The organism is Paracoccus aestuariivivens, assembly GCF_009711225.1.
GTDB classification, from domain to species: Bacteria; Pseudomonadota; Alphaproteobacteria; order Rhodobacterales; family Rhodobacteraceae; genus Paracoccus; species Paracoccus aestuariivivens.
The window spans coordinates 54,719-111,282 of record NZ_WMIE01000009.1 but is presented as its reverse complement, the minus strand read 5'-3'; the positions used below and the strand labels follow the sequence as shown (position 1 = coordinate 111,282).

Annotated in this window: 55 protein-coding genes and 2 tRNA genes (1 of these 57 cut by a window edge); 27 read left to right on the top strand and 30 right to left on the bottom strand. The window is 62.0% G+C overall.

Annotated elements, in window-relative coordinates; all coding sequences use genetic code 11:
- Positions 1–17 precede the first annotated feature (17 nt).
- From GL286_RS14915 to GL286_RS14875, 9 genes are all read right to left on the bottom strand, one after another.
- A complete protein-coding gene (locus GL286_RS14915; protein WP_155096367.1) occupies positions 18–470 on the bottom strand; it encodes a PaaI family thioesterase in 453 nt (150 codons plus the stop codon).
- A 57-nt stretch (positions 471–527) separates the two neighbouring features.
- A complete protein-coding gene (locus GL286_RS14910; RefSeq protein ID WP_155096366.1) occupies positions 528–1,271 on the bottom strand; it encodes a cytochrome c biogenesis CcdA family protein in 744 nt (247 codons plus the stop codon).
- Positions 1,272–1,347: 76 nt separating this feature from the next.
- Positions 1,348–3,930, bottom strand: a complete 2,583-nt coding sequence (locus GL286_RS14905; protein WP_155096365.1) for an Rne/Rng family ribonuclease — start codon at positions 3,928–3,930, stop codon at positions 1,348–1,350.
- A gap of 487 nt (positions 3,931–4,417) precedes the next feature.
- Positions 4,418–5,743 (bottom strand): sigma-54-dependent transcriptional regulator, encoded by a 1,326-nt coding sequence (locus tag GL286_RS14900; RefSeq protein WP_155096364.1) that lies wholly within the window; start codon positions 5,741–5,743, stop codon positions 4,418–4,420.
- A gap of 21 nt (positions 5,744–5,764) precedes the next feature.
- Positions 5,765–7,510: a sensor histidine kinase gene (locus GL286_RS14895; RefSeq protein WP_170295219.1), complete on the bottom strand. Its 1,746-nt coding sequence runs from the start codon at positions 7,508–7,510 to the stop codon at positions 5,765–5,767.
- Between the two features lie 115 nt (positions 7,511–7,625).
- Complete coding sequence (purQ, locus tag GL286_RS14890; RefSeq protein ID WP_155096362.1) at positions 7,626–8,294, bottom strand: phosphoribosylformylglycinamidine synthase subunit PurQ; 669 nt, start codon at positions 8,292–8,294, stop codon at positions 7,626–7,628.
- 138 nt (positions 8,295–8,432) lie between these two features.
- Positions 8,433–9,647, bottom strand: coding sequence for an NADP-dependent isocitrate dehydrogenase (locus GL286_RS14885; protein WP_155042296.1), 1,215 nt, complete (start codon positions 9,645–9,647; stop codon positions 8,433–8,435).
- Between the two features lie 94 nt (positions 9,648–9,741).
- On the bottom strand, positions 9,742–10,866 hold the full coding sequence (locus tag GL286_RS14880) for an HD domain-containing protein (RefSeq protein WP_155096361.1): 1,125 nt from the start codon (positions 10,864–10,866) through the stop codon (positions 9,742–9,744).
- 98 nt (positions 10,867–10,964) lie between these two features.
- On the bottom strand, positions 10,965–11,624 hold the full coding sequence (locus tag GL286_RS14875) for an alpha/beta hydrolase (protein WP_155096360.1): 660 nt from the start codon (positions 11,622–11,624) through the stop codon (positions 10,965–10,967).
- A gap of 161 nt (positions 11,625–11,785) precedes the next feature.
- Here GL286_RS14875 and iscR point away from each other — a divergent pair, with 161 nt between their 5' ends.
- From iscR to GL286_RS14840, 7 genes are all read left to right on the top strand, one after another.
- Complete coding sequence (gene iscR / locus GL286_RS14870; protein ID WP_155096359.1) at positions 11,786–12,244, top strand: Fe-S cluster assembly transcriptional regulator IscR; 459 nt, start codon at positions 11,786–11,788, stop codon at positions 12,242–12,244.
- Positions 12,245–12,366: 122 nt separating this feature from the next.
- Positions 12,367–13,473 carry a carboxynorspermidine decarboxylase gene (gene nspC / locus GL286_RS14865; protein ID WP_155096358.1) on the top strand — a complete coding sequence of 369 codons (1,107 nt, stop codon included), beginning with the start codon at positions 12,367–12,369 and terminating at the stop codon, positions 13,471–13,473.
- A gap of 59 nt (positions 13,474–13,532) precedes the next feature.
- Entirely contained in the window at positions 13,533–14,756 is a 1,224-nt protein-coding gene (locus GL286_RS14860) for a saccharopine dehydrogenase family protein (RefSeq protein ID WP_155096357.1), read from the top strand.
- A gap of 106 nt (positions 14,757–14,862) precedes the next feature.
- Positions 14,863–16,200: an AI-2E family transporter gene (locus GL286_RS14855; protein WP_343038902.1), complete on the top strand. Its 1,338-nt coding sequence runs from the start codon at positions 14,863–14,865 to the stop codon at positions 16,198–16,200.
- A gap of 39 nt (positions 16,201–16,239) precedes the next feature.
- Positions 16,240–17,301, top strand: coding sequence for a GlxA family transcriptional regulator (locus GL286_RS14850; protein WP_155096356.1), 1,062 nt, complete (start codon positions 16,240–16,242; stop codon positions 17,299–17,301).
- Positions 17,302–17,385: 84 nt separating this feature from the next.
- Entirely contained in the window at positions 17,386–18,435 is a 1,050-nt protein-coding gene (locus GL286_RS14845) for a hypothetical protein (protein WP_155096355.1), read from the top strand.
- A complete protein-coding gene (locus tag GL286_RS14840) occupies positions 18,432–19,679 on the top strand; it encodes a hypothetical protein (RefSeq protein WP_155096354.1) in 1,248 nt (415 codons plus the stop codon). Before GL286_RS14845 ends, GL286_RS14840 begins: the two co-directional genes overlap by 4 nt.
- On the opposite strand, the gene GL286_RS14835 is transcribed toward GL286_RS14840, so the two are convergent.
- The 3 genes from GL286_RS14835 to GL286_RS14825 all read right to left on the bottom strand — a co-directional run bounded on the left by GL286_RS14835 (position 19,617) and on the right by GL286_RS14825 (position 22,639).
- A complete protein-coding gene (locus GL286_RS14835; protein ID WP_155096353.1) occupies positions 19,617–20,585 on the bottom strand; it encodes a tetratricopeptide repeat protein in 969 nt (322 codons plus the stop codon). The two genes, GL286_RS14840 and GL286_RS14835, sit on opposite strands and share 63 nt — an antisense overlap.
- 8 nt (positions 20,586–20,593) lie before the next feature.
- A complete protein-coding gene (locus tag GL286_RS14830; RefSeq protein ID WP_155096352.1) occupies positions 20,594–22,351 on the bottom strand; it encodes a hypothetical protein in 1,758 nt (585 codons plus the stop codon).
- A gap of 211 nt (positions 22,352–22,562) precedes the next feature.
- Positions 22,563–22,639, bottom strand: a tRNA-Arg gene (locus GL286_RS14825).
- Between the two features lie 96 nt (positions 22,640–22,735).
- Here GL286_RS14825 and GL286_RS14820 point away from each other — a divergent pair.
- Positions 22,736–23,755 (top strand): LacI family DNA-binding transcriptional regulator, encoded by a 1,020-nt coding sequence (locus tag GL286_RS14820; RefSeq protein ID WP_155096351.1) that lies wholly within the window; start codon positions 22,736–22,738, stop codon positions 23,753–23,755.
- A gap of 78 nt (positions 23,756–23,833) precedes the next feature.
- Here the strand turns inward: GL286_RS14820 and map are convergent, their stop codons facing one another.
- Positions 23,834–24,637 carry a type I methionyl aminopeptidase gene (gene map / locus GL286_RS14815; RefSeq protein ID WP_155096350.1) on the bottom strand — a complete coding sequence of 268 codons (804 nt, stop codon included), beginning with the start codon at positions 24,635–24,637 and terminating at the stop codon, positions 23,834–23,836.
- 111 nt (positions 24,638–24,748) lie between these two features.
- Between map and GL286_RS14810 the strand changes: the two genes are divergently transcribed.
- Together GL286_RS14810 and GL286_RS22875 are read left to right on the top strand one after the other, a co-directional pair.
- On the top strand, positions 24,749–25,489 hold the full coding sequence (locus GL286_RS14810) for a competence/damage-inducible protein A (RefSeq protein WP_155096349.1): 741 nt from the start codon (positions 24,749–24,751) through the stop codon (positions 25,487–25,489).
- Positions 25,486–26,202, top strand: coding sequence for a GNAT family N-acetyltransferase (locus tag GL286_RS22875; RefSeq protein ID WP_170295216.1), 717 nt, complete (start codon positions 25,486–25,488; stop codon positions 26,200–26,202). The genes GL286_RS14810 and GL286_RS22875 overlap by 4 nt, the downstream gene beginning before the upstream one ends.
- Here the strand turns inward: GL286_RS22875 and GL286_RS14800 are convergent.
- The 4 genes from GL286_RS14800 to cls form a co-directional block, all read right to left on the bottom strand.
- The gene (locus tag GL286_RS14800; RefSeq protein ID WP_155096348.1) at positions 26,199–26,588 is read right to left on the bottom strand and encodes a hypothetical protein; all 390 of its coding nucleotides are present in this window, start codon (positions 26,586–26,588) and stop codon (positions 26,199–26,201) included. The genes GL286_RS22875 and GL286_RS14800 overlap by 4 nt on opposite strands.
- 10 nt (positions 26,589–26,598) lie before the next feature.
- Positions 26,599–27,384 (bottom strand): DUF6478 family protein, encoded by a 786-nt coding sequence (locus GL286_RS14795; protein WP_155096347.1) that lies wholly within the window; start codon positions 27,382–27,384, stop codon positions 26,599–26,601.
- Positions 27,385–27,645: 261 nt separating this feature from the next.
- Positions 27,646–27,969: a 4a-hydroxytetrahydrobiopterin dehydratase gene (locus tag GL286_RS14790; protein WP_155096346.1), complete on the bottom strand. Its 324-nt coding sequence runs from the start codon at positions 27,967–27,969 to the stop codon at positions 27,646–27,648.
- 12 nt (positions 27,970–27,981) lie between these two features.
- A complete protein-coding gene (gene cls, locus GL286_RS14785; RefSeq protein ID WP_246184968.1) occupies positions 27,982–29,397 on the bottom strand; it encodes a cardiolipin synthase in 1,416 nt (471 codons plus the stop codon).
- Positions 29,398–29,501: 104 nt separating this feature from the next.
- Here cls and accD point away from each other — a divergent pair, with 104 nt between their 5' ends.
- Genes accD through GL286_RS14765 form a run of 4 tightly spaced genes read left to right on the top strand, consistent with a single transcriptional unit; the run spans position 29,502 to position 32,423 of the window.
- Positions 29,502–30,440 (top strand): acetyl-CoA carboxylase, carboxyltransferase subunit beta, encoded by a 939-nt coding sequence (gene accD / locus GL286_RS14780; RefSeq protein ID WP_155096344.1) that lies wholly within the window; start codon positions 29,502–29,504, stop codon positions 30,438–30,440.
- Between the two features lie 14 nt (positions 30,441–30,454).
- The gene (locus GL286_RS14775; RefSeq protein ID WP_155096343.1) at positions 30,455–31,723 is read left to right on the top strand and encodes a bifunctional folylpolyglutamate synthase/dihydrofolate synthase; all 1,269 of its coding nucleotides are present in this window, start codon (positions 30,455–30,457) and stop codon (positions 31,721–31,723) included.
- A gap of 52 nt (positions 31,724–31,775) precedes the next feature.
- Positions 31,776–32,198, top strand: coding sequence for a Hint domain-containing protein (locus GL286_RS14770; protein WP_155096342.1), 423 nt, complete (start codon positions 31,776–31,778; stop codon positions 32,196–32,198).
- Between the two features lie 15 nt (positions 32,199–32,213).
- The gene (locus GL286_RS14765; protein WP_155096341.1) at positions 32,214–32,423 is read left to right on the top strand and encodes a hypothetical protein; all 210 of its coding nucleotides are present in this window, start codon (positions 32,214–32,216) and stop codon (positions 32,421–32,423) included.
- Between the two features lie 22 nt (positions 32,424–32,445).
- Here GL286_RS14765 and zapE read toward each other — a convergent pair whose 3' ends face one another.
- Positions 32,446–33,549 carry a cell division protein ZapE gene (gene zapE, locus GL286_RS14760; protein ID WP_155096340.1) on the bottom strand — a complete coding sequence of 368 codons (1,104 nt, stop codon included), beginning with the start codon at positions 33,547–33,549 and terminating at the stop codon, positions 32,446–32,448.
- 65 nt (positions 33,550–33,614) lie between these two features.
- Positions 33,615–34,928: an MFS transporter gene (locus GL286_RS14755; protein ID WP_155096339.1), complete on the bottom strand. Its 1,314-nt coding sequence runs from the start codon at positions 34,926–34,928 to the stop codon at positions 33,615–33,617.
- A 129-nt stretch (positions 34,929–35,057) separates the two neighbouring features.
- Here GL286_RS14755 and GL286_RS14750 point away from each other — a divergent pair, with 129 nt between their 5' ends.
- A complete protein-coding gene (locus GL286_RS14750; RefSeq protein WP_155096338.1) occupies positions 35,058–35,423 on the top strand; it encodes a hypothetical protein in 366 nt (121 codons plus the stop codon).
- Positions 35,424–35,497: 74 nt separating this feature from the next.
- On the top strand, positions 35,498–35,710 hold the full coding sequence (locus tag GL286_RS14745) for a hypothetical protein (RefSeq protein ID WP_155096337.1): 213 nt from the start codon (positions 35,498–35,500) through the stop codon (positions 35,708–35,710).
- Between the two features lie 59 nt (positions 35,711–35,769).
- Here GL286_RS14745 and GL286_RS14740 read toward each other — a convergent pair whose 3' ends face one another.
- The gene (locus tag GL286_RS14740) at positions 35,770–36,603 is read right to left on the bottom strand and encodes a shikimate dehydrogenase family protein (RefSeq protein WP_155096336.1); all 834 of its coding nucleotides are present in this window, start codon (positions 36,601–36,603) and stop codon (positions 35,770–35,772) included.
- Between the two features lie 124 nt (positions 36,604–36,727).
- Here GL286_RS14740 and GL286_RS14735 point away from each other — a divergent pair, with 124 nt between their 5' ends.
- The gene (locus tag GL286_RS14735) at positions 36,728–37,648 is read left to right on the top strand and encodes a LysR family transcriptional regulator (protein WP_155096335.1); all 921 of its coding nucleotides are present in this window, start codon (positions 36,728–36,730) and stop codon (positions 37,646–37,648) included.
- 46 nt (positions 37,649–37,694) lie between these two features.
- Here GL286_RS14735 and GL286_RS14730 read toward each other — a convergent pair.
- The 4 genes from GL286_RS14730 to GL286_RS14715 all read right to left on the bottom strand — a co-directional run bounded on the left by GL286_RS14730 (position 37,695) and on the right by GL286_RS14715 (position 41,815).
- Positions 37,695–37,770 (bottom strand) — tRNA-Thr (locus GL286_RS14730).
- Positions 37,771–37,824: 54 nt separating this feature from the next.
- Entirely contained in the window at positions 37,825–39,579 is a 1,755-nt protein-coding gene (locus tag GL286_RS14725; RefSeq protein ID WP_170295215.1) for a heme biosynthesis protein HemY, read from the bottom strand.
- Positions 39,580–39,589: 10 nt separating this feature from the next.
- Positions 39,590–41,023, bottom strand: a complete 1,434-nt coding sequence (locus GL286_RS14720) for a COG4223 family protein (RefSeq protein ID WP_170295214.1) — start codon at positions 41,021–41,023, stop codon at positions 39,590–39,592.
- Positions 41,024–41,119: 96 nt separating this feature from the next.
- Complete coding sequence (locus GL286_RS14715) at positions 41,120–41,815, bottom strand: uroporphyrinogen-III synthase (RefSeq protein WP_155096333.1); 696 nt, start codon at positions 41,813–41,815, stop codon at positions 41,120–41,122.
- A gap of 69 nt (positions 41,816–41,884) precedes the next feature.
- On the opposite strand from GL286_RS14715, the gene tsaD reads away from it, so the two are divergent.
- Genes tsaD through GL286_RS14690 form a run of 5 tightly spaced genes read left to right on the top strand, consistent with a single transcriptional unit; the run spans position 41,885 to position 46,430 of the window.
- Positions 41,885–42,949: a tRNA (adenosine(37)-N6)-threonylcarbamoyltransferase complex transferase subunit TsaD gene (gene tsaD / locus GL286_RS14710; RefSeq protein WP_155096332.1), complete on the top strand. Its 1,065-nt coding sequence runs from the start codon at positions 41,885–41,887 to the stop codon at positions 42,947–42,949.
- Positions 42,946–43,890: an NAD(P)H-dependent glycerol-3-phosphate dehydrogenase gene (locus tag GL286_RS14705; protein ID WP_155096331.1), complete on the top strand. Its 945-nt coding sequence runs from the start codon at positions 42,946–42,948 to the stop codon at positions 43,888–43,890. Before tsaD ends, GL286_RS14705 begins: the two co-directional genes overlap by 4 nt.
- The gene (locus tag GL286_RS14700; protein ID WP_211596353.1) at positions 43,887–44,162 is read left to right on the top strand and encodes a YciI family protein; all 276 of its coding nucleotides are present in this window, start codon (positions 43,887–43,889) and stop codon (positions 44,160–44,162) included. The genes GL286_RS14705 and GL286_RS14700 overlap by 4 nt, the downstream gene beginning before the upstream one ends.
- The gene (locus GL286_RS14695) at positions 44,162–44,587 is read left to right on the top strand and encodes an EVE domain-containing protein (protein ID WP_211596351.1); all 426 of its coding nucleotides are present in this window, start codon (positions 44,162–44,164) and stop codon (positions 44,585–44,587) included. Before GL286_RS14700 ends, GL286_RS14695 begins: the two co-directional genes overlap by 1 nt.
- 43 nt (positions 44,588–44,630) lie before the next feature.
- Positions 44,631–46,430, top strand: coding sequence for an ABC transporter transmembrane domain-containing protein (locus GL286_RS14690; RefSeq protein ID WP_155096329.1), 1,800 nt, complete (start codon positions 44,631–44,633; stop codon positions 46,428–46,430).
- Here the strand turns inward: GL286_RS14690 and GL286_RS22565 are convergent.
- The gene (locus GL286_RS22565; RefSeq protein ID WP_246184969.1) at positions 46,427–46,750 is read right to left on the bottom strand and encodes a CAP domain-containing protein; all 324 of its coding nucleotides are present in this window, start codon (positions 46,748–46,750) and stop codon (positions 46,427–46,429) included. The genes GL286_RS14690 and GL286_RS22565 overlap by 4 nt on opposite strands.
- Between GL286_RS22565 and GL286_RS22560 the strand changes: the two genes are divergently transcribed.
- The 3 genes from GL286_RS22560 (at position 46,659) to GL286_RS14675 (ending at position 49,683) form a co-directional block, all read left to right on the top strand.
- A complete protein-coding gene (locus GL286_RS22560; protein WP_246184972.1) occupies positions 46,659–46,871 on the top strand; it encodes a hypothetical protein in 213 nt (70 codons plus the stop codon). The two genes, GL286_RS22565 and GL286_RS22560, sit on opposite strands and share 92 nt — an antisense overlap.
- Before the next feature lie 215 nt (positions 46,872–47,086).
- Positions 47,087–47,674 carry a peptidoglycan-binding protein LysM gene (gene lysM, locus GL286_RS14680; RefSeq protein ID WP_155096327.1) on the top strand — a complete coding sequence of 196 codons (588 nt, stop codon included), beginning with the start codon at positions 47,087–47,089 and terminating at the stop codon, positions 47,672–47,674.
- Between the two features lie 122 nt (positions 47,675–47,796).
- Positions 47,797–49,683, top strand: a complete 1,887-nt coding sequence (locus GL286_RS14675; RefSeq protein ID WP_155096326.1) for an acyl-CoA synthetase — start codon at positions 47,797–47,799, stop codon at positions 49,681–49,683.
- Positions 49,684–49,758: 75 nt separating this feature from the next.
- Here the strand turns inward: GL286_RS14675 and ettA are convergent, their stop codons facing one another.
- The 3 genes from ettA to rimO form a co-directional block, all read right to left on the bottom strand.
- Positions 49,759–51,414 carry an energy-dependent translational throttle protein EttA gene (gene ettA, locus GL286_RS14670; protein ID WP_155096325.1) on the bottom strand — a complete coding sequence of 552 codons (1,656 nt, stop codon included), beginning with the start codon at positions 51,412–51,414 and terminating at the stop codon, positions 49,759–49,761.
- Between the two features lie 85 nt (positions 51,415–51,499).
- The gene (locus GL286_RS14665; RefSeq protein WP_155096324.1) at positions 51,500–52,357 is read right to left on the bottom strand and encodes a sulfotransferase family protein; all 858 of its coding nucleotides are present in this window, start codon (positions 52,355–52,357) and stop codon (positions 51,500–51,502) included.
- A 79-nt stretch (positions 52,358–52,436) separates the two neighbouring features.
- Complete coding sequence (rimO, locus tag GL286_RS14660) at positions 52,437–53,804, bottom strand: 30S ribosomal protein S12 methylthiotransferase RimO (protein WP_170295218.1); 1,368 nt, start codon at positions 53,802–53,804, stop codon at positions 52,437–52,439.
- Between the two features lie 134 nt (positions 53,805–53,938).
- On the opposite strand from rimO, the gene GL286_RS14655 reads away from it, so the two are divergent.
- Both GL286_RS14655 and GL286_RS14650 read left to right on the top strand, forming a co-directional pair.
- Positions 53,939–54,385 (top strand): hypothetical protein, encoded by a 447-nt coding sequence (locus tag GL286_RS14655; protein WP_246184967.1) that lies wholly within the window; start codon positions 53,939–53,941, stop codon positions 54,383–54,385.
- Between the two features lie 183 nt (positions 54,386–54,568).
- Positions 54,569–54,775, top strand: coding sequence for a cold-shock protein (locus tag GL286_RS14650; protein ID WP_155096322.1), 207 nt, complete (start codon positions 54,569–54,571; stop codon positions 54,773–54,775).
- Between the two features lie 402 nt (positions 54,776–55,177).
- Here GL286_RS14650 and GL286_RS14640 read toward each other — a convergent pair whose 3' ends face one another.
- Together GL286_RS14640 and GL286_RS14635 are read right to left on the bottom strand one after the other, a co-directional pair.
- Complete coding sequence (locus tag GL286_RS14640) at positions 55,178–55,939, bottom strand: ABC transporter permease (protein ID WP_155096320.1); 762 nt, start codon at positions 55,937–55,939, stop codon at positions 55,178–55,180.
- Positions 55,936–56,564, bottom strand: the 3' portion of a protein-coding gene (locus GL286_RS14635; RefSeq protein WP_155096319.1) for an ABC transporter ATP-binding protein. Its footprint extends 313 nt past the window's final position; the window shows 629 of its 942 coding nt (coding positions 314–942); the start codon falls outside the window, past its right edge; its stop codon occupies positions 55,936–55,938. Before GL286_RS14635 ends, GL286_RS14640 begins: the two co-directional genes overlap by 4 nt.

Sequence of the window (56,564 nt, the reverse complement as noted above, 5' to 3'; positions counted from 1 at the left end):
CGTTATGAAATAGGTATCTAGATACCGCAAGTTACGTCGCGAATTTTCGACGGTTTTGGAGGAATCGAGTAGGTCATCGAACATCTCGCGACCGGATCGGATACCCCCTCGGAACGGATCAGAACCTCACCAACCGCCAGTACCTTTCCCAGCTTGAGGATACGGCAATCGGCCAAAAGATCGCGTCCGGCCTCGGGTTTGCGCATGAAGTCGATCGAGGCATTCGTCGTGACCGCTAAAGCCACCTCACCTATCCGCGCGAGGATCGCCAGATAGATCGTCACATCGGCAAGCGCGAACATGGACGGACCGCTGACCGTGCCTCCGGGCCGAAGGTGGCTTTCCGCCACGACCAAACGCGCGGTCAGGCGGTCATCGTCAAGTCCATCCACCCTGATCTGGTCTGCGATCTGCGGAAACTCGCGCCCCAGAAAAGCGTTCAACGCAGCAATATCCATCAGCAATGTCATTCCGTCCCCCGTCGTCTTTGCGCGCAGCCTGGCTGGGAAGGGGACAGGATTGCAAGGTTAACCCAGCGCCGCGAGCCAAGGGAAAGTTTCCAGCAGCCAATAGGCAAAAGCAGGGAAGGCTCCGGTCAGCAGGGCAAGCCCGACGATCACCAGCAAACCGCCCATGAGCCGCTCGATCAGTTTCAGATGCGGCTTGATGCGGTTCATCAGTCCCATCGCGCGGTTGATGAAGATCGCCGATAGCAGGAACGGGATGCCCAACCCGAGCGCATAGATCGCAAGCAGCGACGCGCCACGGCCCGCCTCGCCTCCGGTGGCCGCAAGCGACAGGATCATGCCCAGTTGCGGCCCGATGCACGGGGTCCAGCCAAAGGCGAAGGCCAGTCCGAGGATATAGGCCCCGAAGGTGCTGCCGCCACGTTCACCCGTATCCAGACGCGCTTCCGTATCGAGGATCGGGATGCGGATGATGTGCAGGAAATGCAGACCCAGAATGATGACGACCGCCCCTGCCCCGCGCGACAGCCAATCCTGCCATTGCAGGAACATCCGCCCGAAGGCCGAGGCTGCCATGCCCATCAGCAGAAATACGGTCGACAGCCCAAGCACGAAGAACACCGCGGGCAGCACGGCGCTGCGTTCGCCTGTTTTCAGTCCCCCGACGCCAACTCCGGTCATATAGGCCAGATAGGGCGGCACGATCGGCAGAACGCACGGCGACAAGAAAGAAAGAATCCCCGCCAGCAGCGCGACCGTCGCGGCAGGCAAGAAGGCGGCATCTGCAAGTTCGATTCCCAACATGAGCGGCAGATTGCGCCATGAGAAAGGCGCGGGAAAGTCCCGCGCCTGTCAATCTTATGTTATTGTTGCAGAAGGCTCAGCCGAGCGACCACCAACCGCGTCGTTTGGGACGTGCCGTGTCGTTCTCGGCCGTCAATGCCGGTTCGGGCTGCGGCTCGGATCGGGGTTCCGGTTCGGCCACGGGCAGAACGGTTTCGACCAAGACCTCGGCAGGTTCTACGGCCGGGACTTCAGCGACCGGCTCGGCCGCGACCTCGGAAATCTGCTCGATCACTTCAGAAGCGGACAGATCGGCAACAGGCTCGCCCGCTTCCGACGCAGCTGCTTCTTCGACAGCTACGGCTTCAACTGCCTCAACGACGGCGGCAGCTTCCACAGGTGCAGGCGCCTTACGGCGACGCGAGTTGCGTCGCGGTGTAGCGGCGGCATTTGCGGGCTCGCTAGGAGCGTCCTCAGTAGGGGCGGCGTCCGCCGGAGCCACATCCGCAACGGCGACCTCAGCTGCGACTTCCGGCTCGACTTCATCTTCGGACGCCAGATCATCGCTGGCTTGATCGTCACCGGATTGATCCTCAGCGGTAGCACCTTCTTCGCCATTGCGGCCATTGCGGCGGCGACGACGGCGACGGCGACGCGACTTGCCACTGCCTTCGCCATTCTCGGCGCGAACCTCTTCCGAACGCGCTTCTTCCGAACGCGCTTCGACCACGGCTTCTTCGGCGCGATCCTCTTCCTCGATCTCGACCTCATCCTCGATGAAGTCCTCATCGTCGATCTGCGCCATCAGCTTGGCGTCAACCGAAACGACCGGCGAAACAACCTCCGGGACGTTCCGAGTCGCGGTCTTGAACTTCTCGATCGCATAATCGGGCGAGATCAGCGTCGGATCGGCCTCGACGCGGACGGACATACCGTAACGCGCCTCGATACCCGCGATATGCTCGCGTTTGGCGTTCATCAGGAAGTTGGCAACGGCAATTGGAGCCTTGACCAGCACTTCGCGCGACCGCTTGCGGGTACCTTCTTCCTCGATTCCGCGCAGGATGGTCAGCGCAAGGCTGTCATCGCTGCGGATCAGGCCGGTGCCGTGGCAATGCGCGCAAGGCTGCGTAGTCGATTCCAGCATCCCCGGACGCAGGCGCTGACGCGACATCTCCAGCAGGCCGAAGCCCGAGATGCGGCCGACCTGAATGCGGGCGCGGTCGGTTTTCAGCTTGTCCTTGAAGCGCTTCTCGACGGCGGCGTTGTTCTTGCGCTCTTCCATGTCGATGAAGTCGATCACGATCAGACCGGCAAGGTCACGCAGGCGCAATTGGCGGGCGATTTCTTCGGCGGCTTCAAGGTTGGTCTTGACCGCCGTATCCTCGATCGAGCCTTCCTTGGTGGCGCGGCCCGAGTTCACATCGATGGCAACCAGCGCCTCGGTCACGCCGATGACGATGTAACCGCCCGACTTCAACTGGACGACCGGATTGAACATGCCGCCCAGATAGCTTTCCACCTGATAGCGTGCGTAAAGCGGCATCGGATCGGTGTAATGCTTCACGTTCTTCGAGTGGGACGGCATGATCATCTTCATGAAGTCCTTGGCGGTGCGGTAGCCGCGCTCGCCCTCGACGAGAACCTCGTCGATTTCCTTCGAGTAGATGTCGCGGATCGTCCGCTTGATCAAATCGCCTTCCTCATAGACCGGCGCAGGCGCGATCGACTTGAAGGTCAGTTCGCGGATCTGCTCCCAAAGCCGCATCAGATATTCGTAGTCGCGGCGGATCTCGGTCCGGGTGCGCTGGCTGCCAGCGGTGCGGATAATCAGGCCCGCGCCTTCCGGAACCTCCAACTCGGAGGCGATTTCCTTCAGCTTCTTGCGGTCAGCGGCATTGGTGATCTTGCGGCTGATCCCGCCACCGCGCGCGGTGTTCGGCATCAAGACGCAGTAACGACCGGCCAGCGACAGATAGGTGGTCAGGGCCGCGCCCTTGTTGCCGCGCTCTTCCTTGACGACCTGAACCAGCATGATCTGCCGGACCTTGATCACTTCCTGAATTTTATAGCGACGCGGACGCGATTTTTTCGGCGGCGCGATTTCCTCGGCCACGTCTTCTTCGGCAATCGACTCGATCGCATCGTCATCAGCATGATCGTCGCCGCCGTCTTCGTCAGCGTGATCATGCACAGGGATTGCGGTTTCGGCAGTCTCGACCAGCGCGACGACATCGCCCTCGCCTTCCGAGGTGTCCACCACAGTCATGCCGGCGATTTCCTCGGACACGACAACATCGCCCGTATCGGCGGCTGCCGGCTTCGAGGCCTTGCGGCGGCGCGATGACGAACTGCGCTTGGGCTTTTCGTCGTCATCGTTATCGGCAGCGGCGGCCTGACGTTCTTCGTCGAGCAGCGCCTTACGGTCGGCAGCCGGGATCTGGTAATAATCCGGGTGGATCTCGGCGAAGGCAAGGAAGCCGTGGCGGTTTCCACCGTAATCCACGAACGCGGCCTGCAACGAGGGTTCGACCCGTGTTACCTTGGCCAGATAGATGTTGCCAGCAAGCTGCCGCTTGTTGACGGTTTCGAAGTCGAACTCCTCAACCTTGGTTCCATCCACCACGACAACCCGAGTCTCCTCGGCATGCGTGGCGTCGATAAGCATTTTCTTTGACATGTTTCCGACTTTCGGACGGCCTCCTACCTGCGCGCAAAGGGGGCGCTGGCGAACGACCGTTCAATATGGGGACGCGACGCGCCGCGCAGACAACAGCAATCGCGGCGTCAAGGGCTTTCCCCTGACACCGTTGCCGATCAAGCTGCTCAGCGCGATCCATCGCGTCTGTTTACCTTTCTTGGCCCGATCCACCTTTTGGCAGTCCGGGCGGCGATCACGGATACCCAGAGGCCCCGTCGGGGCATGGGTGCGATTTTCCGCGCTTGGCACAGCCGGCACTTTTCGGGTGTCGCGGCTAGCAGACGCGCTGCGAAACTGATGGGGGCAAGCAACCGAAAATTGCGAAGGCCGCCCCTTGCGAGCAAGATAGCGGGGAAGTCAGCGCCGTTACAATGGGTTTTTCAACCGAATGTGACGCAAGCTGCACAAGCCCGACACCTGTGACATCGACATCGCCGATGCCACAGCTCTGACCCGCTTTAGACGATCAAAGGTAATCGCCGCGGCTCAGACCGTATTTTGCCATTTTCTCGTTCAGCGTCCGGCGCGGCAGGCAAAGCTCGTCCATGACGGCTGCGATGCTGCCCTTGTGGCGACGCATTGTGTTGTCGATCAGCATCTTCTCGAAGCTCTCGACATATTCCTTCAGTGGTTTGCCCTCGGTCGTTGTGGCTTCCTGCGTGTCCTCGCCATCCGCCATCAACAACGACGCGATCGAACCCGAGCCGCGACGGTTCTGCAGCACCGCACGTTCAGCGACGTTGATCAGTTGACGCACATTGCCCGGCCAAGGCGCCTGCAACAGCTGGGCGGCCTCCTGCGCGGTGACCTGCGGCGGTTCGCAGCCATATTCCTCGCTGAACTGCTCGGTCATACGCGTGAACAGCGACAGGATGTCCTCGCCGCGCGAACGAAGCGGAGGCAGGGTGATTTTCAGCGCGGTCAGGCGGTAGAACAGGTCGGGACGCAACGAATCCTCGGCCTTGCGCCCTTCGCCACGCGCGTTCGAGATGGCGATGATGCGGGTTTCGGCAGGCACGCCCTGTTCCGCGATGAAGGCCAGTAGACGGGCCTGCAACGGATCGGACAGCGCCTCGATATCTTCAAGGCAAAGCGTACCGCCGCGGGCTTCCTCGACCGCAGGCAATCCGTTTTCGACCGGCCCGAACAGCTTTCCGGCCAGAACCTCGTCATTATAGGCCGCGCAGGAGATCGGCACGAATTTCTTCGAGGCGCGCGGGCCCACGGCATGCAGGGCATGGGCGACCAGCGTCTTGCCGGTGCCGGTCTCGCCGTCGATCAGGACATGGCCGTCGGCCTGACCCAGATCCAGAATATCCTCGCGCAAGCGGTCCATCACGGGACTTGCGCCGATCAGCTTGGACATGACCTGCTGGCCTTCCGACAAGTCACGACGGAGCGCGCGGTTGTCCAGGGTCATCCGGCGCGCCTGCCCCGCGCGCTTGACCAGTTCGGTCAGGCGTTCGGGATTGAAGGGCTTCTCCATGAAGTCCATCGCGCCGATCCGCATCGCCTCGACCGCCATCGGAACGTCACCATGACCGGTGATCATAATGACCGGCAGACCCGAATCGATTCCCATCAAGCGCTTGAGGAACGCCATCCCGTCCATTCCCGGCATCCGGATGTCCGAGATGATGACCCCCGGCCACTCGGCCGAGATCACCTTCAGCGCATCATCAGCGCTGGCAAAGGTTTCCGTGTCGAAACCCGACAACGCCAGCCATTGCCGGATCGACTCGCGCATATCCGGTTCGTCATCCACCACGGCAATCTTCATCGTGCGGCTCATTGGCGCGTTACCTTTCCATCGTCATTCTGCCGCTTCCGGGACCACAGCCTTGCGGGCCGGATCGTAAAGCGGCAGCTCAAGTTCGAATACGGCGCCCCGTCCTCCTTCGTCCGCGGCATTATGCGCGGTAAGGCGGCCACCGAAATCGGCTGCAATTCCGGACGAGATGGCAAGCCCAAGGCCGGTGCCCTCGCCGGGTTTCTTCGTGGTAAAGAAGGGTTCGAAGAGTTTTTCCAGATCGGAAACGCCCGGACCGTTGTCCTGAATGGACAAGAATGCGTGAGAGCCCGAACTGACCGTGATCTCGATCGCGGGATCGCGCACCGCCTTGATGGCGTCGATAGCGTTCCTGAGCAGGTTGATGATGACCTGTTCCAGCCGGATCCTGTCGCAGTAAACCATGACCGGATAGCGCGGGATGCTGCGCTGCAACCGGATCGTGCGGTTGCGCAATTGCGGTTCCATCATGACAAGCGCGCTGGACAGCGCGGCGCGCAAATCCACCGGTTCAAAGGCTTCGCCGCCCTTGCGGGCATAGGATTTCAACTGGCGGGTAATCGCGCCCATCCGTTCGACCAGATCGTCGATGCGCTGGAAGCTGGACATGGCCTCTTCCGAGCGACCGCGTTGCAACAGCAGTCGCGCACCAGCCAGATAGGTTTTCATCGCCGCCAGTGGCTGGTTCAATTCGTGGCTGACGCCCGCGGACATCTCACCCAGCGCCGCCAGTTTCGACGACTGCTGCACGGTCTGCTCGGCCACGCGCAACTCGCGCTGAACGCGCTCGCGTTCGGCGATCTCGCGGGTCAGGCGAAGGTTCAGCGCCCGCAGATCGGCCGATTCCCGCATATAGGCCGCTGATTCGACCCTTGCGCGACGCGACAGCAAATAGAAAACCGCCGCCAACAGAATGGCAAAGCCCATGATGACCATGGCCAGAACGGCGTTCACCCGCTCGCGGACAGAATCATAGGTGGTAAAGGCAATCATCTTCCAGCCACGGAACGGGATCCGCGTCTCGGCCTGCATCACCGCCTTGCCCTGCACATAGGCATCGACCGGAGGCGAGGTCCAGTCCGCCGTCACCTGAAACGCCCGTGCAATCGCTGACGGGGCGGAGCGGACGGCCAGCGCCTCGGGTAGCGTCAGTCCGCGCCAGCGCGGCTCGGTCGACAGGATGATCTGGCCCGAGCTGTCGGTTACGGCGATGGCATCGGAAATTCCGGCCCATGACCGGACCAGACGGGTCAGATCCGCGCCGACGACCACGACCCCCAAGGTCCGCCCGTCCGCGACGACGGCGCGGGAATAGGCAAATTCGTAGACACCCTGCGGCGAGGGAGAGACGGTAAAGACCGTGTCCTTGGAGCGCAGCGCCTCGACATAGAACGGTTCTTGCACGTAATTCGTGCCGATTAGATTGCGGTCGGTCGATCCGACAGTCCGCCCCGATGCATCCAGCAACCGGATCGAGGCCGCGCCGATTTCCTTCTGCGCGGAAATCAGCCGTGCGGATGTCCCCGAAAAATCATTCCCCGTCAGCGCCGAGATCAATGCAGGGTCACGTGCCAGCAGTTGCGGCACGACCGAGGTTCTCTGCAATTCGGACAGCAGGTTGCCGGTGTAAAGCGCCGAGCGCAGTTCGGTCCGGACGCGGGTATTCTCGGAAAAACGGGCTGATAGCCAGCTATTGGTGAACCAGATCGTGCCCACCGCAAGCACAAGCAGAGCCGCGATCACAGCACGCAACCCCCAGCGGCCGGACATCCCTGCCCTGCCGCCGTCCGGCAATCCGGTGCTTAGATCATCTTCCTGCATGGGCCTCCGGCTTGCCCCTCATGTGGGACAAGCCAATCTAGTGCGCAAATGTCACGCACTCAAGTCAGACTGTGGCAAGCTCTTGCACAAGCGCGGCAAAAAGCCTTGCGCCATCGGTCCCGCCATGAGCCGATTCGGCGGCGCGTTCAGGGTGGGGCATCATGCCCAGCACGCGGCGGTTCTCGGACAGGACGCCCGCGATATCCTCGACCGAGCCGTTGATGCCCGGCGCATAGGTGAAGGCGATACGGTCCTGATCCTTCAGCGCGGCCAAGCCCTCGGCGTCGATCTGGTAATTGCCGTCATGGTGGGCGACCGGCACGCGGATCACATCACCCTTGGCATAACCTGCGGTGAAGGGGCTTGCCGAGGTCGCGACCTGCAGACCGACCTCGCGGCAGACGAAGGTCAGGCCAGCGTTGCGCATCAACGCGCCCGGCAGCAAGCCCAGTTCGGTCAGGATCTGGAAGCCGTTGCAGATGCCCAACACATAGCCACCGGCAGCAGCGTGGGCGCGCACGGCATTGGCGATGGGGGAATGGGCGGCGATGGCGCCGCAGCGCAGGTAGTCACCGAAGGAAAAGCCGCCCGGCACGGCAACCAGATCGGTTCCGGCGGGAAGCGCCTCGTCCTTGTGCCAGACGCGCGTCACCTCGGCTCCGGCCTGGCTCAGCGCAACGGCGAGATCGCGGTCGCAATTCGAACCGGGAAAGGTAATGACGGCAGCTTTCATGGCGGGGACTCCGGATTGACCTGCGCGTCCCATACTGCAACGAGGCCGGACTGTTAAGCCGCTTTGCACATCCCTGCCCCGCCTAAAACGGAAAAAGGCCGGAGTTTCCTCCGGCCTTTCGCAAAACTATACGGCAGATTAGCCAGCCAGAGCCTTGTTCAGGTACTCGTCGACCTTTTCCAGATAGCCCATGGTGGTCAACCATTTCTGGTCCGGACCAACCAGCAGCGCGAGGTCCTTGGTCATGTGACCGTCTTCGACGGCCTGCACGGTGACCTTTTCCAGCGTCTGGGCGAAGTTCATCAGCGCCTCGTTGCTGTCCAGCTTGGCGCGGTGCTTCAGACCGCCGGTCCAGGCAAAGATCGAGGCGATCGAGTTGGTCGAGGTCTGGTTGCCCTTCTGGTGCTCGCGGTAGTGGCGCGTCACGGTGCCGTGGGCGGCCTCGGCCTCAACCGTCTGCCCATCGGGGGTCATCAGGACCGAGGTCATCAGACCCAGAGAGCCAAAGCCCTGCGCGACGGTGTCCGACTGCACGTCGCCGTCGTAGTTCTTGCAGGCCCAGACATAGCCGCCCGACCATTTCAGGTTCGAGGCCACCATATCGTCGATCAAGCGGTGTTCGTAGTGAATGCCGGCCTTCTTGAACTTGTCTTCGAACTCTTCCTCGTAGACCTTCTGGAACAGATCCTTGAAGCGGCCGTCATAGGCTTTCAAGATGGTGTTCTTGGTCGAGAGGTACACCGGGAAGCCACGCAGCAGGCCGTAGTTCATCGAGGCCCGCGCGAAGTCGATGATCGACTCGTCGAGGTTGTACATCGCCATGGCGACGCCCGAGGACGGCGCTTGGAAGACTTCGTGCTCGATGGTCTCGCCGTCTTCGCCGACGAATTTGATCGTCAACTTGCCCTTGCCGGGGAAGCGAAAATCGGTGGCTTTATACTGGTCGCCGAAGGCATGGCGGCCGACGATGACGGGCTTGGTCCAATGCGGAACCAGACGCGGCACGTTTTTGCAGATGATCGGCTCGCGGAAGATCACGCCGCCAAGGATGTTGCGGATGGTGCCGTTCGGCGACTTCCACATCTTCTTGAGGCCGAATTCCTCGACGCGCTGCTCGTCAGGGGTGATGGTCGCGCATTTGACGCCGACGCCATATTGCTTGATCGCATTCGCGGCATCGATGGTGATCTGGTCTTCGGTGCGGTCACGCTCTTCGATGCCCAGATCGTAGTATTTCAGGTCGACGTCCAGATAGGGCAGGATCAGCTTCTGCTTGATGAAGTCCCAGATGATCCGGGTCATCTCGTCGCCGTCGAGCTCGACGACGGGGTTCGCTACCTTGATCTTCGACATGGGTGGTCCCTTCGGTTAGGATTCGGCTGCCTGCGCTATAGCCGCAATGTGAGGTGTTGAAAAGGCCGGTATGCGATTGCATACCGAGCCTGAATCAGCCTGCGAAATAGAGTTGTGAATTCTCATCCAGCCAGTCCCAGATCGTGGGCGCACCGCGCTGGATCCGTACACCGACGCGCTCGACCAGTTGCGCGTAGGTCACGTTATATTCGACCCAGCTTCCGCCACCCGAGGCGATGTTCTGCATCACGGGTTGCGCGCGATCCAGCGACTTGGCAAAGACCGCATCCGGTGTCTGATTGGCCTCGAATTCGGTCCACAAAGCCCGCAGGGCCAGACCCTGTTCGGCAGGCAGCATTCCGAAAAGCCGATCTGCCGCTGCGTCTTCGGCGGCCATCTGGGTCGCACTGTGATGGGCCGAGCCGTCTTGCGAATGGATCGGCACGTCACCCGTGTCGATCTCGACCAGATCATGCAGGATCAACATGCGGATCACGCGACCGATATCGACGCCCTCACCCGCATGCGGTGCCATGACCAGCGCGTAAAGGGCCAGATGCCAGCTGTGTTCGGCGCTGTTCTCGCGACGCGAGGCATCGCAAAGCGTGCTGGCGCGGTAGACCGACTTCAGGCGATCGGCCTCGGCCAGAAAGGCAAGCTGGCCTGCCAAAGCACCATCGACTGCCCTGCCGTCACGCATGGCTTCTGCCGCATGCATCGCCTCGGGCCATTCCTGCCACAGGCGCGCGGCGCGGCCGGTGGTCATATTGTCGGCGACGATGGCAAGATGGTCCGGCAGGGGTGTCGGCGAACTCAGAACCTGAAACAGCGGCTGGATGTGATCCATCCGTTTGGCGATGCGGGCATCGTCTGTCGAACCGGCCTCGAATTCCTGCCACAAGGCAAGCAAGGCATCGCCATCGGGCAGGATGCCGAACAGACGCTGCGCGGCGGCAAGCTCGGCCGCTTCGACCGTAGCCGTGTCGTGGACAAGATGGATGGGGTGATCGCCGCAATCGACCTCGACCAGATCATGCAGCAAGATCATCGCAATGGCGCGGTCGCTCGCCCCGAAAATCATCGCGAAAAGCGCGACGTGCCAGCTATGTTCGGCGCTGTTTTCAGCACGGGACACATCCATCAGCACATTGGCACGCTCAACGGATTTCAGCTTGTCGGCTTCGTTCAGAAAACCGAAACGGGCAGTCAGATCGCTCATGCGCGGCTCCTTTCGTCGCGGGCCGGTCCTATCTCGAACCCTAGGGGGAATGCCAGCCGCAATGAAAAACGCCCCGGCAGGACCGGGGCGCGAATGGATCAGCGGGTGTTTTCCGTCAGGCGCCGCCGGACATAGGCCTGCACATTGTCGATCATCGGCTTCATATGCGCCTCATCGTCGCGGAAGAAGTGATCCGCACCTTCGATTTCCTGATGCGTGACCGTGATGCCTTTCTGCTCACGCAGCTTGCCGACCAGCGTATGCGTGTCCTTGGGCGGAGCGACGCGGTCAGCCGTGCCGTTGATGATCAACCCCGAGGACGGGCACGGCGCAAGGAAGCTGAAGTCATACATGTTCGCAGGCGGCGCGACCGAGATGAAGCCGGTGATCTCGGGGCGGCGCATCAGTAGCTGCATCCCGATCCACGCGCCGAAGCTGAAGCCCGCAACCCAGCAATGCTTGCTGTTCGGGTTCATCGCTTGCAGGTAATCAAGCGCCGAGGCGGCATCGGACAATTCGCCGATGCCCTGATCGAACTCGCCCTGACTGCGGCCGACGCCGCGGAAGTTGAACCGCATGACGGTGAAGCCCATGCGGTGGAAAGCGTAGTGAAGGTTGTAGACGACCCGGTTGTTCATCGTCCCGCCATACTGCGGATGCGGGTGCAGGATGATGGCGATGGGGGCATCCGGTGCCGCTTGCGGGTGATAACGCCCCTCAAGACGACCTTCGGGACCGGGGAAAATCAGTTCGGGCATGGGCTTCCTTTGGACTCGGGTTTCTTGACCCTGTGACGGCGCGGCTCTAGATCGTCAATCTGGGAAGCGCGTCCAGCATAGGCAAGACGCAATCAAAGACGGCGAAGGCGGATTAGCCTGAAAGATCGCGTCACGTCAATGCAATGGCATAGGAGGCAAATATGAAACTGTCCACAAAAGGACGCTACGCGATGGTCGCCCTGACCGATTTGGCGATTGCCAAAGGCGATGACCTTACGTCGCTGGCCGAAATCTCGAAGCGTCAGGACATCTCGCTGCCCTATCTCGAACAGCTTTTCGTGCGCCTGCGCCGTGCCGGTCTGGTCGAGTCGGTCCGCGGTCCGGGCGGCGGCTATCGCCTTGCGAAAACTCCGGAAACCATCAGGGTCGCCGATATTCTCGAAGCGGTCGACGAAACGGTCAGCGCCCTGCATATCGGCGCGGGTGCCTCGGGCGGGATTTCGGGCTCGCGGGCGCAGACGCTGTCGAACCGGCTGTGGGAAAGCCTTTCGGCGCATGTCTATGTCTTCCTGCACAACCACACGCTGGCGGATGTGGCCAAGAACCAGCTTCTGCCCTGCCCCGCCTTGCCGAAGATCCTGTCGATCGTCGACGAATAGGACGATGCGGCGCATACAATCGTCGCCGCGTCACCGACAAGTCACCATTCCTTGCGAAACCAAGCAAGTGGCCCTAAATGAGCCACTTCATTCGCACCGGGTCTTGCCACAGGGGTTCCGCCATGTCCGATCTGCAAACGCCTTTCTACCAGATCGACCTTGCAAAACTGCGGGTCAACATGGAGCGCATCCAATACCTGCGCGAACGCTCGGGTGCGAAATGCCTGCTGGCGCTGAAATGCTTTGCCACATGGTCGGCCTTTGATTTCATGCGCCCGTTCATGGACGGAACCACGTCGTCCTCGCTGTTCGAACTGCGTCTGGGTCATGAGGAATTCGGCGGGGAAACCCATGCCTATTCGGTCGCTTGGGCCGATCACGAAATCGACGAGGCGCTGGGTTACGCCGACAAGATCATCTTCAACAGCCTCGGCCAGCTTGACCGCTTCGGCGCAAAGGCTGCCGAGCGTGATATCACCATGGGCCTGCGCCTGAACCCGCGCTTCTCGACCAGCGGGTTCGATCTGGCGGATCCTGCGCGTCCCTTCTCGCGTCTTGGTGAATGGGATCTGTCGCGTCTGGAAAGCGCGCTCGACCGCATTTCGGGCGTGATGATCCATTACAACTGCGAGAACGGCGATTTCGACCTGTTCGACCAACAACTGACCCGCATCGAGAACGAATTCGGCAGTTTCCTTGAAAAGCTGGACTGGGTTTCGCTGGGCGGCGGCATCCACTTCACCGGCGAGGGCTACCCGCTGGACAAGCTGGCCGACCGCCTCAAGGCGTTCCAAGCAAAGTTCGGCGTGCAACTGTTCCTTGAGCCGGGCGAGGCCAGCATCACCAAATCCTCGTCGCTGGAGGTCACGGTTCTGGATGTGATCCATAACGGCAAGGACGTCGCCATCGTCGATAGCAGCATCGAGGCCCATATGCTGGACCTGCTGATCTATCGCGAAACCGCGAAGCTGCCGCAGGACGGCGATCACGCCTACCAGATCGCGGGCAAGACCTGCCTTGCGGGCGATATTTTCGGCGAAGGGCACTTCCCCGCTCCGCTGCAGATCGGCGACCGCATCAGCATCGCCGATGCCGCCGGTTACACCATGGTCAAGAAGAACTGGTTCAATGGCGTCGCCATGCCCGCCATCGTGATCAAAGACGAAGACGGAACAATCCGCGAGATTCGCCGCTTTTCCTACGACGACTACAAATCCAGCCTGTCCTGAGCTTCGACCCAGGCGAAAGCCAGACCCCGCTTTCTTTTGCCCTCGAAAAGGAGACTGAATTGGCCAAGAACGTGCTCATCATCGGCGCCGGTGGCGTCGCCCAGGTGGTCGCGCATAAAATCGCGCAGAATGCCAAGGAGTTCGGAACGCTGCACATCGCCAGCCGAACCGTGTCCAAAGCAGACAAGATCATCTCGAGCATCCGTGAGAAAGGTCATACGGTCGAGATCACTGCCCATCCGCTTGACGCCATGGACAGCAATGCCGTGGCCGAACTGATCCGCAAAATCGATGCGAATATCGTCATCAACGTCGGCTCGGCCTTCGTGAACATGACCGTGCTGCAAGGCTGCATCGACACCGGCGCCGCCTATATCGACACCGCGATCCACGAAGACCCCGAGAAGGTCTGCGAGATCCCGCCGTGGTACGGCAACTACGAATGGAAGCGTCGCGAGGCCTGCGAGGCTGCGGGCGTCACCGCCATTCTGGGCGCGGGCTTCGATCCGGGAGTGGTCAATGCCTATGCACGACTGGCCGAGGACGAGTATTTCGACAAGGTCGAGTCGATCGACATCGTCGATATCAACGCCGGTTCACATGGCCGCTGGTTTGCCACCAATTTCGATCCCGAAATCAACTTCCGCGAATTCACCGGCACGGTCTATTCGTGGCAGAAAGGCGCGTGGCAGGAAAACAAGATGTTCGAGGTCGGCCGCGAATGGGATCTGCCCGTCGTCGGCAAGCAGACCGCCTATCTGTCGGGCCATGACGAGGTCCACAGCCTGTCCGCCCGCTACAAAGACGCCGATGTGCGCTTCTGGATGGGTTTCGGCGCGCACTACATCAACGTCTTCACCGTGCTGCAAAATCTGGGCCTGTTGTCCGAGCAGCCCGTGAAAACCGCCGAAGGGCTTGAAGTCGTGCCGCTGAAACTGGTCAAGGCCGTGCTGCCCGACCCATCCAGCCTCGCGCCCGATTACGAAGGCAAAACCTGCATCGGCGATCTGGTCAAAGGCTCGCTGAACGGCAAATCGGGCGAGGTCTTCATCTACAACGTCGCCGATCACAAGGAAGCCTTTAACGAGGTAGGCAGCCAAGGCATCAGCTACACCGCTGGCGTGCCTCCGGTTGCGGCGGCAATCCTTGTCGCGCGCGGCACGTGGGACGTGAAGAAAATGGCCAATGTCGAGGAGCTTCCGGCCCGGCCGTTCCTTGAGCTTCTGGGCGATCTGGGTCTGCCCACCCGCGTCATAGACGCGACCGGCGACCACCCGCTGTAATCTTCCCTGCCTATGATTTGAACAAGCTTGGCCCCGCGGACAGGAACCTGTTCGCGGGGTTCGCGTTTCCGGAATGCATCGCTTCTGACGCGAGGAATTCCGGACCGTGACACCTTCCGATCAGCAGAACCACATGTTCCCCAGCCTGCCTCAGACCGAAGGTGTTTCGCGCCTGACGATCGCGAATTGGGCCGTGATCGGAATTTTCATCATCCTGCTGTTCAGCTTCGTAGCGCAGGCCCGCGATTTCCTGATGCCAGTCACGCTGGCCTTTCTGCTGTTTTTCGTCTTCGTCCCGTTCCGTCGCGCAATGGAGCGCTGGCGGGTCGGCGCGACCGTGACCGCCGCCCTCGTCTCGTTGGGATTGATCGTGATGCTGGTCGGCATCGGAGGGCTGGTTTCCGGCCCGATCAGCCGCCTGATCGAGGACGCGCCGCAAATCGGCAGTCGGCTGGAAATGCGGTTGGACGAGATCCGCAGCAATTTCGAGGGCATCGAGCGCGCCGCGAAGAAAATCGACGAACTGACCGGCGGCGGACAACCGAAAGAGAACGGAGAAGATGCAGCGGAACCCACCTCGCCCAATCCGGATCTGGTCGGCACGGTTACCGGCAAGGTGACCAGCATCCCCTCGCCCGGGACGCCGCAACCGCCCGACCAACATATCCAGGTCGAGGTCAACTCGCCCCCCAGCAGCACGACGCTTAGCAGCGTTCTGAACCTTGGACCGGCCTTTGTCGGCCAGATCATATTCACGCTGTTCCTGTTGTTCTTCATGATCGCGTCTGGCGATCTGCTGTATCTCAAGATCGTGCAAAGCTTTGACACGATGCGGGAAAAGCGCGCGGCCTATCTGGCCCTGCGCGAGATCGAGGACCGGCTTGGCTCATATCTGGGGGCCATTACCCTGATCAATGCCTGTCTGGGCTTTGCCATCGGTTTGGGGATGTGGGCATGGGGAATGCCCTCTCCGGTGCTGTTTGGATTGGTCGGTTTCCTGCTGAATTTCATTCCCTATCTGGGTTCAGTTTTCGGCATCATCATCGCCTTCGTTGTCGGGGTGTTCGTTTTCGACGATCTGTTCACGCCTTTCATGGTGGCGCTGACGTATCTGGGGCTGACCGCGATCGAAGGGCAGCTGATCACACCCTATTTCGTCTCGCGCAAATTGCAGCTAAACACCGTCGTCGTGTTCCTGACGGTCGCGCTATGGGCATGGCTGTGGTCGGTCCTGGGGATGATCGTCGCCGTGCCGCTGCTGGTCGTGCTGCGGGTGCTGGCCGACCATATTCCCGGGCTCGAGAAGCTCGGGAACTTTCTGGCAGGCGAAACGCCCCCCGCGCTTGAGGACGAAGACGAGGAAGAAGCCCGCGACCTTGTCGCAGCCGCGGAAGAAACCGAAGATATGCCCGAGGCCGCAGCAGCAACCAGACATCTGTCATAGTTTGCGGCATCACCACTGGATCAGCAGTCGGGTGATGGCATGATGGCGACAGTCAATATGGTTGATTCGCGACACATGACCAAACTCTCGACCGAACCATCGCAAGGCTCCGCGTCAGTACGGCCAAGGTTGAATATCGGTTTCATTCTGGCGCCGCGCTTTACCCTTTCGGCCTTCGCGACCTTCGTCGATGTGCTGCGACTGGCGGCGGATGACGGCGATGGCTCGCGCCAGATCCGCTGCAATTGGAGCGTCCTGTCGCCGGATATGGCGCCCGTCCAATCCTCTTGCGGGGTCAGGATCGAACCCGAAGAACGCTTGGGGGATCCGGCGCGGTTCGATTATATCGTGACCGTCGGTGGCCTGATCGATGGCGGGCCGGGATTGTCCGCTGAGCAATCCGCCTTCCTGCAAAAAGCCGCCGCAGCCAAGGTCGGTCTGGCCGGTCTGTGCACTGGTGTCTTTGCCATGGCGCGACTGGGCCTGATGGACGGTTATCGCTGCTGCGTCAGCTGGTTCCATCATCAGGATTTTCTGTCCGAGTTCGACCGGATGAGGCCGATTTCCGATCAGATTTTCGTCGTGGATCGCGACCGGCTAAGCTGCTCGGGCGGAGTCAGCGCGGCCCATCTGGCTGCGTTTCTGGTCGACCGGCATCTGGGACGTGCAGCTGCGCGAAAAAGCCTTTCGATCCTGATGATCGATGAACCCATGGAGGGCGACCGCCCGCAGCCGGGCTTGCCGCTGGAGCTTTCTCCGCGTGATCCGCTGGTCCGGCGTGCGTTGTTGACCATGCAGCAAAATCTGCAGGCACCATTGTCCATCGCGCGCATTGCCCGCGATCTGGGCGTGGGTCGGCGCAAGCTTGAACGGCATTTCAACTCGGATCTGGGGATTCCCCCTGCGGATGCCTCGGTCCGCATCCGTCTGGCGCAGGCGCGGATGCTGCTGGAGCATACCGACCGCACCGTCACGCGGATTGCCGATGAAACCGGCTTTTGCGACGCCTCGCACCTGATCCGTGTGTTTCGCGAATCCGAAGGAACGACCCCCGACCTTTGGCGACAAAACCAATCCGAGACCGGTTCGGCCCCGATCTGATCGTTGCAACCGGCCCGGACGCAACGCCCGTGATGCCTCACGGATAATGCGGGACATCCCTGTCCATGCCATGAGGTCTGAGCCATGCCCGTCGAAATCATCGGAGAGGTCCATCCGGCCTTGTTCAGCGAACTGTCCGCCGTACATTATCGGGGCGTCAAGGTCGCAGTCCTGAACGCAAGGGGCGAGGTGCTGGTCAATGCCGAAAAGCTTACGCCTCCGACCATTACCGCGCAGCCGACGATCCTGCCCCTGACCGCAACGCTGGGTGACAGCATCACCCTGACCCTTGGTGCCGCTACGGGCCTGCCCGTTCCGGTGGCCAACTGGGATTTCACCCTGAACGGCGTGTCGATCAAGTCGCGTTTGGATCAGGGCATGATGACGATGGAACTGGCCGATCCGGGCGAGTATCTGCTTTCGGTCGATTGGACGAACACGCAGGACTCGGTTCGGGCCGAGACCGCCGTGCTGACCGTCGCCGCCCCCGTGATCCCGGTAATCGATTATGCCGCGGTGACGCTGGCCTATCTTGATGCCGCCTCGACCTTTGCGGGAACCCAGACCGACGTCACGTCGATCAGCCCGATCGGGCAAGGCAAGTTCGTATTCAGCCGGACGGGCAGCGGAAATGCCATCCAACACGGCGAAACGGGCTTCACCTTTTCCGGCGGTTACTATCTGCAGACGCAGGTTCTGTCGGGCCTTGCGACCACCGACGGTATGTTCGCCGTCGCCGATCTGACGATCAACAGCTACGGAGCCTATTCCGGCCAGCTTCTGGACGGCACCGGCACCACGCTGAAACTGCGCAACAGCTCCGGCACTTTGCAAGCGGTCGGCCCGGTTTCAGGAATGGGCGCATTGTCTCTGGGTGCGACCCCATACGGCGCGAGGATCATCATTAGCGGACAAATCGACGACGTGCTTGACGTGCTGTCGGGGCACGATGTGTCGGGAGGACTTGTGTCAGTTGCGCATACAGGTCTGACCGATCCTGCACCTACCCGATTCATCACGGGACGCTATCTGAACGGCACGCTCCACCGCCTTGCGATTGTCGGGCGCCCCGAAGGGCAGAACTGGCCGATCACCATGCCAGAGGTCGTCGCGGATTTTCGGCGGGGGGCGTGACGGCCCCCAGACCAACCGTCACCGCATTGGAAATTCTGCTGGTTTATGGCCAGTCCGAGAACCGCTCGTCCGAAGATCCGCTTGCCGCCACGCTGGACGCCGCAACGCAAGGACAGATTTACTACCTGTCCGGATTACTGGACGAGAGCGGGAATGCCGTTGGCCCATCGGGCGCTGGTTGGTCGGGCAGTGGCATGGCAGCGATCAATCAGCTCGCCCCCGCCAAAGGTTTTGCTTCGGCCACAGGATTGGGCCGTGTTTCCCCCGCTTACACACTGCAATACTGCCGCTCGGCGACTTGGCGGGATCAAGGGGTGCCCGACAAGGGCGCGATCATCGTCGATCACGGCTATGGCGGTCGCTACATCGCCGAATGGCGACCAGATGACACAAGTCCGGTCGGTCGCAACCAGTTGTACTGGATGCGGGAATGCAAGCGCCTTGCCGACGAGTTCTCCGTCCAGATCTCGTGCCCGTATGTCTTTCTGTTTCAGGGTTCTTCGGCCAAGGATCAGGCTTCAAGCATCTATGAGCAGGATTTCCGCGTCGCGCATGAAGCAACCCTTGCCGAAGCGACGCGGTTGTTCGGCAGGCCCCCACGGCTCGTCACGGTCGTCAACGGCTCGGATGTCGATTCAAATGGCGACGTCTATGCCACCCCTGGCCTGCAATACCGTCTGACGCTTGAGCAGCAAGGGATCATCGCGACATGGCAGCGCATCTATCCAATCAATGACCAGAACGCCCATATCGACGGGGCAACCAAGATCCTGATCGGCGAGACCTGCCATTGGGCGATCACCGAATCCGAGGCCGGCAATCCGTGGAACATCACTTACACCGTCTCGAAAACGGGCGATGCGGTGACTGTTCAATTTACCCTGCGTCCGGGCGAGACGCTGTTCGACCGATCGGATCTTTACGATGCGTTCGGCGGCGCGGCGACATGCCCGAATTACGGGTTTGAAGCCGATGGCGGTATTCTGGCGGCGACACCGGATCTTGCCGGAAACACGGTCAAACTCAGATTGGCAAATCCTTCGGCTGCATGGCTGCGCTTTGCCCATCAGGTGCAGGATTGCTATACTATGACCGACGCGACCGGTTACACGATGTCGGCGCATCGAACGACGCTGTTCGGCAGCGAAGCCCGCGCAAGCCGTTTCGTAACGGGGCAAACGCTATGGCGTGCCTTGCCGGGTTTTCGCGGGCGCTTCTCGGGCGATGTCTTCATGGCCGAGTAACGATGGCTGACCAAGCTTCCCAAGCTGAAGCCGTGTCAGTCTGCATTCAGGACGAACCAGAAGGGCGCTGCGGAAATGGTCTGCGGCGCCCGAATAGTTTTGCCGCTTTCCGGCAATCTGAGCCAGCAGGCGATGACGAGACCAAGGCTCGATCACCTTTTGCGCGATCCGGTCAGCCAGTTCCAGTTTGCCACGCTGCAAGGCGGCTTGCGCAAGATGGATAGGAAAGGAATGCGTAATTTTCCGCCGCTCAAGAAGCACCTTCCTGATGGCGCTGATCCTGCCGGCGATCAGTCCCTCGAATACCGACGTCGCCAGCACGCTTCCGGCCAGACATTCTACCGTCCGGTGCCCCATATGTGGCAGCGGAATTCCGGTTACAGACGGGAACAACATCCTGTCGGCGTGGATCCGGTCCAACCTGAAGCAAGGATCGTAGATCATGACACTTCCCGTCGGGATGTGCTCGGGCCGGATATCCATATCAAGGTGAACATCCGGCCGGAAATGCCGCGCGTATCTGCGGTCGCCATCGCCAATGGCTTTCGGGTCGATGCTGTATTGCGGACTGCAGGCAAGAACGACCTCTGCACCCATCTGCCTGCCCCAGCGCAATGCGCCATAGCCCCCCATCGAGGCGCCATAGGCAATTCTCGTAGCCCCCCCGATCTGACCGCTGATCGACGCAATCCGGCGCATTTCCTCGGCCGGATACCAGCAGGGATATTTAGGCACGACGGCGAGCAGATCGTAGCCGATCCGCTCGCAAAGTTTCTTGCCAAAGGCATTCCGGCCATTCGCTCGGGCATGCATGATGTCGAACGTCAGCAGTCCGATCCGCGAGTCCCTGCGGAAATGCAGCAGTTGCACATGCTCGCCATCGAAAAGGACGTCCGGTCCCGTCATCGCGCAGGTCAGGCGGCCTGCAAGCCGTCACCGTCGCGACGGGACCGATCAATCGTCGGGCCCTCGACCGGTGCTTTCGCGTAGTTGTTCACGAATTCCGCGATCCGGAAATAGCCTGTACGGGTGTAGTGATCGCTGTCGACGAAATCCTCGGGGGCCAGAAGCCGGTCGATGTCGATGAAATGGACATTCGGCACGGATTTGCAAAAATCCCGACAGGTCGCGTTGTATCCCTCGCGGATCTCGACCGTCCGTTTGGCCTGCTCGCCATGCTGGCAAACCGCCGACAGGATGAACAACGGAGCCTCGGGGCGACGCAGTGAATCGACCCGTTCGAAGCTTTTACGCGCCATGGCCAGCCGCGCATCCAGCGGCAGGCGGCGGTGATACATTTCCTTCGAGAAACGGGTCGCAAGGTTCGGATTGGCCATCAACTTCTTGAAACGGCGCGGCGGGATGGTTGCCCAGAATTCGCCGCCCCATTCCGAACCGCCATAGGTGAAGAACAGATCACTCGGCACCGAGAAGTAAAGCGACAGCAGGATCAAATCGGATTCCGTGATCGAGCGGTCAAAGGCCTGCATGTCAGCAAGACTTTGACCGACCAGCATATTCAACGGGAAAGAATGCTTCAGCTGCTTGACCCGAGGATTCAGGATGAAACCGACATCGTCATAGCGGACCAACATGCCGTGATCGTCTTGTTTGTTGACGAACTCGTCGCGGTTCGTGCCGCAATAGAACGAAACCTGCAACAGATCGCAGCCGCCAACAAGGCAAAGCCTACGCTCGTCCAACTGGTTCGTTCCGGTCTGGAAGTCGGTGACCTCGCTGATCCAGTCCACCTTGCCGTGCTCGTCCAGATTATTCGCCACAGGCCCGACGACCTTGAATTCGGGCCGCCCCAGATAGTCCCAGACCCATTGCTCGACCCCCATATTGAGGGTCCGGCACGAGAACGCGAAATGGTGAACCGTCGTGCCCGAGAATTTCGTCCGGACACAGAAGAACCCCACGACACCGTAATCGCCATAACGGTCCTGCACCTGCACAAGCCCCGCATGCATCCCCGAGACGGCCAGCAGCTCGTCCAGCGCCGCACGCTCTTCGGTGGTGTTGGCGCGCAGCTTGGTGAAGTTCAACTGGTTGGTCCGGTTCAATATCTCGAGCACCCGATCCATGTGGTTTTCCACATCGGTGATGATCCTGATCTTGATGTCGGACTGCCGCAGGAAGGCGATATTGCTCAGGCCAGAATTCTCGCGCTCATCCTTCTTCTGTTCGATGACCTTATATTGGGCAAGCCGCGTATGGTTGCGGTCGTCCTTGCCCTTGAGTTGCGGCAGATCCATCAGCCCGCTCAGGCCCTTCGACGCATCGAGCACCATAATCCCGGGGCAGAAAAACGCAGCCTCTTCAAGATTCAGGTGGTTGTCGTCGAGAAACAGGACGTTCTCGGCGCGCAATCCCATCTCGTCGATCATCCGAGAGATCGCCTGTCCCTTAGGTGACCAGGCGATATGTGGCAGGACAAAAAGATCCCAGACACCCACGGCTTCCAGCACGGCGCGTGCCTGCGCAAAGTCGTTCTTCGAGCAGATCGAGCACATGATGCCGCGATCAACCAGTTCGCGCACCATTCCGACATGAGCCTGCACCTGTTCGACGCCCCCTTCCGAGAGGGTTCCACGCCAGAACGTGTCGTCGAGATCCCAAACCACCAGTTTCACTTGCGACTTCACAGCGTCAAAGAATTGCAGATCCATACCCAGCTCCTGCCGATCTGGATAAAATCTGGCATTACACGTTATGGATGTAAACAACTATATAAAGCAACTTATGGGGTATAAGACGTCAAAAACACCCAGAAAACAGCCAATTACCCGCGCAAATCCGACATAATGGATGGGACAAACTGCAATCTCCGATCAACGCACGAAACCGGCGTTTGCTTTTCGCTATCCGACATGATGAGATTGGTGACCCCGACAGGACTTGAACCTGTAACCTGCCCCTTAGGAGGGGGCTGCTCTATCCAGTTGAGCCACGGGGCCGCCGGATACTCTTTTGCCCGCTCGCCGCGGGATTGGCAAGCTTGCCGCGACGGGTCATACGCGATAACGGTAACATGATTTCGTGCCGGAATTGTCATGAACATGAAAAAACCCCGCCGTCCCTTGACCTTGCGTGATGTCTCGGAAGCGTCTGGCGTCTCAGAGATGACCGTAAGCCGCGTGCTGCGCAATCGAGGAGACGTTTCCGCGTCCACCCGCGAGAAAGTCCTGACCGCCGCGCGGACGCTGGGCTATGTGCCCAACAAGATCGCTGGCGGTCTGGCCAGCCAGCGCGTCAATCTGGTCGCCGTCGTGATCCCGTCGCTGTCGAACATGGTTTTCCCCGATGTGTTGGGCGGGATCTCGGCCGAGCTTGACGATACCGGCCTGCAACCGGTCGTCGGCGTGACGAATTACAGCCCATCCCGCGAGGACGCGGTCCTGTATGACATGCTGTCATGGCGTCCGTCAGGGGTGATCCTTGCCGGATTGGAACACAGCGCAGTGGCCCGTGCCATGCTGGACAATGCCGGATTGCCGGTGGTCGAGATCATGGATATCGACGGCGATGCGATCGACACGGTCGTTGGCATCTCGCATCGTCGTGCAGGTGCAGAAATGGCTGAACAAATCCTGAATGCAGGCTATCGCCGCATCGGCTTCATCGGCACGCATATGCCCGAGGATCACCGCGCCCGAAAACGTCTTGCCGGTTTCGAGGACCGCCTGTCCGAAGCAGGCGTCACATTGGCTGCGCGGGAATACTATCAGGGCGGCTCGTCCTTGCAGAAGGGCCGCGAGCTGACCGAGCGCATCCTGACCCGCGAGCCAGATCTGGATTTCCTTTATTTCTCGAACGACATGATCGGCGCAGGTGGTCTGCTGTGGTGTCTGGAAAAGGGCTTCGACATTCCGAACAGGCTGGGGCTTGCCGGTTTCAACGGGGTAGATCTTCTGGATGGCTTGCCGATGCGGCTGACCACGACCGACGCCCGTCGCATCGAAATCGGACGCCGTGCGGCCCGCATCGTCGCCGGCAAAGAGACCGCGCCCGAGGACGGCATCGTCGCGCTGGCTCCGACATTCCGACCGGGCGACACGATCCGCAAGACCTGACACGAAAACGGGCGCGCCGCTTGCCACGCCCGTTTTCGTGTGTCGAATTCCAAGCTAACGGCGCGGCTGTCAGCGCCCTTAGTTGAAGTCGGGGTAGAACAGTCCACCGGGCGAAAGCGTGAATATCTCGCAGCCATCGGCCGTGACGCCAATCGAGTGCTCGAACTGGGCCGAGAGCGATTTATCGCGGGTCACAGCCGTCCAGTCATCGGCAAGGACCTTGGTTTCGGGACGCCCCAAATTGACCATCGGTTCGATGGTGAAGAACATCCCCTCCTCAAGGACAGGGCCTTTGCCGGGGCGGCCGAAATGCAGGACGTTCGGCGGGGCGTGGAAGACGCGGCCCAGACCGTGGCCGCAGAAATCGCGCACGACCGACATGCGATTCGCCTCGACATAGGACTGGATGGCAAAGCCGATATCGCCAAAGGTCGCGCCGGGCCGGACGGCCTCGATGCCCTTCATCAGGCTGTCATGCGTCACCTGGACCAGGCGCTTGGATTTCACGCTGGGCTTGCCCGCGACATACATGCGCGAGCTGTCGCCGTACCAGCCATCGACGATCACGGTGACGTCGATGTTCAGGATGTCACCTTCGGACAGAATTTTCTCGCCCGGGATGCCGTGGCAGACGACGTGGTTCACGCTGATGCAGCTGGCATGCTGATATCCACGATAGCCGATGGTGGCGCTGACCGCGCCCAGTTCCTCGACCCGGTTGCGGATGAAATCATCCAGCGCGCCAGTCGTCGCGCCGGGATGGACCAGTGGCCCGACCTCATCAAGAATTTGCGCCGCAAGCCGCCCGGCCGCGCGCATGCCCTCGAAATCCTGAGGCTCATGGATACGGATACCCTCACGGGTCTGGCGTGCGTCGTTCATCTTGTCCTCATGCATGGTTGCCCCACAGATAGTCCCGCAGGGCCACTTGTTCCAGTCCCAGCCGCAGACCTATACATTGTGACGAGAAAAAGCACGCCCGAGGAGCGTCACATGCAATCCGACAATCCCACCGCCGCCATCCTCGTCATCGGGGACGAAATCCTTTCGGGCCGCACGCGCGAAGGCAATGCCCATCACCTAGCAGGTGTCCTGTCCGCGACCGGCTTCGATCTGCGCGAAATCCGCGTCGTCGCGGATGACAACGCCCAGATCGTTGCCGCGATCCGTGCCTTCGACAAAAGCCTTGGCGGAGCCTACGATCTGCTGTTCACCTCGGGCGGTATCGGCCCGACCCATGACGACATCACCGCGGATGCCGTGGCCGAGGCACATGGCACCCGCGTCGAGATCCACCCCGAGGCACGCGCCATCCTGCAGGCACGCTGCGACCGGATGGGGACCGAGCTGACCGAAAATCGCCTGCGTATGGCCAGAATTCCGGTCGGAGCGAAGCTGATCGACAATGCGGTTTCGGGGGCTCCGGGCTTCTCGATCGGCAATACCCATGTCATGGCGGGCGTCCCCGAAGTCTTCCGTGGCATGGTCGCTTGGCTCATCCCGCAGATACCGGGCGGGCGTCCGGTGCAGTCGGACACCGTCCTTGTCCGGCGCGGAGAAAGCGATGTGGCCGAAGGGCTGAAGGCCGTAGCAGAGGAATTCTCGGACCTGTCGCTGGGCTCCTATCCGTTTCAGGATCCGGCGGGCTGGGGCACAAATCTGGTCGTCCGCGGCCTTGATGCCGCCCGCGTGGCCGAGGCAATGGCAGCGTTGAAGCACAGGTTGGAACTGTGACGCCCGACAGGTCCATTGCCGATGCCTTCGAGGCGACATGGCCTGCGGCGGAATACCGCAACTCCGGCGCGCTGCGGACGGGGCGCGGATTGGGGGCCGGTGGACGGGTCAGTTCGACCATCGCGCTCGGGACTGACTGGCAGCCCGCCGATTTGGACGCAGCCGAGGCCGTGCATCGCGAATGGGACCAAAGGCCGATGTTTCGTATGGCCGACACCGACATTGCGCTGCGCGATGCGCTGATCGGGCGGGGCTACCAGCGGGAAACGCCGACTGCGATCATGGCCATGGATTGCGCCGGACTTGCGGCGGAGCTTCCGGCCCTGACGGCTTTCGCGATCTGGCCGCCGCTTGAAGTGCAACGCGACCTTTGGGCGGCAGGCAACATCTCGCCGCCCCGACAGGCCGTGATGGAACGCGTGCGCGGACCACATACCGCAATCCTTGGCCGGATGGATGACAGGGCGGCCGGATCGGCGTTTGTCGCCATTGAAGGGCCGGTCGCCATGATCCACGCGATCGAGGTTGCGCCACAGTTCCGCCGCCTTGGCATGGCAAGCTGGTTGCTGCATGCCGCCGCAAACTGGGCCGCGCAAAACGACGCGCCCCGTCTTGGGCTGGCGGTCAGCCGCGCCAACACCGGCGCACGAGCCGCCTATGACAAGCTGGGCTTCCGCGAGGTCGGCGCCTATAGCTACTGGGCCAGACCCTAGCCGTTTAGCTTCGTCGCAATCCGGCGCAACTCGCGCTTGAGAAGGTCGATCTCGCCACGCATGAGGTTCATCTCGGCGCGCGTGTCTTCTTCTAAAGGGCGGCCAGCGACAATATCGAGCGAAGCCAGATGCATCGCGCCGGGTTGCAGCGGCTGGCTGTCCTCGCCCTGATCCTCCATCAGAAGAAAGCTTTGCACCCCGTCCGACAGCCGTTGCGAGGGGATTGCTGCGGCGACGCGCCAACTGCCATCGGCCTGCGGGGTCGATCGGGCATCGCCGACGCGTGCGCCCATATGCACCAGCACCAAGCGGGCCGGCGCGGTTTCACGCCGCAGAATACCCTCCCAGATGCCACTTTTCAGTCCGAGCGATTCGAATTGATCCAATTTGGCCTCGTCAGAAATCGGCCCGCATATGGCGGGACAAGAACAGTTCACGGATTTCGACCGCACACATGCCGGGGGATTCAAAGATCAGGTCAAGCCAGATCTTTTCCAACCGCTTTTCGTTCATCTCGATATAGGCAAGGTCGAATTCGATAACCTGCTGGCTTTGCAAGCCGGACTCAAGCCCTTGCAACGGTTGTAATATTTCGTCCGTATTCGGACCGTGGCCGATATTCAGACGGGCGAACACGCTGATCGGACGCTCGACCACCATCGAGGTCTCGAGCCGGACGATATGGTTGCAGGTCAACCCCTCCAGAGCGTCCGTAGGCAGGTCGATCGAGATCGACAGGAAACTGCCGCTGAAGCTGAACACTTCGAGCCGCATCCCGAATGGCGAAAGATCGGTCGCGCGCGGGTTCTGCACCTGCTCCAGCACGATGGCCTGCTCCTCGCAGTCGTGCCAGACCGCCGCGCGGTCGCCAAGCCGGGTTCCGGGCACAGGACTTGCCACGCCCCGAGGCGTGATATGTCCCGCCATGAAACCCGGACGCCAGCGCCAATCCGTCCCGCCAGGCAGGTTCAGCGCGTCAAGCGCCGCTTGGGAAATCGACGCCTTGCGGTCCCCCCGCATCAGAAAACGATTCAGGCTGGCACGCAGTCCCAGCGCCTCGTCTGTCAGGCGGCGGATCTGGCCCTGCGGCATGAACTGGACACTTTCGGCCATCTCCGCCCATAGGCGCATCGTGCGCTCTCGGGACTTTCGTTCGAACCATTTGCTTGGCCGCACAGCCATTACGTCCTCGTCAATTTTTGATCGGTGTCAGTATGCGTTACCGTGAAACCGTCCGGCAGGATCTGAGCACATTGGCGCATCCTGCCCGATGGTTGCGATGGTTTTCTATCCACGCCCGTACCGTAATCCGTCTTGCGCGGTCCTGACCAGCCCAGTCGACGTGCGGTAAGATGATCGACCGAAGACGCGACCGCAATCGCACGCGCCCATCGAAAGACGACATCGGAGATGCGGAAGATTTGGACACGCCAAGCTTGCCGGTCAGCCAATTGCCCGATTCAGCCGTGCCGCCATGATCAGATCGTTCATCGTCACTCCTCCGGCCGAATGGGTCGCAAAGGTGACGCTGGCCTGTCCCCAGCCAAAGGAAATGTCGGGATGATGGTTGGCCGCTTCGGCCTGCCACGCCGCGAGATTCGCGAGTTGCGCCGCCTGCTTGAACCCCTTGAAGCTCCAGTCCCGCCGGATCGACTTGCCATCGGTCGAAAGCTGCCAACCGGCCAGACGCTCCAGATAGGTGCGGATCTGCGCCTCGGGCAAAGCGGGCGCGCCATCGACGATATGCTGATCGGCCAGTTCGGTCATATTGTCCTCGGTTCACAGGATCGGAGCGGCCAGAGCCAGCAGGTTGTTGCGCAAACGCCGCCACAGGGACCAAGCGCGGATCTCGCTGATCGTAATCGATTCGGCCCGCGCGATATAGGATTCCTGTCTGACGTCCAGATCGCGGGTCAGTTCCTCGCCCAGAAAAAGCATGTTCATTTCATAGTTCAGTTCGAAACTGCGACGGTCCATATTCGCGCTGCCCAGCATCGCCATGCGACCATCTGCCGTGATGATCTTGGCGTGCAGCAGCCCTTCCTTGAACAGCATCAGCTTCACCCCCGACGAGACGAGCCCGTAATAGAAACCCTCCGAGGTCGCCTGGACCACCAGTGAATCGTTTCGGGCGGGCAGGATCATGGTCACATCGACGCCCCGCCTTGCGGCGGTGCGGATGGCCGAATCCAGTGAACTGTCGGGGACGTAATAGGGTGTCGTGATCACCAACCGCTCTCGGGCGGCATGGATCATCGTCGCCATGCAATCCGACAGCGTCCCCTGCCGGTCATCCGGTCCGGTGGCGACGACCTGCGCGATATCGCCCTGATCCAGCACCGATGGCGAGGTCAGCAGCAACTGCCCCAGATCCTCGCCGGTGTAATTCATCCAGTCCTGCAGAAACACCGCCTGCATCTGCCTGACGACAGGGCCTTCGATCCGAAGCAGGACATCGACCCAAGGAGCGAAACGCGGTTTGACGGCGAAGGCACCGTCCGCGCAATTGCGGCTGCCGGTAAAGCCCAGCACATGGTCGATCACGACGATCTTGCGGTGATTGCGCAGGTCCATCCGATGGATCAGCGCACCGATGACGGGCAGTCCCAAGGGCAACGCCTCGACGCATTCGACACCCGCCGCCTGCATCCGCCGCCACGCATCGGACCGCCCGAAGGCACGCGAGCCGAAAGCATCGATCACCGCCCGCACCTTCACGCCCCGATGCGCGGCGCGGATCAGGGCATCCGCAACAGCACGGCCCGAGACATCGTCCAGCCAGATATAGAACAACACATGGACATGGTTGCGCGCGCCGTCGATCGCCGAGACAAGATCGGTGATGGAGCTGTCATCCTCGGCAAGCAATGTGGCGCGGTTACCGGGAACGGCGACAAAGCCGGTCGTTGCGCGATTCGCCGCGATCAGTGGGGCCGCGAAATCCGGAGGTTCGCGCACCTGTTCCGGATTTGGCCGCCACAGGCCAGATAGGCGGCTGCGGACATTGACCATCGTCTCGACCTCGGCACCGCGGGCGCGGATCTCTCCGAACAGCACATAGGCGATGATTCCGACCAGCGGGACCAACTCGATCACGAGGATCCATGACAAGCGAACCGTGGGTTCCAGACGGGGACGCAAAAGCACGCGCACGGAGACCGCGAGCGCAACTGCATAGTGAATGAACACAAACATCTCGGTCCACATTCAGGCATCAAAGCCCGACGCGCTCGGAATTGCAATTCCGGCTCTGTTTGCCTAAGTGATGCGGCTAAATGCAGCGCAAGGGGCCCTCTCGGATGAACTGGATCACCAACTATGTGCGTCCGCGCATCAATTCGCTGTTCTCGCGTCGCGAAGTGCCCGAGAACCTTTGGACGAAGTGCCCGGAATGCGGAAACATGCTGTTTCACCGGGAGCTTGCGGACAACCTGAACGTCTGCACGCATTGCGACCACCATCTGGCCATCACCCCGCGCGAGCGTTTTGCCGCGCTGTTCGATGGCGGCGTCTTCAACGAGGTCAAGGTCCCCGAGCCGGTCGCCGACCCGCTGCAATTCCGCGACCAGAAGAAATATCCCGACCGGATGAAAGCCTCGCAGAAATCGACCGGCGAAAAGGACGCGATGCTTGTCGCCGAAGGCGAAATGGGCCGCACCCCCATCGTTGCCGCCGCGCAGGACTTCTCGTTCATGGGCGGCTCGATGGGCATGTATGTCGGCAACGCGATCATCGCCGCTGCCGAACGCGCCGTGAAGCTGAAGCGCCCGCTGATCCTGTTTTCCGCAGCAGGTGGCGCACGGATGCAGGAAGGCATCCTGTCGCTGATGCAGATGCCGCGCACCACGGTCGCCGTGCAGATGCTCAAGGAAGCGAAACTGCCCTATATCGTCGTGCTGACCCATCCGACGACCGGTGGCGTGACCGCCAGCTACGCGATGCTGGGCGACATCCAGATCGCCGAACCGAATGCCCTGATCTGTTTTGCCGGTCCCCGCGTCATCGAGCAGACCATCCGCGAGAAACTGCCCGAGGGCTTCCAGCGCGCCGAATATCTGCTGGAACACGGCATGCTGGACCGCGTGACGCATCGCAAGAAACTGCGCGAGGAACTGATCTCGATCCTGCGCATGGTCCTGCGCCAGCCTGCACCGATCGCTGCGGACCTTCCCGCGCCGGGCAGCATCGCGACGGCTGTACCCGAAGCCGCAGCCGAAGCACCGGCGAAACCCGCCTGAGACCGGCCCACATGATGACCACCTCGGACCAGATCCTCGCGCGGCTGATGCAGTTGCACCCCAAGGTCATCGACCTGTCGCTGGACCGGATGGAGCGCATCCTTGCGGCGTTGGGCAATCCCGAACGCCGCATTCCGCCCGTGATCCACATCGCCGGCACGAATGGCAAGGGCTCGACTCAGGCCATGATCCGCGCGGGGCTAGAGGCGGCGGGCAAGCGCGTCCACGCCTATACCTCGCCGCATCTGGCGCATTTCCGCGAACGTATCCGGCTGGCGGGCGAGCTGATCTCCGAGACCGAACTGGCCGCGATATTGGAGGAATGCGAAGCCGCGAATGGCGGTCATCCGATCACCTTCTTCGAGATCACCACAGCGGCCGCATTCCTTGCGTTCTCGCGCATCCCTGCCGATTACACCCTGCTTGAGGTCGGGCTTGGCGGGCGGCTTGACGCGACGAATGTCATCGACAATCCTGCCCTGACCGTCATCACTCCGGTCAGCATCGACCACACCCAGTTTCTGGGCGATACCCTGCCCCAGATCGCGGGCGAAAAAGCCGGCATCATCAAGCGTGGCGTGCCCTGCATCGTCGCCCCGCAAGCCCCCGAGGGCCGCGAGGTCATCGAGACCCGTGCCGAGGCGCTGGCCGCCCCCCTGCGCATCGCACGTCAGGATTGGGACAGCTACTCCGAGCATGGCCGTCTGGTCTATTTCGACGACAAGGGTCTGCTGGATCTGCCGCTTCCGAACCTGCCCGGCCCGCACCAGATCCAGAATGCGGGCACAGCCATCGCCGCCCTGCGCGAGCTTGGCTTTGGCGAGCCCGAGGCGACCGCCGCCGTCACCCGTGCAGAATGGCCCGCCCGTATGCAGCGCCTGACGCGCGGGCCACTGGTCGAGGCTGCGGGAGATTGCGAATTGTGGCTAGATGGCGGGCACAACCCCGCCGGAGGCGAGGCCGTCGCCGCGACCCTTGCCGCCATGCCCAAACGCCCGACCCATCTGGTCTGCGGCATGCTCAACACCAAGGATGTCGAAGGCTATATGCGCCCGCTCGCGTCCCAAATCCGCAGCATGATCGCAGTCCCGATCCCCGGCGCCGAGGCCACCTTGCCCGCGGAGGAAACCGAAAGCGCCGCCATCCGCGTGGGCATCGCCGCCACGACGGCCACCGACACGCTGGATGCAGTGCGCCGCATCGCGCTGGAGGAACCCGGCGCGCGTATCCTGATCTGCGGCTCGCTTTATCTGGCGGGCGACGTGCTGCGCCAGAACGGCTGATCTGTCGCACCCTCGTTTTGTCTGGAATGCTTCGCGCCGACCGGTTGCCAAAATGGCCGGTCGGTGTCTGTTCCCGCTTGAGATCGACGACGCGAATGATGACGGCGTGATCGAACATGACGAATGGGTCAGCTATACCGGAAGCACTACCGGTCACGTCGCCAGAGAGACCCCACCTCCGGCGCTGTTAGATGGAAGCACCGGCAACGATCTGGACGGCACGCTATACTCGCCGCAACCCTTTGAGGCGGGCGACGATCTGGATGTCTGCTATCTCACGGGAACGCTGATCGCCACGCCCGAAGGCGAGCGTCCGGTCGAAACCCTGCGCGTCTGCGATCTGGTCCTGACCCGCGACCATGGCCCGCAACCGGTGCTCTGGCGCGGATCGTCGCTGGTCAGCGGGGCCCAGATTGTTCGTTCACCGCACCACCTGATGAGGGCCGGTCATCCGGGACTTGGGACGCGCCTCTAACCCGGCGGGTTCGAAATGATCCACCTCGCCCTCGCCCGCCACGAGATCCTTCTGGCCGGAGGTGCGCCGATGGAGTCCTCTTATACGGGACCGATGACCCTGCGGGCGCTGTCGCATCTGCACCGGCTGGCCCCGATGATGGCATACCCCGCGCTGGCATCAGTCGTGAACCCGGTGAAACCGGCGCGGCCTTTATCCGGCACAAGAACTACTGCCGAATCGTGACCCAGACCGCCGATCTCTAAGATCAGCCGCGTCCCCAGTCAGCATCACGCATCTCGCGCAGGCGGCTCGCTGTGCGTTCGAATTCGAACGCGCCCTCGCCCTCGGCATAAAGGCGTTCTGGATTATCGGCGCCGCTGGCGATCAGCCGGACCTTGGCCTCGTAGAGGGCGTCGATCAGGGTGACGAAGCGCTTGGCCTCGTTGTAATTCGACTGGCTCAGGCGGGGGATGCTGTCGATCAGCAGCAGATCCAGCGCCTCGGCCACGGCAAGGTAATCCGCCGGACCCAAGGGCTTGGCGCACAGATCCCAGAAACTGGCCCGCGCGATGCGACCGACATGTTGGGGCAGTTCGACCTTGCGGCCCTTGACCTCAAGCACCAGCGGAGTCGATTCCGCCGTGCCGGTCTCCTCGCGCCAGATCCGGTCCAGATGACCGCGCGCAATACTGTCGGCAGGCGAGAACCAGACCTGCTCCCCCTCGTCGCGGTTCTGGCGGTGATCGGTGGCGCTGACCAGTTCGATCACGTCCATCTTCTCGCGCAGAAGGCCGATGAAGGGCACGAAAAGCTGCCGGTTCAGACCGTTCTTGTACAGATCCTCAGGGACGCGGTTCGAGGTGGTGACGGTGGTCACGCCTTCCTCGAACAGGATCTGGAACAGGCGACCGACGATCATCGCATCGGCAATGTCGGTAATCTGCATTTCATCAAAGCAGAGCAGTCTGGTGTTCTGCGCGATGGATTTGGCAACCGGACGGACAGCGTCCTGCTGGCCGGTCTTTCGCACGCCCTCAAGCGCGGCCTGAACCTCTTGCATGAACTCGTGGAAATGGACGCGGCGCTTTTGCGACAATGGCGCGGCCTCCATGACCAGATCCATCAGCATGGATTTGCCGCGCCCGACCCCGCCCCACAGGTAGACCCCCTTGGCAGCAGCAGCGGGGGCGCTTTGGCCACCGCCGATCAGCTTGGACAACCATCCCGTTTTCTGCGGCGCGGGCGCAGGAGTCGCGACCAGATCGCGGACCAGACGGTCCAACGCAGGCAAGACACCACGCTGGGCGGCATCGGGAGCAAGTTGACCAGCGCGGACGCGGGCCTCGTAAAGTTCGGATACGGTCACCATGATCGCCCCCCTGCCAAAGAAATCCCCGACCCGCAAGGGGGCCGGAGCGGAAGATCAGGGACGGATCAGCCGATTGCCTGATTTCGGGTTTCGGTCCGGATCGCCAAGGTGATCACTGCCGCCAGCACCAGCAGACCGGCAAACACCCCGATCGCGATGCCAAAGCCCTGCGCCATGACCACACCCAGCAGCGAAGGCGCGATCAGACCGCCGACCCGCGCCATCGCACTGGCCGTCCCCATGCCGGTGGCGCGCAGACCGGTCGGGAACAATTCGGGGGTGAAAGCATATAGCGCGCCCCATGTTCCCAGCAGCGCAAAGCTCATCAGCAGCAGCGCGCCTCCGCCAAGCGCGGGGGTAGACGCCAGCGTGAACATCAGGCAACCGGCGGCGCTGAGCAGCAGGAAGATCTGCAATGTCAGTTTGCGGCCCCAAGACTCGACCCCATAAGCTGCCAGCGCATAGCCGGGGATCTGGGCAAAGGCCAACAGGACAAGGAAACCGTAGCTTTTCACGAAGCCCGCCCCGCCGCTGACCAGTTGCGAGGGTAACCAGACAAAGACGCCGTAATAGGACAGCGAAACCAGAAACCACGTGGCAAAGATCGCGATGCTACGGTTACGCATGCGGGGACCAAAGATACCTTCGCCGACCTCGGGGGCTTCGGGGGCGACCAACCGCACCTGCGGGCCAAGCTCGCGGCTGCCATTACCGGTCAGGACACGGTCGATCACCTTGCGCGCGCCGACCTGATCGCCTTGGCGAAGCAGATACATCGGTGATTCCGGCACCCACAGCCGCAGCCAGATGCCGATCAGAGCGGGCAATGCGGCGACCGCGAAAACCCAGCGCCACGGCTCGGCAGCGCCCGCGAGATGCGCGATCCACGCGGTCAGCGCGATGACGATGGTGCCGACGGCCCAGAACCCCTCAAGCCAGACCAGCCAGCGGCCACGGTTTCGCGGCGGCAGGAACTCGGCCATCATGGCGTAATCGACCGGCAGAGTGCCCCCTACCGCCACCCCGACCAGAAAACGCAGGGCCAGCAGCACGACAAAATCCTGCGCAAAGACCGAGGCAAGGCCGAAGATCGCGTCACAGGTCACCGTCAGCATCAGGACTTTGCGCCGCCCGATCCGGTCCGCGATGCGGCCGAACAGCGTCGCCCCGACGAACATGCCCAGAAAGAACAGCGTTCCGGTCTGCAAGGCCTGCGGTACCGTCAGCCCGAAGCTTGCCGCGATCGAGGCAGCGGTGAAGCCGATCGCCAGTACCTGCATCGCGTCCGCTGCCCAGACCAAGCCGAAGATCCCCAACAACCGTTGCTGGAACCGACCCGCCCCGCCCTGCGTCAGAGCTTCGTCGACCGTCATGTCCATGCGCTATCCCCTACGCCCGAGTCGGAATTTCGCGTCATATGTTCACAAGGTCGCGCGTTTTTCCACTCTGCGCGGCCCGATACGCCGTCGCACTTGCGCAAGGCATACGAAACAGGCGAAATCCGCGGGATGATTCAGCAGTCGCCCGATCCGGAACAACACTTCCATGCCTCGCCCCTGCGGGCGTGGCTGGTGGCGTTTGCCGTTCTGCTTCTGGCGATCCTGCCCGGCCCAAGCGCGCCGGACCGGGCCGACCTGCATCCGAACTATCTGGTATCGGGACAGGTCGAGCTTATCGGCCATCAGGGCCGCGAGTTGTTGTCCCGCAACGAGGGTGTGCAGTTCCGCCCCCTGACGCCCGCAGCGACACTGCCCGTCACCGATACCCCTACCCGCCCACAAGCGGCCAAGCGGCACCGGCAAGCCGACCCGATCTGGCGGGCGACGTCACGCACGGCGCTGACGCCGAAAGCACGCGCACCACCTCTGGCCTGACGATCGCAGCTTCCCTCGCACCGCGTTCCACGTGGAATGCGGGTGCTAACTATGCGTTCATCATGGACAATCACATGAATATCCGAACCAACTCTCTGGATGAGAGCGGGGCAACGCCCGCTGATTTCGGCCCTCATTTCGTCGCGCCTCCGCCCAAAATCGAGACAGGCCCCGATTTGCCTCCGGTCACGACAACCCAGCATCGCTCGGGCTGGTCGGTCCTGCTGCATTGGTCGCTGATGCTTGGCGGCTTCGCCGCGCTGGCCCTGCTGGGCCATTTGCTTTAGCGCCAGACACGAAAAAGGGCGGCCCTAAAGGGACCGCCCTTTTAACGAAAACATGGGGATCAGTAGCTGATCGCAGCGTGCTGGCGCAGTTCGTCGACCGAGGGACGACCGAACCCGAAGAACTCCAGATAGGCCGGAATCTGTTCGAACAGCATATCCGTGCCGATCTGGTAGCGGCATCCCCGCGCTGCGGCAGCCGCAAGAAAGGGCGTCATTTCCGCCTTCATCACGACCTCACCCACGAAAGTCGCCGGATCGATGCGTTCCACATCCATCGGCAAGGGATCATCCGGATTCATCCCGAGTGGCGAGGCATTGACCACCAGATCAAAGCCTGCCGGATCTTTGGAACCTGTCTCGACGACCAGATCGCCATAGGCGGCACGCAACCGCCCCGCCAAGGCATCGGCGCTTGCCGGAACGGGATCGAACAGCGCCAACCGCGCCACACCCGCCTTGGCCAAAGAGGCCGCGATGGCCGATCCGACGCCGCCACACCCCACGACCAGCGCCGAGCGGCCCAGCAACTCCTGTCCTTTGTTCAGGACACCGCGCACAAAGCCCTCGCCGTCGAACATATCGGCCTCTAGCAGCCCGTCCTCGGCCAGACGCAGCGCATTCGCCGAACCGGCGATACGCGCGGTGACAGAGACACGGTCGGCCAGATCGACGGTGGCGACCTTATGCGGCATGGTGATCAATGCGCCGTGGATGTTCGACATGCGGAACAACAGACGCAGAAATTCGGCGTAGTCGTCGGGCTTGACGCCCATCGGCACGACGACCGCGTCGATGCCGCGATGCTCGAACCAAGGGTTATAGATCATTGGCGCCTTGAAGGTGCTTGTGGGGTAGCCCAGATGCGCGATCAGTTTCGTGGTTCCGCGGATCATTTCTTGCCTCGATGCTGCTTGGCGGCAGCTTTTGCAGCAGAACGGAATTACGTCAAATATAAATGCCCGCCCGATATTAACATGATGTTAAGATAGCTCCCAGCAAGTACGGGCAGAAAATTGCATGAGCCAGCTTACAATTCGTCAGGTCGAGGTGATCCGCGCCGTCATGATGGCCGGTACGATTCAGGGCGCGGCCGCGCTGCTGAACGTCTCGGCGCCGGGCGTGTCACGATTGGTGAAATATTCCGAGGATTCGCTGGGAATCCGGCTATTTGACCGCAAGGGCGGGTTGTTCGTCCCGTCAGCCGAGGCCGCCTCGATTTTCGAGATGATCCATCAGGTCCATCACCAGATGGACAACCTGAATTACGCGGTACGCTCGTTGCGACAAGGCGAAGGCGTGCGGCTGTCCTTCGCTTCGGCACCCTCGATCGCGCAATTCATCGCCGCGCGGGTCATCCGTGGCATTCGGGGACGCTTTCCCGAACTGTTCATCGACCTGAACATCCTGAAGATTGAGGAAACGACCGACTATCTGCTGCTGGATCGCGGCGAGTTCGTCGTGATGAGTTCGGCCGTCACCAATCCCGCCCTCAGCAGCGAACCCTTGGCGACCGGTCGCCTGATGGTCATCGTACCGGACGGGCACCGTTTGGCGCAGCAAAGCGCGATCTCGATCCATGATCTTGAGGGAGAGGATCTGATCGGCGTCGATCCCGACGATCCCTATGGTGCGGCGCTCGCCCGTCCCTTTGCCGATGCGGGCGTCAAACCCAGCTACGCGATCCGGGGGAGGTTCGCGCAGACAGTGGTCAGCCTTGTGCGACACGGTCTGGGCGTGGCGCTGATCGACGAATTTTCGGTGGCCGAGGTCTATATGCCCGGCCTGACCCGCCGCCCCCTGATCGAGGAAGGCGGCCTGACCGCATGGGTCGTGACCCGCAAAGGGCGTCCGCTTTCCAGCTTTGCCGAATTGACCATCTCGCAGTTCCGCCGCGAATTCGCTGCGGCCATCGCGCGCCACGATTGGGATGAACGCTGAAAACAGAAAAGCCCTCAGCAGATACCGCGAGGCTTTTTCTGAAAAGTGGTGCCGATGAAGGGACTCGAACCCCCGACCCCATCATTACGAATGACGTGCTCTACCAGCTGAGCTACATCGGCACTTTCCTTATGCCGCGCCGGATAGCAGGTTCCGGCGCGGTCGAAAAGGGGGGGTTAGTAATTTTTCCCCATAACGCGCGGATCTTCCTCGGGCGGCTCGACATCGGGCCGCACCGGCAGCACGTCCACGACTTCGGCACTATGCGGTTTCGCAGGCGGAGGCGTCACTTCAACGGGACGCGGGTTGACCGGAACAACCTCGGGTTCGGGATCGGTCACGGTCATCGCCGGTTCCGTTTCGACGGGGCGGGCCGGTTCGACGGGACGGGTCGGCGCGCGGTAATCCGATTCGCGCGGTACCATTCCGGGTTGCACATCCGCGACCTCCTCGGCGGGCTCGGACTTGGACGCGGGCGCAGCACGATCGGCCTTCGCCGCCGATGAGGAAGTGCTGCCAGCCGGAGCGGCAGGCGCAGCAGAAGGAAGCGGTCCCACAAGCAACGGCAGCATCTCGACCCCGTTCGGGACGATTCCGGCAGTTGCGGCGGCACCCTCGGGCTCGCGCCATGTCAGCGTATCGAAGCCACCGCAGCTGTCACAGACCGGAGCCCAGTCACCCATGACGTTATGGCATTTGTCGCAGACCCATTGCGGACCACGGCTGGCTACCAGCGCACTGGCCAGAATGCCCCGCACGACGGCGTCGTCCGAGCCCTCGCCACGTTCGACCGCGGCAAGGATCGACAGCGACCGCACGGTGGGATGCTTCTGCGCGAGATCGCCCAAGGCGCGGCGTGCCCCCGGAAAATCCTCGGCCGCGAGCAGAAGTTCGGCTTTCAGCAGCTTGGTTTCCTCATGATCGGGGTTCTGTTTGATCAGATCCTCGAAACGACGCAGACGGGCGGCAGGAGTTTCGTCGGGAACGATCTCGGCGAAGGTGGCGGCAATCGAGGGATGCGGACGAACGCTCCAGGTCTTTTGCAGCACGCGGGCAGCATTGCGTCTGTCATTCTGCGCAATGTAGCTGCGCGCCGCCAGAACCGAGGCCGGAATCAGGTCGGGGCTGGCGCGGTTGGCCGAGATCGCCGCTTCGCGGGCGCTGATCGAGTTCCCCTCGGCCAACACCTCGGATGCCTGCTTCAGCGCCAGAACCGCATCGCGGCGGATATGGACCTCTTTCGGCAACTGACCCTGTTTGCGCTTGTCCTTCAGGACAGAACGCGCGCCTTTCCAATCGCCCTCACGCGTTTGAAGCTGCAGCAAGGTGTCCTGCACTTCGGCATGTTTCGGCTTCAGGGCATAGGCTTTTTCGGCCAGTTTCAACGCGGTTGTCGTGTCACCGGCTTCCAGTTTCTGGCGCATCAGGCCACGGATACCGACAAAGCGAGTGCGATCGTCGGCCAGCAGCTTGCGGTAGACCTCGCCAGCCTTGCGATTATCGCCAGCGACCTCGGCGGCCTGCGCGGCCAGCAGGTCGGTCAGGTGCGGTTTATCAAGGAACTTCGCGGCCTTGGCGGCCTTGTCCTGCGCCAGACGCCCCTCACCCGAGGCGACGGCCAGCATGCCTTCGGACAGCGCCTCATAGCCTTTGCGTTCCCGCGAACGCGCGAAATAGCGGTTGATCGCGGTTTCGTCGCCCATCAGGAAGCGAACAAACGCCAGAGCGACGCCGATCAGCTTGACCAGCAGCCAGCCGAACAGGAACAGGACCAGAAGCGCGATAAGGGCCTGAACCGGACCAAGCGTATATTCGACGCCGTCATAGACCATGCGCAAGGCATGTCCGGTTTCCGAAAGATGAACCGCGCCCAAAGTCACGGCCAGAATGACCGCGAAGAAAATCAGGATCTTCAAGGCAGATAGCAGCATGACCGACCCCTCAATTTCCGCTTGCGGCCAGATCGGCCAATGCGGCATTCGCCTCGACCCAGGTCGCGGCGCGGGCCGTCCAGACCTGCATCGCCAGCTGACCCGTTTCCGGCAATGTCGCAATTTCGGCCAATGCGCCTTTGATATCGCCAGCCTCGACATCGGCATTCGCACGCGACAGGATTGCGTCGGGATCGCTTCCCTCGCGCGGCTCGACCGAGCGGGCACCGGTTTGCACGCGCAGGAAATTCCCCAGCTTGCCCATCGTGCCCTCATCCGCCGCAACAGCGTCCATCGAGGCACGCAAGCCATCACGAGCAGCAGGGGCGAACTCGGCGCGCAGTTGGTCCAGACGCGGCACGTCGCCGGTCAGCACCACCGGAACCGAGGCACCGGCCGCCGAAAGCTCGGCCAGGGCCTGATCGCGCGGCGCGCCATTCTCGATCGCGGTTTTCAGGGCTGCAGCTGCGGTGACGCCCTGAGCGCGACGCGTCGCCTGCTCGGTCGATTGCTGCAGTTGCTCGGCCTGTTTTACCAGCGTTTGGACCTGCTCGGCGGTGGCCGGATCGACAGCCGGACGGGCCGCCAATTCGTCGATCACCGCCTGCTGGGCGCTGACACGGGCCGCCAGTTCGTCCAGCGCAGCCTTTGACACACCCGCCTCTTGCGGCTGGGCCAATGGCATTGCAGGGGCTGCACCATCGGCGACCGGACGATTGGCCAATTCGGCGATAGTGGTTTCAAGCGCCGCGATCTTGTCGGTCAAAGCGGCCGGAATTTCGGCAGGGGCCGCTGTCGAGGCGGGTTGGGCCGCATTGGCGTCGGCCAGCGTCTGGCGGGCAGCATCGGCCCCCGCCTCACTGGCGCGACCGACGATAGTATCGGCCTGCGCGGCAAATTCGGCGCGCGCGGCCTCGGTTGCGAGTTGACGTGCCGCGTCAAGCTGTGCCTCGGGCGAGACCGCCTCGACCGCACCGGGTCGCCATTCCTCGGGCAGTTGCGGGATCGCCCAATAGGTTGCCGCCGCGCCCAGACCCGCAGCGACGACACCACCCAGAAATGTCGGGAAGAAGCCCACTTTGCGAATTTCGGGCTTGGGTTCGGATTTCGGCGATGTCTTGGGCTCGGGCTTGCTTTCATTGCCCGAAGGAGTCGCGGTCGAGGCGGGCTCGGGGCGACTGACCGGAGGCACGGGGCTGGCGGCGGCCACGACTGCGGCTTCGGTCGGCGCAATCGTATCGCGTTTGGCGGCAGCCTTGGCTTCGCCTCCCACGCCAACCAGCGACGACTCAATCGCGGGCTTCGTCTCGGTTGCGGCGGGTTCGATGTCGGTGCCAGCGGCAACCGGGCGGTTTTCGACCACAGCGGCACTGGATGCCGCTTTTTTCTGGTCCTTTCGGGGGGTTGCGGCGGCTTCGCGCGTCTTGTTCTCTGGTTCTTTCACGATGCTTCCCCGTTCCTTTTCAACCTATTGCCCGCAACGCTGCCAGCGCGGGTTCCGCATCGGACCGGCGCAGCGCGACATGTGTTCATCGGCAGTCTAATCGCCGCCACTCGGCGCCTCAACCCGCCGTTGGCCCCCCGGTTCCTCTGCCGCAAGGCTTTCAACCGCAACTCGCATACCTGCCGCATCAGGCGTCAACGCGATCACCGAACGGGCGGGCTCATGGCGCCAGGCCGCCTGCGCCGCCGCACTGATCGTGGCAAGCCATAGCGGCGCACGAGCGGCACGGACCCAATCCGACACCAGCGCCGCCGAACGCGGAGAGAAAATCGGCACGATCACCGGAGCCGCGCCGGCCAGCAATTCCACGGCCTGCGGGCTGGGCAGCTCGGGCAACTGATCATAGACGACGATGCCGGAAACCGGCAAATCCTTAGCGATATGCCTGCCATGTGGGTGCAGCCAGCCCGGTCCCAGCCCCGCAAGCAAAGGCAGCATCCGCGCCGCGTCGCCCGGTCCCTCGGTGACGGAGAACCCGGCTTTGCGCGCTGCTTCCGCTGTCGCTGGACCGACGCAAATCGCGGGCCTTCCCCGCCCTGCTCCGGCCGCCGGAACCGCATTGACCGAGGTGAAAACCAACCCCGTCGCCGCCGCTATTCCGGCCTTGTCATGGGCCACCGGCACGATGCGCAGAACCGGCGAGATCACCACCGGCAGGTGCAGATGCGCCAGCCCTGCGGCAAAGCGTCGCGAGGCATCTTCGGGACGGGTCAGCAATAGGCTTGGCGGCATGGCAATCGGTCCGCTCAGGTGTTAGTTGAACATGCCTAGGCCCTTGGCCGCGCGGGAACAAGGAATAGCATGTCACTGACCTTTCTGGGCATCGAAAGCAGCTGCGACGACACGGCCGCCGCCGTCGTGCGCGAGGATGGGACCATCCTTGCCTCGGTCGTCGCCGGACAGACGGACCTGCATGCCGATTTCGGAGGCGTCGTTCCCGAAATCGCCGCCCGCGCCCATGCCGAAAAACTGGATCTTTGCGTCGAACAGGCCCTGTCCGAAGCAGGTGTCGCCCTGCGCGATCTGGACGGAATCGCTGTCACCGCGGGTCCGGGCCTGATCGGAGGCGTTCTGGCCGGCGTCATGCTGGCCAAGGGACTGGCCGTCGGAACGGGCCTGCCCTTGGTCGGGGTGAACCACCTTGCGGGCCATGCGCTGACGCCGCGCCTGACCGATCAAGTGGCCTATCCCTATCTGATGCTGCTGGTTTCGGGCGGACATTGCCAGTTCCTGTCGGTGAGCGGCCCCGAGGATTTCACCCGTCTGGGCGGCACCATCGACGATGCGCCGGGCGAGGCCTTCGACAAGGTCGCCAAGTTGCTGGGCATTCCCCAACCCGGTGGACCGATGGTCGAGGAAGCCGCACAGCGCGGCAATCCCAAGCGCTTCGCCTTCCCGCGTCCGCTGCTGGATCGCCCCGGCTGCGATATGAGCTTTTCCGGCCTCAAGACCGCCATCCTGCGCCAGCGGGACGAATTGGTCGCTGCTCAGGGCGGTCTGCATGAGCAGGACCGCGACGATATCTGCGCCGGTTTTCAGGCTGCCGTCGCCGATGTGCTGGCCGAAAAAACCCGCCGCGCCCTGGCCATCGCCCCTGCCCCGACGCTGGCCGTCGCAGGCGGTGTCGCGGCGAACCAGACTTTGCGCGCGGCCCTGCAAGCCGTGGCCGCCGAAGCAGGGGCGGCATTCGTTGCACCTCCGCTGCGGCTTTGCACCGACAATGCCGCCATGATCGCATGGGCCGGAATCGAGGCCTATAATGCGGGTCAGCGCGATGGCTTGGACCTGATGGCGCGCCCCCGCTGGCCGCTGGACCAAAAATCCGCCCCGATGCTTGGTGCCGGAAAGCGTGGAGCCAAGGCATGAGCATCGCCGTGATCGGAGCCGGAGCCTTCGGGACCGCGCTTGCCGTGACGCTCGCCACAAAGACCGACGTCACGCTTTGGGGACGCGATACCGATTGGGCGTCTACCGGCGAAAACCCCCGCCTTCCGGGCGTTGCCTTGCCTGAAAACCTGCGCGTCACCGATGACCTCGATGCGGTTCAGGCCAATACCGTGCTACTGGGTTTACCCGCGCAGGTGCTGGGCGGTTTCCTGACCGAAAATGCGGCAAGGCTGAATGGCCGCAATCTGATCAGCTGCGCCAAGGGCATCGACCTTTCGACGCTGACCGGCCCTTCGGCACTGATTGCGAAAGCCTGCCCCGCCTCGATCGTGGCTGTTCTGACCGGTCCCAGCTTTGCCGCCGATATCGCGCGCGGATTGCCGACAGCCCTGACGCTGGCTTGCGCCGATGCCCTTGCGGCGAAGCATCTGCAATCCGAGCTTTCGACCGCCACGCTGCGGCTATACCGCACCAGCGACATGACCGGCGCTGAACTGGGCGGGGCGTTGAAAAACGTCATCGCCATCGCTGCGGGCGCGGCCATCGGCGCGGGCTATGGCGACAGCGCGCGGGCCAGCGTCATCACGCGCGGTTTCGCCGAAATGACCCGTCTTGCCGCAGCGCTTGGCGCCAGACCCGAGACCCTGACCGGCCTGTCGGGTCTGGGCGATCTGGTCCTGACCTGCACCTCGGAACAATCCCGCAACTTCCGTTACGGCCTTGCACTTGGCGCGGGCCGCGATTTCGCCTCGGGCACCACGGTCGAAGGCGCGGCGACCGCCCGCGCCGTTGCCGCGCTTGCGCCGCGCCTTGGTGTCGAACTGCCGGTCTCGCAACTGGTCGCGGGTCTTGCCGAGGGGCGCATCGCCATGGAACATGCGCTCGATATTCTGCTGAACCGCCCATTAAAGGAAGAATGATGCCCCTTTTTGCCGTCATCTGCCGCGACAAGCCCGACCATTTGCAGACCCGTATGGAGACGCGCGAACGCCATCTCGCCTATCTGGCGGAACGTCCCGTCGTCCAATTCGCCGGCCCCTTCATCGAGGGCGGATCTCCCATCGGCTCGCTTCTGGTGGTCGAGGCCGAAAGCATTGCGGCCGCACAGGACTGGGCAGCGAACGATCCCTATGCGCAGGCCGGACTATTCGCCTCGGTCGAGGTGATCGAGTGGCGCAAGGTCATCGGCTGATGGCATATTGGCTGTTCAAATCCGAACCCGACGTCTTTAGCTTCGACGATCTGATCTCCAAGGGGGAAAAGGGCGAGGAATGGGACGGGGTCCGTAACTATCAGGCCCGCAATAACATGCGCGCCATGCAGATCGGCGAGCGCGGCTTCTTCTACCATTCGAATATCGGCAAGGAAGTCGTCGGCATCTGCGAGGTTGTCGCGCTGGCCCATCCCGATTCATCGACCGAAGATCCGCGCTGGGAATGCGTCGATATCAAGGCCGTGGCACGGGTTAAGTCTCCGGTCAGCCTTGACGATGCCAAGGCCGAGGAACGCCTGTCCAAGATGGTGCTGGTCAACAACTCGCGCCTTTCGGTACAGCCCGTCGCAGATGACGAATGGGACGTGATCCTTCAGCTGGCCGGCGGAACCGAGAAGCTTTGATCGAATAACGGACGCCCCTTAGGGTCGTCCGATGGGAGGAAATATGGCACGCGGCCCCAAGATCATCGCTGATCGTCCGACAACGAAACGCATCGGCGCACTTCGGGCGCTGTGGCCCTTTATCCGGCCCTATCAGGCTTTGCTGGTGGCGGCGATGCTGGCCTTGTCGCTGACGGCGGGGATCAGCCTGACGCTGCCTCTGGCCGTGCGCCGCGTCGTCGATGGCTTTGACGCCGGCGCGCATCTGCTGGACCAGTATTTCGGCGCGGCATTGGCCATCGTGGCCCTGCTCGCCATAGGTACGGGGCTGCGCTACTACCTTGTCACCCGACTGGGCGAACGCGTCGTGGCGGATATCCGCGAGGCGGTCTTTGCCCGCGTGATCACCCTGAGTCCCTCCTTCTACGAGCGCGTCCTGACCGGCGAGATCATCAGCCGCATCACCACCGACACCACATTGATCCAGTCGGTGATCGGGTCGTCCGTGTCGATCGCCCTGCGCAACTTCATGATCCTGATCGGCGGCATGATCATGCTGCTGCTGACCTCGACCAAACTTTCGGGGCTGGTCCTGCTGCTGGTGCCGGTCGTCGTCGTGCCGATCATCGTGCTGGGTCGCAAATTGCGGGCGCTGTCGCGCGAGAATCAGGACTGGATCGCGCAAAGCTCGGGCGCGGCCTCGGAGGCGCTGCTATCGGCCCAGACCGTGCAGGCCTTTACCCACGAAGCCCCGACGCAGGCCCGCTTCCGTGACGTGACCGAGAAATCCTATGCTTCGGCCATGCGGCGCGTCGGCACGCGCACGGTGATGACCGTCATCGTGATCTTCCTGATCTTCTCGGGCGTGTTGGGCATCTTGTGGATCGGCGCGCGCGACGTCCGGACCGAGGTCATGACCGTCGGCAGCCTCGTGCAGTTCGTCATCTACGCGGTCATGGTCGCAGGCGCTGTCGGCGCACTGTCGGAGATCTGGGGCGAATTGCAGCGTGCCGCAGGCGCAACCGAGCGACTGACCGAGTTGCTATCGGCGCAAGACAGCCTGACCGATCCATCCCAGCCTATCGCCCTGCCCCGCCCCGCCAAGGGCCGGATCAGCTTCAAGGATGTGACGTTCCATTACCCCTCGCGGCCGGATGTTTCGGCGCTGGACGGGATCGATCTGGACATCGGGTCCGGCGAGACGGTGGCGCTGGTCGGCCCGTCCGGTGCGGGCAAAACGACGATCATCCAGCTTCTGCTGCGTTTCTGGGACCCCGCCTCGGGTCAGGTCGCCATCGACGGCATCGACCTGCGCGACATGGCACGGGCCGATTTCCGTCGCGACATCGCGCTTGTCCCGCAAGAGCCGGTGATTTTCGCGACGACCGCACGCGAGAATATCCGCTTTGGCCGCCCTGACGCCTCGGATGCCGAGGTCGAGGCCGCCGCCCGCGCCGCCCATGCCCATGATTTCCTGACCGCGCTGCCCGATGGCTATAACTCGCAGGTGGGCGAACGCGGCGTCATGCTGTCGGGCGGCCAACGCCAGCGTATCGCCATTGCCCGCGCGATTTTGCGCGACGCGCCGATCCTGTTGCTGGACGAGGCGACCAGCGCGCTGGATGCCGAATCCGAGCGTCTGGTGCAGGCCGCCGTCGATGAACTGTCGCAAAACCGCACCACGATCATCGTGGCGCACCGGTTGGCGACGGTGAAAAAGGCGGACCGGATCGTGGTCTTCGATCATGGCCGGATCGTGGCGCAGGGGCGTCACGATGAATTGGTGGCACAAGGCGGGCTATACGCGCGCCTTGCGCGGCTGCAATTCACCGAAGGCACGACAGCCCTGCAAGAGGCCGGCTAGCGCGGAGCGGCATAGACGGCGGACCAGTAAACGGTCTTGCCGTCCGAACCGACAGCCTTGCCGATCCCGAAATCCCGAAGCTGCGGGATCATGATATTAGCGATATGGCCGGACGATGCCGCCCATTGCGCCAGAACCTGCGGCTGGTTGTAGGGACCGGCGGCGATGTTCTCGGCAACGATGGTCGGGGCATAACCGGCAGCCTTCGCGCGCGGCATCGGCCCCCTGGTGCTGCTGCCCTTATGCGACATCAACCCCCTTCGCGCCATGTCGCAGGCATGGGCCGCAGCCACGCGTGCCAGCCGCGGGTCTGGGGTCAAAGGCGCAAGGTCACGGGCGCTGCGTGTGGCATTTGTCGCGCGAACCGCCGCCGCATTCTCGGCCGCGCTGGCGGCCGGACAAGATGCCGCACCCGCCGTGCTGGCCTTTACGTCGGGATAGGCCCCATGCTGCGAAGATGGCGCACAAGCTGCCAAAACCCCAGCAAATGCTACAAATGCTGCAGCAGTCTTGATTGATAATCTCTCCATGCGGACCAAAATGGGGAATGTTCGCAGGGATGGAACCCGACGATGCGCGTCTATGCCCGTTTCCGGCAAGGAACCGCCGAAAAGCAAGCCGCGTTAAGTGCTGCAACAACGTGGAAAGGATGGACAATGGCTATCTGGGACTTCGTGAAAGACGCCGGAAAATCAATCTTCGGCTCCGAAGCACATGCCGAGGAAGCGCCCAAGACGGCGGCTGCCGCGGCTCCGGCCCCAAGCGACACCGACATCAAGGTCGCGGCCCTTAAAAAAGAGCTGACCGATCTGGGCCTGACCGCCAAGGACGTTCACCTGACGCTGCGCGGTGGCGACACTGTCGTTATCTCGGGCAAGGCCCGCGATCAGGCCACGATGGAGAAGCTGATCCTGGCGCTTGGCAACATCAAGGGCATCGCGCATGTCGAACTGGCCGAGGAGCCTGCCTTGGCCGGTTTCGGGGCCGCTAATGCCGCGCCGCCGCCATCGACCGCGCCGGGTGGTCCGAACGAGACGGCTCCTGCACCTGCGGCCCCAGCCGCCGAACAGTTCAAGGCTCCGGTGTTCCACACCGTCAAGAAAGGCGAGACCCTGTCCGCCATCGCCAAGGAATATCTGGGTAGCGCCAACCGCTATCCCGAGATCTTCGAGGCGAACAAACCGATGCTGACCGACCCCGACAAGATTTATCCGGGTCAAACCCTGCGCATCCCGCAATCCTGACGTGCGGCTGACGTAGCGTATCACCTCTGCCGGGCTTGGGCTGGCCCCTTGCCCGGTCAATGGGTTTCGGACCATTCTCCTGCTCCGGGGGAACACCCGTTGGACGACTGGGAGGAAAGTTCATGGCCAAATTCGCAACCGCCGCCGATCGCGACGCGATCGAGGCAGAAATGCCATATCAAGACAGGCCACTTCCCGGCTCGGTCTATCAGATGTTAAGCCATACGCGGGACCAGTATCCCGACCGCGCCGCGCTTAGCTTCCAACTGCTCTCGGACCCCAAATCGAAAGCCCGCACGCTTAGCTGGAGCGAGCTGCACGAACGCGTCACCGAAACCGCGAACCTGTTCCGCAGTCTGGGCATCGGCCCGACGGATGTCGTCGCCTATCTTCTGCCGAACTCGCTGGAGACCCCCATCGTCTTGCTGGCCGGAGCGACGGCGGGAATCGTCAACCCGATCAACCCGTTGCTGGAGCCCGAGCAGATCGCCTCGGTCCTTCGTGAAACGAACGCGAAAGTTCTGGTCACGCTGAAGCCGTTCCCGAAATCCGACGTGGCCCAACGCGCCGCCGAAGCCGTTGCCTTGGCGCCAAACGTCAAGACGGTGCTTCAGGTTGATCTGCGCGGTTATCTGTCGGGGCTCAAACGTCTTGCGATCCCGTTCATGCGTCCCAAGCTAACGGTGCAGAATCAGGCGAAGTATATGGACTTCGAAGGTTCGGCCAGCGCGCAGCGACATAACCGCCTGATCTTTGACGAGCCCGAGGGCGACCGCATCGCCGCCTATTTCCATACCGGCGGAACCACCGGCACGCCCAAGGTCGCACAGCACAAGCAATCGGGCATGATCTATAACGGCTGGCTTGGATCGACCCTGATTTTCGACGAAACCGACGTTCTGCTGTGCCCGCTGCCGATGTTCCACGTGCTTGCGGCCTATCCGGTGCTGATGTCCTGCGTCGCATCGGGTGCGCAACTGGTGATGCCCACCCCTGCGGGCTATCGGGGCGAAGGGGTGATCAAGAACTTCTGGAAGCTGATCGAACGCTGGGACGTGACCTTCATGATCACGGTCCCAACAGCGATCTCGGCCCTGATGTCGCGCCCGGTGGATGCGAATGTGTCCTCGCTCAAGACCGCCATTTCCGGTTCGGCCCCGCTGCCCGTCGAGCTTTACAACCGCTTCAAAGCCGCAACCGGTGTCGAGATCTCCGAGGGTTACGGCCTGACCGAGGCAACCTGCCTTGTGTCCTGCAACCCGATGGCGGGGATGAAGAAGATCGGCTCGGTCGGGTTGCCGTTGCCCTATTCGCATGTCCGCGTCCTGCGCCGCACGCCCGACGGATATCATGAATGCGCCACCGACGAGATCGGCGAGATCTGCGTCGCCAGTCCCGGTATTTTCGAGGGTTCGACCTATACCGAGCCCGACAAGAATCAGGATCTGTTCGCCGAGGGCCGTTTCCTGCGCACCGGCGATCTGGGCCGGATGGACGCGGACGGATATCTCTGGATCACGGGCCGCGCCAAGGATCTGATCATTCGCGGCGGCCACAATATCGACCCCGCCATGATCGAGGATGCGCTGCTGTCCCATCCCAAGGTCGCCTTTGTCGGCGCAATCGGCCAGCCCGACAGTTTCGCCGGCGAGTTGCCCTGCGCCTATGTCGAACTGGTTCCGGATGCCGAAGTCACCATAGCGGAGTTACTGGACCACGCCCGCGACCATATTCAGGAACGCGCCGCAATCCCCAAGCATATCGAGATCCTGTCGGAACTGCCCAAGACGGCTGTCGGCAAGATCTTCAAACCCGATCTGCGCAAACTGGCGATCAAGCGGGTGTATAACGCCGCCCTGACCAAGGCCGAGATTGCCGCCGAAGTGAGCGAAGTAATCGACGACAAGAAGCGCGGACTTGTCGCCCGTCTGTCGCGGCGCGGTCCGGTGGACGACCAGAAGCTGGGCGATTGCCTTGGCCAGTTCACTCGCCCGTGGGAATGGGTCTGATCACCACGAACCGGTAAGCAGGAACTGAAACGGGCCGGAGAATACTCCGGCCCGTCGCATTTCTGGTCGCCTGAATTAGCGGGTGAATTTCTTGTGCTTCACACGCTTGGGTTCGACCGAATCAGGGCCGAGGCGGCGGATCTTGTCTTTCTCGAAGTCCTCGAAGTTGCCCTCGAAATATTCGACATGGGCATCGCCCTCAAAGGCGAGGATGTGCGTGCACAGACGGTCGAGGAAGAAGCGGTCGTGCGAGATGATGATCGCGCAGCCGGCAAAGTTCTCGATCGCCGCTTCCAGCGCCTGCAGGGTTTCGACGTCGAGATCGTTGGTCGGTTCGTCGAGCAACAGCACGTTGCCGCCGGATTTCAGCAGTTTCGCCATGTGCACGCGATTGCGTTCACCGCCCGAGAGCAGGCCGACTTTCTTCTGCTGGTCGCCGCCCTTGAAGTTGAACGAGCCGACATAGTTGCGACTGCTAACCTGCGCATCGCCCAGTTCGATCATCTCGGCACCGCCCGAGATCTCTTCCCAGACGGTCTTGTTCGGATCGAGGCTGTCACGCGATTGGTCGACGAAGGACAGCTTGACGGTATCGCCGATGGTGACTGTGCCTTCATCGGGCTGCTCTTGCCCGACCAGCATCTTGAACAGCGTCGATTTGCCCGCGCCGTTCGGACCGATCACACCGATGATGCCGCCCGGCGGCAGGCTGAACGAGAGATTCTCGATCAGTTGCTTGTCGCCCATGTGCTTTTTCAGGCCCTCGACCTCGATGACCTTGTTGCCAAGGCGCGGGCCGTGCGGGATGACGATCTGGGCGGTGCCGACCAGTTCCTTGACGGATTCGTCAGCCATCTTGTTGTAGGCGGCGATACGGGCCTTGGATTTCGCCTGACGGGCCTTCGCGCCGGCGCGGATCCACTCAAGCTCTTTCTCCATGGCCTTCTGCTTGGACTTGTCCTCGCGCGCCTCTTGGGCAATGCGCTTGGCTTTCGCGTCCAGCCAGCTGGAATAGTTGCCCTCATGCGGGATGCCGCGGCCACGCTCCAGTTCCAGAATCCACGTCGTGATATCGTCGAGGAAGTAGCGGTCGTGGGTCACGGTCAGGATCGTGCCCTTATATTCGATCAGGTGCTTTTGCAGCCAGGCGATCGTTTCCGCGTCCAGGTGGTTGGTCGGTTCGTCCAGCAGCAGCATGTCCGGCGCTTCAAGGAGCAGCTTGCACAAAGCGACACGGCGGCGCTCACCGCCCGAGAGGGTCTCGACATCGGCATCATCGGGAGGGCAGCGCAGGGCTTCCATCGCGATATCGACCTGATTGTCCAGATCCCACAAGTTCTCGGCGTCGATCTCGTCCTGCAGACGCGCCATCTCGTCGGCGGTCTCGTCCGAATAGTTCATCGCCAGTTCGTTGTAACGGTCGAGCTTGGCTTGCTTGGCAGCGACGCCTTCCATGACGTTGGCGCGCACGTTCAGCGCGGGGTCAAGGTAGGGTTCCTGCGACAGGTAGCCGACTTTGGCACCCTTGGCGGCCCAAGCCTCGCCTTGGAAGTCCTTGTCCATACCTGCCATCACCTTGAGCAGGGTGGACTTACCGGCGCCGTTGACGCCAACGACGCCGATCTTGACGCCGGGCAGGAAGTTCAGGTGGATGTTCTCGAACACCTTCTTCCCGCCGGGATAGGTCTTGGACACTCCGTCCATGTGATAGACATACTGGTAGGAGGCCATGATCGTTCCTCGTTCATGAAATCTGTATGGGTTTGGCCGCTATTTAGTGCAGCGACGAACAAAGGGAAAGGCTCGGCGCAGAAGCTCAGCGAAACTGCGAGGTGAATTCCTTGCCGAAGGTCTCGTCCAGATAGGAAAACTGCGGCTCAAGCTTTTCACGCAGCTTGGCGCGGGCCTTGTCGGGCACGGAAAGCGAATTGTCCGAGGCGAACACCTTCTTGCCCACATCGCGATAATCGAACGGCTTCAGGTCAAGGAAAGTCTCGACCCGACGCAGCAGGCCAAGCGGATCGCGCGCGATCATGCCAAAGGGCAGGTACAGCATCCGGTCCGCGGCGAAGCGGCTGTTCCAGCGCGGCACATAGGTCTTGTAATCACCACGGTCGATCAGCACCGGATCTTCGACCTCGGTCAGCCAGGCCTCGACCGAATCCGGTTTGCGCCGCGCCCGCGTCAGGTTCATTTTCAGCTGCGAAATGGCGCGGTCGACCGGATGCCGGATGATGTAGATGAATTTCGCGTTCGGCAGAAAGTTCGAGATGAACTCGACCCCTTCCTCGGGCAGCGTCGAATATTCTGGCGTCACGTCCAGCGTGCGGGTGTTTTCCGGCGCGGGCGCGAACACGGTCTTGTACCAGTGATTGGTGAACATCGGTTCGCGGGTGACGCGGTGCAGGTATTTCTGGATATGTTCAGGGACGTCCTCGCCCTTTTCGTCCCAGCGCTTCTGGATGCTGATCTTGGCGCGTTTATAGTGCCAGGGCAGCCATTTGCGATGCTCCTCGACGAAGCGGTAGTTGAAAAACTGCACTTCCTTGAAGGGCGGCGTCCAGATTTCGGGATGCTGGGACAGCATCTGCGACAGCCAAGTGGTTCCCGCTTTCTGGGCGCCGATGCCCAGAAAATCGGGTTTGCGAGGTTTGCCGTTCGGGTCCCAGTTCATGCGCCTGCCTTTTTCCTGCGTTCGGGCATAGTGTTAGGACAGGCACATCATGGGGAAAAGACCTATCCGGTCCGATTGATCAGGGCGTGCCCCACAGATCGTATTCACCTGCCTCATCGACCGTCACGCTGACGATATCGCCGGGGCTCAGCGTTTCGAAGCCCTCGTCGATGAACAGGTTGCCGTCGATTTCGGGCGCATCGGCCTTGGTCCGGCAGGTCGCACCCTGCTCGTCCACACTATCGACGATCACGTCGATGCGGCTTCCGACCTTGGCGGCCAGCTTCGCCTCGGAGATCGCCTGCGACTTCTCCATGAAGCGGTTCCAGCGGTCCTGCTTGACCTCATCCGGCACGTGATCGGGCAGCATGTTCGCCCGTGCGCCTTTGACGTTCTCGTATTGGAAGCAGCCGACGCGATCCAGCTGCGCCTCGTCGAGCCAATCCAGCAACGTCTGGAATTCTTCTTCTGTTTCCCCGGGATAGCCGACGATGAAAGTCGAGCGCAGTGTGATGTCCGGACAGGCCGAGCGCCATGCGTTGATCTCGTCCAAGGTCTTCGCAGCCGCTGCCGGACGGGCCATGCGTCTAAGGACATCGGGATGCGCGTGCTGGAACGGGATGTCCAGATAAGGCAGCACCAGCCCCTCGGCCATCAGCGGAATCAGGTCGCGGACATGCGGATAGGGATAGACGTAATGCAGCCGGACCCATGCCCCCAAGCTGCCCAGATCACGCGCAAGATCGGTGATATGGGCGCGGTGACCACGCTCGGTCGCGTATTTGCGATCAAGGCCGTAAGCCGAGGTATCTTGCGAAATGACCAGCAACTCGCGCACGCCTGCTTCGACCAGCTTTTCGGCCTCGCGCATGACGGCATGGGCAGGGCGGCTGACCAGCTTCCCGCGCATATCGGGAATGATACAGAACTTGCAGGCGTGGTTGCAGCCCTCGGAAATCTTCAGATAGCTGTAATGGCGCGGGGTCAGGCTGACTCCGCTGGCCGGCAGCAGGTCGATGAACGGATCGGGCGAGGGCGGGACCGCGCCGTGGACGGCATCCAGCACCTGCTCATATTGCTGCGGGCCGGTTACGGCCAGAACCGACGGGTGCGCGCCGGTGATGTATTCGGGTTCCGCGCCCAGACAGCCGGTGACGATGACCTTGCCGTTTTCCGCCAGCGCCTCGCCGATGGCCGCCAAGCTTTCCGCCTTGGCGCTGTCGAGGAAGCCGCATGTGTTCACGATGACCGCGCCTGCGCCTTTGTATTCGGGGCTGATCGCGTAGCCCTCGGCGCGCAGGCGCGTCAGGATGCGTTCGCTGTCCACCAGCGCCTTGGGACAGCCAAGGCTGACCATGCCAATCGTCGGCTGCCCCTCCCGACGCGTGGTGTCGAAAATGGGGTTCGGGGCTAGATCGGGGCGCAACAGGGGCGGGTTCTGGCTCATGCGGGGCATATAATGTGCCATTCGGCCATTGTTAAGCGATAAGCGGAGGATTGCACGTACACCGGAACGTCATTTTGCCTGATGCGTTCCAATAGGCATATCGCAGGATATGACTGGACAGGATGGATGACGGAATGAAACGGATTTTTGCCTTGTTGGCCGTGTTGGTGACGCTCGTGGCTCTCGCGGCGCCTCAGGCGCAGGCCCGCGCGACCGGCAAGCCCATCGTCATCGCCAATGATCGTGGCGGCAATGTCGTCAGGACGATGCAGCGCCGTCAGGAACTCGAGGCGAGCGGTCGCCCCGTCGAGATCCGCGGCTACTGCCGTTCGGCCTGCACGATGTATATCACGATGAGGAACGCCTGCCTCGGGCCCGGGGCGACGGTCGGTTTTCACGCTCCGCGCATCCCGAACACCCATATTATTCCGCCGCTGGTCGATCAGTTGATGGCGCGCTATTACCGTAACGGCATTTTGCAAAAGTGGAACTCCGAGTGGAAACACTCGTTGAAAATGCATAAGATTAGCGCGAAGCAATATGTCAGACTGGACCCGCAGACCAGGCTTTGCAGCCGCTGAGGCTGCGGCTTTTTGTGCTTCGCCCAAGCTAGGACTTGTAATCCCAGCCTGATGCGCCCATTTTGGACCGGCTACGTTATTTCCTTTGCACCCTGTCTCCCCTGCGGCTTCAGCCTGTGTTTTGATCTGACTGAGCCGGGTCGCCACATGTTGTGGGCGGCAATTTTCTAAGGAGATCTCACGATGGCCAAGGGCACCGTGAAATGGTTCAACGCAACCAAAGGCTTCGGCTTCATCGCACCTGAAACCGGCGGCAAAGATGTGTTCGTTCACATCTCGGCTCTCGAGCGTGCAAACATCCGTCACCTCGAAGACGGTCAGGCTGTGACCTTCGAAGTCGAAGCAGGCCGTGACGGTCGTCAATCGGCTCGCGATCTGGCGCTGGCCTGATTCGCTGCGGATTATCCGTTAAGCCATTGGTCCTGGCCGTCGTCGGCCGGACCTTCCAGCCTCTGACCTCGCGCCATTCTTGAACGCACGGTAGCAGAGAAACTGGGCTGAGCCGCGCCTTCTGGCGCAGATCGCCCGCCTCCCCAGCCAGTCACGGTTACCTGACCCGCTCCGCAAGGATGCGGGGATAATCGCGTCTTCGCAAATTACATCGTCAACAACCGAAAGGATCAGGCAGACATGCCAGGAAAACGCAACAATCGTCGGGGAAGCGCCCGCAAGCAACAAGATCAGCGTCGCATCGCGGCCATGTTCCGCATCAAGAACGGATCGCAACCCCAAAACGACGCCAACACGAAAACTCAGGCCGCGACGCCGCGCGATGCGGCCTGAATCCGGTCCTTATTCGCGCAGCCGCCAGCCGGTCAGGAAGATCCAGCGGATCGCGGCCATGCAGACCACGATCATCAACGCGACCGCGACCAAGGACATGCCGACAGGAACATCGGCCAGATCGAAAAACGCCCAACGGAAACCCGAGATCAGGTAAAGCACCGGATTGAGCTTGGCAACGCCTTCCCAGAACGGGGGCAGCATGGAGGCCGAATAGAACGCCCCGCCAAGAAAGACCAAGGGCGTGATCACCATCATCGGAACGATCTGCAATTGCTCGAAGCTTTTCGCCCAAAGCCCGATGATGAACCCCAGCAGCGAAAACGCGATCGCGGTCAGGAACAGGAAGGCCATCATCCAGACCGGATGCGCGATGTGGACGCCATTGAACCAGAAGCTGGTCAGCAGGATCACCATGGCGATCAGAACGGCCTTGCTGGCAGCCGCCCCGACAAAGCCCAGAGTCACCTCGATCCAGCCGGTCGGCGCGACAAGGTATTCGTAGATCGTCCCCGAGAATTTCGGGAAGTAGATCCCGAAACTGGCGTTCGAAACCGATTGCTGCAACACGGTCAGCATCATCAGCCCCGGCACGATGAACGCGCCGTAAGCAACGCCCTCGACCGACTGGATGCGCCCGCCGATGGCCGCGCCGAAGACGACAAAATACAGGACAGTGGACAGAACGGGCGAGGCGAGCGACTGCCAGATGGTGCGGAAAAAGCGCGCCATCTCGTGATGATAGACCGCGCGGACGGAATGCCAGTTCATGCGGTGGCCTCCTCGGGTTTGTCCGCAACGAGGGACATGAAAATTTCTTCCAGATTGCTTTGCTTGGTCGCGACATCGCGCACCGCAATGCCGTGTTGGGTCAGATCACCCAAAAGCCGCGCAATTCCGGTACGGTCGGCGCGGGTATCGTAATCGTAGCCAAGCGTCAGGCCGTCTTTCGACAATGTAAGACCACGCTCGGCCAAGGAATGCGGCAATTCCGACAGTGGCTCGTACAAGTCGATGGTCAGGTGTTTCTTGCCGAACTCGCCCATCAACTCGGCCTTGGGTTTGACCAGAAGCAACTCGCCACGGTTGATGACGCCGATCCGGTCGGCCATGTCCTCGGCTTCTTCAAGGTAATGCGTGGTCAGGATGATCGTGACGCCATCGGCGCTCAGATCGCGGACAACGGACCACATCTCGCGACGCAGGGCCACGTCGACGCCCGCGGTCGGCTCGTCAAGGAACAGCACCTTGGGGCGATGCGACAATGCCTTGGCGATCAGAACGCGTCGTTTCATGCCGCCCGAAAGTTCGCGCGTGCGGGCATCCCGCTTGTCCCAAAGCGCGAGGCTACGCAGCAGTTTCTCGATATAGGCCTCGTCCGGCCCCGCACCATAAA

Excerpts from the sequence above, each read along its gene's own strand:
- GL286_RS14915 (WP_155096367.1), bottom strand. The coding sequence starts at position 470 with ATGACATTGCTGATGGATATTGCTGCGTTGAACGCTTTTCTGGGGCGC.
- GL286_RS14910 (WP_155096366.1), bottom strand. The coding sequence starts at position 1,271 with ATGTTGGGAATCGAACTTGCAGATGCCGCCTTCTTGCCTGCCGCGACG.
- GL286_RS14905 (WP_155096365.1), bottom strand. The coding sequence starts at position 3,930 with ATGTCAAAGAAAATGCTTATCGACGCCACGCATGCCGAGGAGACTCGG.
- GL286_RS14900 (WP_155096364.1), bottom strand. The coding sequence starts at position 5,743 with ATGAGCCGCACGATGAAGATTGCCGTGGTGGATGACGAACCGGATATG.
- GL286_RS14895 (WP_170295219.1), bottom strand. The coding sequence starts at position 7,510 with ATGTCCGGCCGCTGGGGGTTGCGTGCTGTGATCGCGGCTCTGCTTGTG.
- purQ (WP_155096362.1), bottom strand. The coding sequence starts at position 8,294 with ATGAAAGCTGCCGTCATTACCTTTCCCGGTTCGAATTGCGACCGCGAT.
- GL286_RS14885 (WP_155042296.1), bottom strand. The coding sequence starts at position 9,647 with ATGTCGAAGATCAAGGTAGCGAACCCCGTCGTCGAGCTCGACGGCGAC.
- GL286_RS14880 (WP_155096361.1), bottom strand. The coding sequence starts at position 10,866 with ATGAGCGATCTGACTGCCCGTTTCGGTTTTCTGAACGAAGCCGACAAG.
- GL286_RS14875 (WP_155096360.1), bottom strand. The coding sequence starts at position 11,624 with ATGCCCGAACTGATTTTCCCCGGTCCCGAAGGTCGTCTTGAGGGGCGT.
- iscR (WP_155096359.1), top strand. The coding sequence starts at position 11,786 with ATGAAACTGTCCACAAAAGGACGCTACGCGATGGTCGCCCTGACCGAT.
- nspC (WP_155096358.1), top strand. The coding sequence starts at position 12,367 with ATGTCCGATCTGCAAACGCCTTTCTACCAGATCGACCTTGCAAAACTG.
- GL286_RS14850 (WP_155096356.1), top strand. The coding sequence starts at position 16,240 with ATGATGGCGACAGTCAATATGGTTGATTCGCGACACATGACCAAACTC.
- GL286_RS14845 (WP_155096355.1), top strand. The coding sequence starts at position 17,386 with ATGCCCGTCGAAATCATCGGAGAGGTCCATCCGGCCTTGTTCAGCGAA.
- GL286_RS14835 (WP_155096353.1), bottom strand. The coding sequence starts at position 20,585 with ATGACGGGACCGGACGTCCTTTTCGATGGCGAGCATGTGCAACTGCTG.
- GL286_RS14830 (WP_155096352.1), bottom strand. The coding sequence starts at position 22,351 with ATGGATCTGCAATTCTTTGACGCTGTGAAGTCGCAAGTGAAACTGGTG.
- GL286_RS14820 (WP_155096351.1), top strand. The coding sequence starts at position 22,736 with ATGAACATGAAAAAACCCCGCCGTCCCTTGACCTTGCGTGATGTCTCG.
- map (WP_155096350.1), bottom strand. The coding sequence starts at position 24,637 with ATGAACGACGCACGCCAGACCCGTGAGGGTATCCGTATCCATGAGCCT.
- GL286_RS14810 (WP_155096349.1), top strand. The coding sequence starts at position 24,749 with ATGCAATCCGACAATCCCACCGCCGCCATCCTCGTCATCGGGGACGAA.
- GL286_RS14795 (WP_155096347.1), bottom strand. The coding sequence starts at position 27,384 with ATGGCTGTGCGGCCAAGCAAATGGTTCGAACGAAAGTCCCGAGAGCGC.
- GL286_RS14790 (WP_155096346.1), bottom strand. The coding sequence starts at position 27,969 with ATGACCGAACTGGCCGATCAGCATATCGTCGATGGCGCGCCCGCTTTG.
- cls (WP_246184968.1), bottom strand. The coding sequence starts at position 29,397 with ATGTTTGTGTTCATTCACTATGCAGTTGCGCTCGCGGTCTCCGTGCGC.
- accD (WP_155096344.1), top strand. The coding sequence starts at position 29,502 with ATGAACTGGATCACCAACTATGTGCGTCCGCGCATCAATTCGCTGTTC.
- GL286_RS14775 (WP_155096343.1), top strand. The coding sequence starts at position 30,455 with ATGACCACCTCGGACCAGATCCTCGCGCGGCTGATGCAGTTGCACCCC.
- GL286_RS14770 (WP_155096342.1), top strand. The coding sequence starts at position 31,776 with ATGGCCGGTCGGTGTCTGTTCCCGCTTGAGATCGACGACGCGAATGAT.
- GL286_RS14765 (WP_155096341.1), top strand. The coding sequence starts at position 32,214 with ATGATCCACCTCGCCCTCGCCCGCCACGAGATCCTTCTGGCCGGAGGT.
- zapE (WP_155096340.1), bottom strand. The coding sequence starts at position 33,549 with ATGGTGACCGTATCCGAACTTTACGAGGCCCGCGTCCGCGCTGGTCAA.
- GL286_RS14755 (WP_155096339.1), bottom strand. The coding sequence starts at position 34,928 with ATGGACATGACGGTCGACGAAGCTCTGACGCAGGGCGGGGCGGGTCGG.
- GL286_RS14750 (WP_155096338.1), top strand. The coding sequence starts at position 35,058 with ATGATTCAGCAGTCGCCCGATCCGGAACAACACTTCCATGCCTCGCCC.
- GL286_RS14745 (WP_155096337.1), top strand. The coding sequence starts at position 35,498 with ATGAATATCCGAACCAACTCTCTGGATGAGAGCGGGGCAACGCCCGCT.
- GL286_RS14740 (WP_155096336.1), bottom strand. The coding sequence starts at position 36,603 with ATGATCCGCGGAACCACGAAACTGATCGCGCATCTGGGCTACCCCACA.
- GL286_RS14735 (WP_155096335.1), top strand. The coding sequence starts at position 36,728 with ATGAGCCAGCTTACAATTCGTCAGGTCGAGGTGATCCGCGCCGTCATG.
- GL286_RS14725 (WP_170295215.1), bottom strand. The coding sequence starts at position 39,579 with ATGCTGCTATCTGCCTTGAAGATCCTGATTTTCTTCGCGGTCATTCTG.
- GL286_RS14715 (WP_155096333.1), bottom strand. The coding sequence starts at position 41,815 with ATGCCGCCAAGCCTATTGCTGACCCGTCCCGAAGATGCCTCGCGACGC.
- tsaD (WP_155096332.1), top strand. The coding sequence starts at position 41,885 with ATGTCACTGACCTTTCTGGGCATCGAAAGCAGCTGCGACGACACGGCC.
- GL286_RS14705 (WP_155096331.1), top strand. The coding sequence starts at position 42,946 with ATGAGCATCGCCGTGATCGGAGCCGGAGCCTTCGGGACCGCGCTTGCC.
- GL286_RS14700 (WP_211596353.1), top strand. The coding sequence starts at position 43,887 with ATGATGCCCCTTTTTGCCGTCATCTGCCGCGACAAGCCCGACCATTTG.
- GL286_RS14695 (WP_211596351.1), top strand. The coding sequence starts at position 44,162 with ATGGCATATTGGCTGTTCAAATCCGAACCCGACGTCTTTAGCTTCGAC.
- GL286_RS14690 (WP_155096329.1), top strand. The coding sequence starts at position 44,631 with ATGGCACGCGGCCCCAAGATCATCGCTGATCGTCCGACAACGAAACGC.
- lysM (WP_155096327.1), top strand. The coding sequence starts at position 47,087 with ATGGCTATCTGGGACTTCGTGAAAGACGCCGGAAAATCAATCTTCGGC.
- GL286_RS14675 (WP_155096326.1), top strand. The coding sequence starts at position 47,797 with ATGGCCAAATTCGCAACCGCCGCCGATCGCGACGCGATCGAGGCAGAA.
- ettA (WP_155096325.1), bottom strand. The coding sequence starts at position 51,414 with ATGGCCTCCTACCAGTATGTCTATCACATGGACGGAGTGTCCAAGACC.
- GL286_RS14665 (WP_155096324.1), bottom strand. The coding sequence starts at position 52,357 with ATGAACTGGGACCCGAACGGCAAACCTCGCAAACCCGATTTTCTGGGC.
- rimO (WP_170295218.1), bottom strand. The coding sequence starts at position 53,804 with ATGAGCCAGAACCCGCCCCTGTTGCGCCCCGATCTAGCCCCGAACCCC.
- GL286_RS14655 (WP_246184967.1), top strand. The coding sequence starts at position 53,939 with ATGAAACGGATTTTTGCCTTGTTGGCCGTGTTGGTGACGCTCGTGGCT.
- GL286_RS14650 (WP_155096322.1), top strand. The coding sequence starts at position 54,569 with ATGGCCAAGGGCACCGTGAAATGGTTCAACGCAACCAAAGGCTTCGGC.
- GL286_RS14640 (WP_155096320.1), bottom strand. The coding sequence starts at position 55,939 with ATGAACTGGCATTCCGTCCGCGCGGTCTATCATCACGAGATGGCGCGC.